General features: G+C 50.5%; 47 protein-coding genes (2 of these 47 cut by a window edge). 22 read left to right on the top strand and 25 right to left on the bottom strand.

Annotated elements, in window-relative coordinates; all coding sequences use genetic code 11:
- A protein-coding gene (locus NGM62_RS04965) for a hybrid sensor histidine kinase/response regulator (protein WP_262246283.1) crosses the window boundary here: on the top strand, positions 1-701 show its 3' end. 1,822 nt of this gene lie to the left of the window's left edge; 701 of the gene's 2,523 nt are visible here — the last part of the coding sequence; its start codon lies beyond the left edge, outside the window; the stop codon is at positions 699-701.
- 53 nt (positions 702-754) lie between these two features.
- A complete protein-coding gene (mazG, locus tag NGM62_RS04970) occupies positions 755-1,558 on the top strand; it encodes a nucleoside triphosphate pyrophosphohydrolase (protein WP_262246285.1) in 804 nt (267 codons plus the stop codon).
- Position 1,559: 1 nt separating this feature from the next.
- On the opposite strand, the gene NGM62_RS04975 is transcribed toward mazG, so the two are convergent.
- The gene (locus tag NGM62_RS04975; RefSeq protein WP_262246287.1) at positions 1,560-2,660 is read right to left on the bottom strand and encodes a fatty acid desaturase family protein; all 1,101 of its coding nucleotides are present in this window, start codon (positions 2,658-2,660) and stop codon (positions 1,560-1,562) included.
- 162 nt (positions 2,661-2,822) lie between these two features.
- Between NGM62_RS04975 and trpS the strand changes: the two genes are divergently transcribed.
- Both trpS and NGM62_RS04985 read left to right on the top strand, forming a co-directional pair.
- Positions 2,823-3,818: a tryptophan--tRNA ligase gene (trpS, locus tag NGM62_RS04980; RefSeq protein ID WP_262246289.1), complete on the top strand. Its 996-nt coding sequence runs from the start codon at positions 2,823-2,825 to the stop codon at positions 3,816-3,818.
- 50 nt (positions 3,819-3,868) lie between these two features.
- Positions 3,869-4,483, top strand: coding sequence for a deoxynucleoside kinase (locus NGM62_RS04985; RefSeq protein WP_262246291.1), 615 nt, complete (start codon positions 3,869-3,871; stop codon positions 4,481-4,483).
- 18 nt (positions 4,484-4,501) lie between these two features.
- On the opposite strand, the gene NGM62_RS04990 is transcribed toward NGM62_RS04985, so the two are convergent.
- From NGM62_RS04990 to NGM62_RS05010, 5 genes are all read right to left on the bottom strand, one after another.
- Positions 4,502-5,350 carry a sugar phosphate isomerase/epimerase family protein gene (locus tag NGM62_RS04990; protein WP_262246293.1) on the bottom strand — a complete coding sequence of 283 codons (849 nt, stop codon included), beginning with the start codon at positions 5,348-5,350 and terminating at the stop codon, positions 4,502-4,504.
- Positions 5,351-5,375: 25 nt separating this feature from the next.
- Positions 5,376-6,272: an aldo/keto reductase gene (locus tag NGM62_RS04995; RefSeq protein ID WP_262246295.1), complete on the bottom strand. Its 897-nt coding sequence runs from the start codon at positions 6,270-6,272 to the stop codon at positions 5,376-5,378.
- Positions 6,269-7,003, bottom strand: a complete 735-nt coding sequence (locus NGM62_RS05000; RefSeq protein ID WP_262246297.1) for an FKBP-type peptidyl-prolyl cis-trans isomerase — start codon at positions 7,001-7,003, stop codon at positions 6,269-6,271. Before NGM62_RS05000 ends, NGM62_RS04995 begins: the two co-directional genes overlap by 4 nt.
- A 176-nt stretch (positions 7,004-7,179) precedes the next feature.
- Positions 7,180-8,394, bottom strand: coding sequence for an MFS transporter (locus NGM62_RS05005; RefSeq protein ID WP_262246299.1), 1,215 nt, complete (start codon positions 8,392-8,394; stop codon positions 7,180-7,182).
- Positions 8,395-8,515: 121 nt separating this feature from the next.
- The gene (locus NGM62_RS05010; protein WP_262246301.1) at positions 8,516-9,334 is read right to left on the bottom strand and encodes a hypothetical protein; all 819 of its coding nucleotides are present in this window, start codon (positions 9,332-9,334) and stop codon (positions 8,516-8,518) included.
- Positions 9,335-9,564: 230 nt separating this feature from the next.
- On the opposite strand from NGM62_RS05010, the gene NGM62_RS05015 reads away from it, so the two are divergent.
- Positions 9,565-9,984, top strand: a complete 420-nt coding sequence (locus NGM62_RS05015) for a hypothetical protein (RefSeq protein WP_262246303.1) — start codon at positions 9,565-9,567, stop codon at positions 9,982-9,984.
- A 68-nt stretch (positions 9,985-10,052) separates the two neighbouring features.
- Here the strand turns inward: NGM62_RS05015 and NGM62_RS05020 are convergent, their stop codons facing one another.
- The 3 genes from NGM62_RS05020 to porD all read right to left on the bottom strand — a co-directional run bounded on the left by NGM62_RS05020 (position 10,053) and on the right by porD (position 13,558).
- Positions 10,053-10,871: an enoyl-ACP reductase FabI gene (locus NGM62_RS05020; protein ID WP_262246305.1), complete on the bottom strand. Its 819-nt coding sequence runs from the start codon at positions 10,869-10,871 to the stop codon at positions 10,053-10,055.
- 92 nt (positions 10,872-10,963) lie between these two features.
- Positions 10,964-12,631 carry a DNA repair protein RecN gene (gene recN, locus NGM62_RS05025; RefSeq protein ID WP_262246307.1) on the bottom strand — a complete coding sequence of 556 codons (1,668 nt, stop codon included), beginning with the start codon at positions 12,629-12,631 and terminating at the stop codon, positions 10,964-10,966.
- Between the two features lie 6 nt (positions 12,632-12,637).
- The gene (gene porD / locus NGM62_RS05030) at positions 12,638-13,558 is read right to left on the bottom strand and encodes a type IX secretion system protein PorD (RefSeq protein ID WP_262246308.1); all 921 of its coding nucleotides are present in this window, start codon (positions 13,556-13,558) and stop codon (positions 12,638-12,640) included.
- A 150-nt stretch (positions 13,559-13,708) separates the two neighbouring features.
- Here porD and NGM62_RS05035 point away from each other — a divergent pair, with 150 nt between their 5' ends.
- The 3 genes from NGM62_RS05035 to NGM62_RS05045 are packed head-to-tail and all read left to right on the top strand — an operon-like array spanning position 13,709 to position 22,040.
- The gene (locus NGM62_RS05035; protein WP_262246310.1) at positions 13,709-18,994 is read left to right on the top strand and encodes a translocation/assembly module TamB domain-containing protein; all 5,286 of its coding nucleotides are present in this window, start codon (positions 13,709-13,711) and stop codon (positions 18,992-18,994) included.
- Positions 18,942-21,290, top strand: a complete 2,349-nt coding sequence (gene tamL, locus NGM62_RS05040) for a translocation and assembly module lipoprotein TamL (protein WP_262246313.1) — start codon at positions 18,942-18,944, stop codon at positions 21,288-21,290. The genes NGM62_RS05035 and tamL overlap by 53 nt, the downstream gene beginning before the upstream one ends.
- Positions 21,291-21,341: 51 nt before the next feature.
- Complete coding sequence (locus tag NGM62_RS05045; protein ID WP_262246315.1) at positions 21,342-22,040, top strand: SMUG2 DNA glycosylase family protein; 699 nt, start codon at positions 21,342-21,344, stop codon at positions 22,038-22,040.
- A gap of 3 nt (positions 22,041-22,043) precedes the next feature.
- Here NGM62_RS05045 and NGM62_RS05050 read toward each other — a convergent pair whose 3' ends face one another.
- Positions 22,044-23,882, bottom strand: coding sequence for a cytochrome c oxidase subunit I (locus NGM62_RS05050; RefSeq protein ID WP_262246317.1), 1,839 nt, complete (start codon positions 23,880-23,882; stop codon positions 22,044-22,046).
- 269 nt (positions 23,883-24,151) lie between these two features.
- Here NGM62_RS05050 and NGM62_RS05055 point away from each other — a divergent pair, with 269 nt between their 5' ends.
- The 3 genes from NGM62_RS05055 to NGM62_RS05065 all read left to right on the top strand — a co-directional run bounded on the left by NGM62_RS05055 (position 24,152) and on the right by NGM62_RS05065 (position 26,061).
- Positions 24,152-24,592: a hypothetical protein gene (locus NGM62_RS05055; RefSeq protein WP_262246319.1), complete on the top strand. Its 441-nt coding sequence runs from the start codon at positions 24,152-24,154 to the stop codon at positions 24,590-24,592.
- 65 nt (positions 24,593-24,657) lie between these two features.
- On the top strand, positions 24,658-25,596 hold the full coding sequence (locus tag NGM62_RS05060) for a malate dehydrogenase (RefSeq protein WP_262246320.1): 939 nt from the start codon (positions 24,658-24,660) through the stop codon (positions 25,594-25,596).
- Between the two features lie 60 nt (positions 25,597-25,656).
- Positions 25,657-26,061: an aspartyl protease family protein gene (locus tag NGM62_RS05065; RefSeq protein WP_262246322.1), complete on the top strand. Its 405-nt coding sequence runs from the start codon at positions 25,657-25,659 to the stop codon at positions 26,059-26,061.
- 13 nt (positions 26,062-26,074) lie between these two features.
- Here the strand turns inward: NGM62_RS05065 and NGM62_RS05070 are convergent, their stop codons facing one another.
- The 8 genes from NGM62_RS05070 to NGM62_RS05105 all read right to left on the bottom strand — a co-directional run bounded on the left by NGM62_RS05070 (position 26,075) and on the right by NGM62_RS05105 (position 36,373).
- Positions 26,075-28,375: a PVC-type heme-binding CxxCH protein gene (locus NGM62_RS05070; RefSeq protein ID WP_262246323.1), complete on the bottom strand. Its 2,301-nt coding sequence runs from the start codon at positions 28,373-28,375 to the stop codon at positions 26,075-26,077.
- A complete protein-coding gene (locus NGM62_RS05075) occupies positions 28,344-29,552 on the bottom strand; it encodes an FG-GAP repeat domain-containing protein (protein WP_262246325.1) in 1,209 nt (402 codons plus the stop codon). The genes NGM62_RS05070 and NGM62_RS05075 overlap by 32 nt, the downstream gene beginning before the upstream one ends.
- A gap of 13 nt (positions 29,553-29,565) precedes the next feature.
- The gene (locus tag NGM62_RS05080) at positions 29,566-32,376 is read right to left on the bottom strand and encodes a PVC-type heme-binding CxxCH protein (protein WP_262246327.1); all 2,811 of its coding nucleotides are present in this window, start codon (positions 32,374-32,376) and stop codon (positions 29,566-29,568) included.
- Between the two features lie 58 nt (positions 32,377-32,434).
- A complete protein-coding gene (locus tag NGM62_RS05085; protein ID WP_262246329.1) occupies positions 32,435-33,097 on the bottom strand; it encodes a 3-keto-disaccharide hydrolase in 663 nt (220 codons plus the stop codon).
- Between the two features lie 283 nt (positions 33,098-33,380).
- Positions 33,381-33,707, bottom strand: coding sequence for a preprotein translocase subunit YajC (gene yajC, locus NGM62_RS05090; RefSeq protein ID WP_262246381.1), 327 nt, complete (start codon positions 33,705-33,707; stop codon positions 33,381-33,383).
- Positions 33,708-33,795: 88 nt separating this feature from the next.
- Entirely contained in the window at positions 33,796-34,281 is a 486-nt protein-coding gene (locus NGM62_RS05095) for a DUF1573 domain-containing protein (RefSeq protein WP_262246330.1), read from the bottom strand.
- Positions 34,282-34,336: 55 nt separating this feature from the next.
- On the bottom strand, positions 34,337-35,284 hold the full coding sequence (nusB, locus tag NGM62_RS05100) for a transcription antitermination factor NusB (RefSeq protein WP_262246331.1): 948 nt from the start codon (positions 35,282-35,284) through the stop codon (positions 34,337-34,339).
- Between the two features lie 48 nt (positions 35,285-35,332).
- Positions 35,333-36,373: a Glu/Leu/Phe/Val family dehydrogenase gene (locus NGM62_RS05105; protein WP_262246332.1), complete on the bottom strand. Its 1,041-nt coding sequence runs from the start codon at positions 36,371-36,373 to the stop codon at positions 35,333-35,335.
- A 149-nt stretch (positions 36,374-36,522) separates the two neighbouring features.
- Between NGM62_RS05105 and NGM62_RS05110 the strand changes: the two genes are divergently transcribed.
- Entirely contained in the window at positions 36,523-38,304 is a 1,782-nt protein-coding gene (locus tag NGM62_RS05110; RefSeq protein WP_262246333.1) for an ABC transporter ATP-binding protein, read from the top strand.
- On the opposite strand, the gene NGM62_RS05115 is transcribed toward NGM62_RS05110, so the two are convergent.
- The 4 genes from NGM62_RS05115 to rplU form a co-directional block, all read right to left on the bottom strand.
- Positions 38,287-39,777 carry a gluconokinase gene (locus NGM62_RS05115; RefSeq protein ID WP_262246334.1) on the bottom strand — a complete coding sequence of 497 codons (1,491 nt, stop codon included), beginning with the start codon at positions 39,775-39,777 and terminating at the stop codon, positions 38,287-38,289. The genes NGM62_RS05110 and NGM62_RS05115 overlap by 18 nt on opposite strands.
- The gene (locus NGM62_RS05120) at positions 39,762-40,784 is read right to left on the bottom strand and encodes an NAD(P)-dependent oxidoreductase (RefSeq protein ID WP_262246335.1); all 1,023 of its coding nucleotides are present in this window, start codon (positions 40,782-40,784) and stop codon (positions 39,762-39,764) included. Before NGM62_RS05120 ends, NGM62_RS05115 begins: the two co-directional genes overlap by 16 nt.
- A gap of 142 nt (positions 40,785-40,926) precedes the next feature.
- A complete protein-coding gene (rpmA, locus tag NGM62_RS05125) occupies positions 40,927-41,616 on the bottom strand; it encodes a 50S ribosomal protein L27 (RefSeq protein ID WP_262246336.1) in 690 nt (229 codons plus the stop codon).
- A gap of 49 nt (positions 41,617-41,665) precedes the next feature.
- Positions 41,666-41,977 (bottom strand): 50S ribosomal protein L21, encoded by a 312-nt coding sequence (rplU, locus tag NGM62_RS05130; RefSeq protein WP_262246337.1) that lies wholly within the window; start codon positions 41,975-41,977, stop codon positions 41,666-41,668.
- 152 nt (positions 41,978-42,129) lie between these two features.
- Between rplU and rpsF the strand changes: the two genes are divergently transcribed.
- The 10 genes from rpsF to NGM62_RS05180 all read left to right on the top strand — a co-directional run bounded on the left by rpsF (position 42,130) and on the right by NGM62_RS05180 (position 53,262).
- Positions 42,130-42,501 (top strand): 30S ribosomal protein S6, encoded by a 372-nt coding sequence (gene rpsF, locus NGM62_RS05135; RefSeq protein WP_262246338.1) that lies wholly within the window; start codon positions 42,130-42,132, stop codon positions 42,499-42,501.
- Positions 42,501-42,764 carry a 30S ribosomal protein S18 gene (gene rpsR, locus NGM62_RS05140; protein WP_262246340.1) on the top strand — a complete coding sequence of 88 codons (264 nt, stop codon included), beginning with the start codon at positions 42,501-42,503 and terminating at the stop codon, positions 42,762-42,764. The genes rpsF and rpsR overlap by 1 nt, the downstream gene beginning before the upstream one ends.
- 13 nt (positions 42,765-42,777) lie before the next feature.
- Positions 42,778-43,221: a 50S ribosomal protein L9 gene (gene rplI, locus NGM62_RS05145; protein WP_262246342.1), complete on the top strand. Its 444-nt coding sequence runs from the start codon at positions 42,778-42,780 to the stop codon at positions 43,219-43,221.
- Positions 43,222-43,484: 263 nt separating this feature from the next.
- A complete protein-coding gene (locus tag NGM62_RS05150; protein ID WP_262246344.1) occupies positions 43,485-46,067 on the top strand; it encodes a S8 family serine peptidase in 2,583 nt (860 codons plus the stop codon).
- A gap of 13 nt (positions 46,068-46,080) precedes the next feature.
- Positions 46,081-47,583, top strand: a complete 1,503-nt coding sequence (locus NGM62_RS05155; protein WP_262246345.1) for a hypothetical protein — start codon at positions 46,081-46,083, stop codon at positions 47,581-47,583.
- Positions 47,584-47,587: 4 nt separating this feature from the next.
- Entirely contained in the window at positions 47,588-48,601 is a 1,014-nt protein-coding gene (locus tag NGM62_RS05160) for a caspase family protein (RefSeq protein WP_262246346.1), read from the top strand.
- Positions 48,602-48,620: 19 nt separating this feature from the next.
- Positions 48,621-50,144: a hypothetical protein gene (locus tag NGM62_RS05165; protein WP_262246347.1), complete on the top strand. Its 1,524-nt coding sequence runs from the start codon at positions 48,621-48,623 to the stop codon at positions 50,142-50,144.
- A 295-nt stretch (positions 50,145-50,439) separates the two neighbouring features.
- Positions 50,440-51,573, top strand: a complete 1,134-nt coding sequence (locus NGM62_RS05170; RefSeq protein ID WP_262246349.1) for a Re/Si-specific NAD(P)(+) transhydrogenase subunit alpha — start codon at positions 50,440-50,442, stop codon at positions 51,571-51,573.
- Complete coding sequence (locus tag NGM62_RS05175) at positions 51,570-51,857, top strand: NAD(P) transhydrogenase subunit alpha (RefSeq protein WP_262246350.1); 288 nt, start codon at positions 51,570-51,572, stop codon at positions 51,855-51,857. Before NGM62_RS05170 ends, NGM62_RS05175 begins: the two co-directional genes overlap by 4 nt.
- Before the next feature lies 1 nt (position 51,858).
- Positions 51,859-53,262 carry an NAD(P)(+) transhydrogenase (Re/Si-specific) subunit beta gene (locus NGM62_RS05180; protein ID WP_262246351.1) on the top strand — a complete coding sequence of 468 codons (1,404 nt, stop codon included), beginning with the start codon at positions 51,859-51,861 and terminating at the stop codon, positions 53,260-53,262.
- 552 nt (positions 53,263-53,814) lie between these two features.
- Here the strand turns inward: NGM62_RS05180 and NGM62_RS05185 are convergent.
- The 3 genes in view from NGM62_RS05185 to NGM62_RS05195 are tightly spaced (at most 42 nt apart) and all read right to left on the bottom strand, a layout consistent with a single transcriptional unit that may run on beyond the window.
- Positions 53,815-54,813 carry a sugar phosphate isomerase/epimerase family protein gene (locus tag NGM62_RS05185; RefSeq protein WP_262246352.1) on the bottom strand — a complete coding sequence of 333 codons (999 nt, stop codon included), beginning with the start codon at positions 54,811-54,813 and terminating at the stop codon, positions 53,815-53,817.
- Between the two features lie 19 nt (positions 54,814-54,832).
- Positions 54,833-56,548, bottom strand: coding sequence for a RagB/SusD family nutrient uptake outer membrane protein (locus NGM62_RS05190; RefSeq protein ID WP_262246353.1), 1,716 nt, complete (start codon positions 56,546-56,548; stop codon positions 54,833-54,835).
- Positions 56,549-56,590: 42 nt separating this feature from the next.
- Positions 56,591-57,671: the end of a SusC/RagA family TonB-linked outer membrane protein gene (locus tag NGM62_RS05195; protein WP_262246354.1), read on the bottom strand. Its footprint extends 2,423 nt past the window's final position; the window shows 1,081 of its 3,504 coding nt (coding positions 2,424-3,504); its start codon lies off the right edge, out of view; its stop codon occupies positions 56,591-56,593.

Here is a 57,671-nt window from a genome sequence, read left to right on the forward strand (position 1 = left end):
ACGACCGTCTTATCCTGGCATTGTACCAAAGTATACTCGATAGATATGCCGTATCCTACCGGTGCTTCCACTCGCCAACAGCGGTACTGGATGCACCGTGGGACCCCGCGGTGAAGGCCATACTGATGGACATCCGGATGCCGGAGATGGACGGCACACAGCTGAGCCGTGCGCTGCGCCAGAAAATCGATTCGACGGAAGTGAATATTTACGCCTGTACCGCACAGGTGCTCCCCGAAGAGCAGGAGCATATCCTTGCCCAAGGGTTTGACGGGTTACTGCTCAAACCTTTCAAAGAGGCCGATTTGCTTCGGCTACTGGGCATTTCAGTGCCCGCCCGCGTGACGGCCAACAACCAGACAGAATTATCGGCAATCCGACACATGGCGCTGGATGACGAAGAACAGATACGCAATATCATAGACCATTACCTCAGGGATACAGCGTCAGACATAAAGGCATTGAAAAAACACTACAATAAGGCCGACTTAGCCGATGTGGAGCTGCTGCTGCATCGCCTCGCCGGCCGCACGGCCCAAGTGGGGGGCGAAAAAATCGCTTTCCACCTGCGGAAAATGGAAATCGACGTACGGAGTGGAGAGCTGCCGGAGAGGGCAGAATTGGAAAAAGGTATCAACATGCTGGAGAACTTCTCTCAGCAATTGCAGATACATACCCCTACGGCCGCAACTGCCACATAAACCCGATTGGCATTGCACAGCAGCCTTTTTTTATCTATTTTTACCGAAAAACTATGCCCCATACCCCACCCCCGCCCCAAGACACCCCTCCAAAAGCGTTCGATAGATTACTGACTGTGCTGCATACACTGCGTTCCGAATGCCCATGGGACAAGAAGCAAACCATGGAAACACTCCGCCACCTGAGCATCGAAGAAATGTATGAGCTTGGCGATGCCATATTGGACAACGACCTCGGAGAAGTAAAGAAAGAACTTGGCGACCTGATGATGCACTTGGTGTTCTACGCGCGGATCGCCGAAGAACAAGGTGCGTTTGACGTGGTAGACGTACTCAACGGTGTATGCGAAAAGCTGATTTCGCGCCATCCGCATATCTATGGCGATGTAGCCGTGGATAATGAAGATGACGTGAAGCGGAATTGGGAGCAGCTCAAGCTCAAAGAAGGCAACAAATCGGTACTGGCAGGTGTGCCCCGGTCGCTACCTGCGCTGGTAAAAGCCTACCGGATACAGGATAAGGTGCGCGGCGTTGGGTTTGACTGGGAGGAAAAACAACAGGTATGGCAGAAAGTAGAGGAAGAGCTGGAGGAGTTCAAACAAGAGTTTGATGTAACGTCCAATAAGACCCTCGATACGGAAAAAGCGGAAGCTGAATTCGGCGACCTACTGTTCTCCCTGGTCAACTATGCCCGCTTTGTAGGCATCAACCCCGAGAATGCGCTCGAACGGACCAACAAGAAGTTTATCAAGCGGTTCAACTACCTGGAGGCGCGCGCAAAGGAAACCGGCAAGAGCCTGAAAGAAATGACCCTCGCCGAGATGGACGTCTTTTGGGAAGAAGCCAAAGGCCTGTAGGCTACAACTCGCCGTGCTGGAATATGTTCTCGCCGGCACCCTGTTTTTTCAGCAACACAAAATGTGACCGAACTGCCTTGATTGCTGGGTAGCAGGTATAAGGTAAATTATACTCTTGGGCATACCGCCTTATGATGGGCGTAATATAAGGGTAATAGGTATGGGCCACATGGGGAAACAGGTGATGCGCCACATGGTGGGTAAATCCGCCGAAGAGGAAATTGGCAATCGCGCTGTCTGCACTGAAATCCTTGGTAACCATCATTTGGTGCTCCGCCCACGTGACATCCATCTTGCCATCAGGGGGTGGCAGTGGAAAAACAGCAGTTTCATCCACATGGGTGGATATCAACGCAATGACACCCAGCAAGCTCCCGAAGATGTGCATGCACAACCACCCCAAAACTACGATATACCACGGTTGATTGAGCACCATGATCGGAACAGCTATCAGGTAAAATAGATTGAATAGCTTAGCTGCGAACAACTTGTAATATTCCCGCTTGGGAATCTTCATGATACGCTTTATATAGTTATCCTTGGTACCGAAGAAATCCTTAAAATCACGTATAAACAGCCAGTTGAGTGTATACAGCGGATACAACATAAACATATAAATATGTTGGTAACGGTGCTGGTTCAGGTATTCGCTATCAGGGAATATGCGCACCAGGTCACTCTGCTTGATATCCGTATCCCAATGCTGGATATTCGGGTAAGGGTGGTGCAACGCATTGTGGCGCTTGGCCCACAACCAGCTGTTGCTTCCAAAAAGCTCCAATACATACATAAACCGCTGGTTGTGCTTGCGCTTTTTGAATACCGACCCGTGCGCTGCATCGTGGAACGCATTGATGAACAGCATGATCATCGAAAACCCCAACAAAATATAACATAGGAACAGTAAAGGGGTCGAGTTGCCGAACACTAAAATACTGGCATACAGTCCAAGATATAGAAAAAGCAAGAAGTACGTTTTCACCACGTTCCGGCGCTGTATGCGTTTATCGCCAAGTACTTTTTCCTGTACCTCTTTTTGCAGTTTCTTGAAGAAATCATCGGGCCCGGGTTTTTTATATGTTGGTTTCACCAATGTCTCCATACTTCACTTATAATTAAGATTCTGACACCCCAAAGGTAGTAATATTCGCCTAAAACCGCCACCATGAACGTCGGAATGATTTCCCACATTGACAAAACGATGACCGACCGGCGAAGTCCACGCATCTGATTTCACCAATAAATCCGTATTTTCGCACGCAATATGGAAACAGTAGTGAGCGGCATCCGCAGTACCGGGAAATTACATCTGGGAAATTATTATGGGGCAGTTACCAACTTCGTGCAGATGCAGCACGAACACAACTGCTATTTTTTTATTGCAGACCTGCACTCATTGACTACCCATCCCACACCGGCCGACCTCCATACCAACGTGCGGCAGGTAGCCGTGGAATACCTCGCGGCAGGTATTGACCCCGATGTCGCCACCATCTACGTCCAATCGGACGTACCGGAAGTAACGGAGCTGTACCTTTACCTCAACATGAACAGTTACCTGGGCGAGCTTGAGCGGGCCACCTCATTCAAGGACAAGGTACGGGCCAATCCCGACAACGTGAATGCGGGCCTCCTCACCTATCCCGTGCTGATGGCTGCCGATATCCTGCTGCACCACGCCACGAAAGTACCGGTAGGGAAAGACCAAGAGCAACACCTCGAAATGACGCGCACCTTTGCCAACCGTTTTAACCGGATGTATGAAACCGAATATTTCACCGAGCCTCATGCGTTTTCGTTCAATAAGCAACTCGTCAAGATACCGGGATTAGACGGCAAGGGCAAAATGGGCAAATCTGAAGGGGAAGCGAATGCCATTTTCCTGTCGGACACACCGGAAGCCATCCGTAAAAAGGTAATGCGGGCGGTAACCGATAGCGGGCCCACCGAACCCAACCAGCAGAAGCCTGAGGTAATCCAGAACCTGTTTACCCTGCTCGAAGCAGTCTCCACACCCGATACAGTAAAGCATTTCGATGATCTGTACAATTCTTGTCAGATCCGCTACGGCGACCTTAAAAAGCAACTGGCAGAAGATATGATTGCCGCCACGGCATCCGTCCGCACACGTATTGCTGAAATTTCAAATGATAACGACTATATTAGCAAAACAATTCGCCAAGGGAACGAAAAGGCCCGCGAAAGCGCACGGAAAACCTTGGCGGAAGTACGCGAAATTATCGGTTTCAAGAAATTCTAGTATTAGACAGTAGACAACAGACATTAGACTATTGACTTACGACTGAAAGCATGCACATAGCCATCGTAGGAAATATCGGCGCGGGCAAGACCACGCTCACCCAATTACTCGCCGCCCACCTCAACTGGACACCCCAGTTCGAGGCGGTAGATGACAATCCATACCTGGAGGATTTTTATAGCGACATGAAACGCTGGGCGTTTAACTTACAGATTTTTTTCCTCAACAGCCGCTTCCGGCACATCGTAAAGCTACAGCAGCAAGAAACGAACATTATCCAGGATCGCACCATTTACGAAGACGCTTATATCTTTGCCGAAAACCTGTACGACATGGGATTGATGAGTGCCCGTGATTTCGAAAACTATAGTAATATTTTCGAAAGTATCGTATCATACATCAAACCACCCGACCTATTGATTTACCTCAGGGCGTCCGTATCCACATTGGTAGAAAACATCCAGACCAGAGGCCGGGAGTATGAAGCCAACATCCGCCTGGATTACCTGTCTAAACTCAATGCGAAATACGAAAAGTGGATCAAGAATTATAAGGAAGGAAAGCTGCTTATCCTCGACAAGGATAAGCTAGACTTTGCCAATAATCCCGAAGACCTGGGCTTCGTAGTTCAAAAAATCGAGGCGGAGTTGTTCGGGCTATTCTAGCGCCCGGTCACTGCCCGATTATTGCCCGCTCAAAATATTCCGGAAATTGATGACGCTTTGCTTCACATCTCCGGCATTGTCATCCCAATTATGTTCATATTCGGCGGAGATATTACCTTTGAATCCCTGCCGTTTCAGCTCTGCAATGAGGCCCTCCACATTGCACACGCCGGTACCCCAGTGCACATCGTGTGTTTTCGGCGATTCGGCCTCCAGATCTTTGAAATGCAAACTCACCAAGTGTCCGTCGTATTGCTTCAGGCTTTCCACCGGGTCTAACCCCGAACGCACCCAATGGCCAACGTCAGCACAGGCTCCCACGTATTTGCTGTTGGCCGTGGCAATCGCATCCAGTACCACCTGGGGGCTCCAATAATGCGACGGCTGCGGGTGGTTGTGGATGCCCACCTTGATTTTATATTTGTTGGCCAGCTGGCCGATCAACGGCAAGAATTCCTCCTTGGGCTCAGAATTGATTACTTTAATACCCATCGCCTTCGCAAAATCAAACAGTTGCCGCCATTCCTCTTCATTGTTTCCGTTCACCACACCAAATGCGCAGAGTTTCACGCCCTTCTTTTTCAACGCCTTTAAAATAGCTTTACGCTTTGCAGGTTCCATCTTGTAGTCCATCACCCCCTCGAAGCCGCCGCCTAGCGTCTGGCCATTGTAGGCCTCTACAGAATTAAGCCCAGCACTGAGTGTTTTATCTACTGCCTCAAAAAAAGTGAACCGGTTGAACGTATATGTCTGTGCGGACAGATACCAGCCCAATTTCCGCTCCGGCTGTTGGGCATTAGCCAGCGTCGGGTACAAGCCCAGAGTTACCAAAGCCAGGAGAACGAGTTGTTTTAATTGCTTTCTCATATTGTTTAAATTTTTCTAAAAAATGCTACCGATGGGCCTCATAGTGGAAGGTACGGACAGATTGGCGAAGCTGATGGCGTACGCCATCAGGTAGCGGCTCTGCACGCTGCAATACGTCAATCGCTTCATCCAATTGAGCCGTTGTACGTATCCCCAGCGCAACGGTTGCCACTGCGGGGTGCCCCAATACATAGGCCAATGCCACATCAAGCGGTGTTAACCCCAATCTCTCGGCCACCTTAGCTACGGTTTTTGCAGCCCGTGCTACCTCCCCGTCGGTATACTGGAGATAGTTGGTTGCGGGTTTACCGATCAGCATTCCCTGGGCTACGGTACCCCGGCATATCACGCTGACGCCGTTTTCATGAAGCAGGTCCAGCGTTGCTTCTTCCGGCCGGTGGTCGAGCAAACTGTATTGCGTCATCACGCTGACAATATGGGCGCGTTTGATATATTCGCGGATTACGTTCGGCCGGATGGACGAAATCCCGTACCATCGGATTTTCCCCTGTTCTTTGATCCGCTCAAATGCTTCGATGATTTCATCGATCGGATCGTCTATCGTTCCGCCATGCAGTTGGTACAAGTCGATATAATCGGTTTTCAGCCGTTTAAGACTTTGGTCGATGTGCTTTAAAATATAAGCCTTGCTCGGATTCCAATCCCATCCACTCCCATCGGGACGCCACTGGTTACCCACTTTCGTGGCAATGATGACGTCTTTCCTCACAGGCTTGAGGGCTTCGCCTACATATAGCTCATTGAGCCCCTTATTATAAAGGTCTGCCGTATCAAAAAAATTGATGCCGGCATCAACTGCCCGGCGTAGCAAATCCGTATAAACGGCTGCGTTCTCCCCTAGCGACATGCAGCCGACGCTCACAGGAGTCACCCACAGATCCGATTTACCGAGCTGTTTCATTTGGCTTGGTCTGCCTCCAATACTGCAGGTGCATCGACGGCATGCTGCACCGACACCAGTTCCACATCAAAAATCAGGGGGCTATAGGGAGGGATATCTTGGCCGGCACCGCGCTCACCATACCCCAATTCGTACGGCACATAGATTCGGTAGTGCGACCCTTCCGGCATGAGCTGCAAACCTTCCTGCCAACCGGCTATCACCCTTCCTAAGGGAAATGTGGCCGGCTCACCCCGGTCATACGAACTATCAAAAACATGGCCACTGGCCAGTTGTCCTTTATAATGCACGGTTACTGTGTCCGCAAGCGTTGGTTTGCCACCGCTCCCATCTTTGATTACCTCGTACTGAAGGCCCGAAGCGGTGGTCGTGATTCCCGCCCGGGTTTTGTTATGCTCCATAAACGCATGGGCCTCATCGCGTAGGCGGCCATCCATCTTATCCCTCGCCGCTGTGATGGTCTGCATAATCAGCTCACGCTCTTGCGCTTCTGCCAATGGGCTCGCCTTACCCGCGAATATGTCGGCGATGGCTTGGGCAAGTATCTCGGCGTTGATGGTTTCCAGACCGGTACGTTTCAGATCGCGCGCCACCGATGCCCCAAAGGCATACGCCACCGAATCAGCATGGTTTGTTAGCATCGGCTTTCCGTCGTTACCCGCCTGCTGCGCGTTTACAGACCCGGTCGCCATCAACAGTCCACACAAGACAATTACACTCGAAAACTTCATATTGGAAATCGCTAATTAACAGCTACCAAACTTAGATAAACTCACACATATATGCAAGAAGCGTATTTATTAATTGAATTTATGGCACTACACCTTGCCGAATTTATTTTCAGTGAAATCCAATTCGGAAAAGCCACAGCCCGATTACCAAATTAACAGTGCTTCGATATCTCAACTTACCTACCCTGCTCTTTTAAGTTTGGCAAAAAGGCCGCTACGATGCCGATCAGCGGCAAAAAGGAACAGAGGTGATATACGTATTCGATGCCACTACGGTCTGCCAACTTACCGAGCACTGCCGAACCAATGCCGCCCATCCCAAATGCAAACCCGAAAAACAAACCCGATACCAGCCCTACATTCCCCGGTAATAATTCCTGGGCATAAACCAATATGGCGGCAAATGCCGAGGCAATGATCACCCCGATGATAAAAGCGAGGATGATGGTCCAAAATAAATTGGCATACGGCAGCATCAATGTAAAAGGCGAGGCGCCTAAGATGGACAGCCAGATGACATATTTTCGCCCGATTCGGTCGCCAACCGGCCCCCCGATCATGGTACCTGCAGCCACAGCAAAAAGGAAGATGAACAGGTAAATCTGCGATTGCTGTACAGACACGTCAAACTTGTGTATCAGATAAAACGTGTAATAGCTGGTGAGGCTCGCAAAATAAAAATATTTCGAAAAAATCAGTACCAGCAATACCACGATAGACGTCACCACGGTGCTGCGGGGCAGTACACGATGAACGGCTACCTTAACCTTATTCTTACGGAGGATGTAATTGCGGATGGATTTCGGCTTGTACCACTTACCGATACGATAAAGGATGATGATCGCCGTCAGTGCCGCTATGGAAAACCAGATGACGTGAAACTGCCCAAACGGCGCAATGAGCATGGCTGCCAGCAACGGGCCGATGGCGCTGCCCGCATTGCCCCCAACCTGGAAAAGCGACTGCGCAAAACCGCGCCGCCCGCCCGATGCGGCGTATGCCATGCGGGAGGCCTCGGGGTGAAACACGGATGACCCCGTCCCCACGAAAGCGACCGCCACCAGCATCCACTGGTAGCTAGGCGCCAGCGCCAGCATCACCAACCCCGTTAGGCTAAATCCCATGCCTACAGGCAACGCATAGGGATAGGGTTTCGTGTCCGTAATAATACCCACCAATGGCTGCAATAGCGAAGACGATAACTGGAACACCAGCGTGATCACACCGATCTGCGAAAAACTCAGCTGGAAAGAATCTTTTACAATCGGGTAAATGGCCGGTATAAGCGACTGGATGGTATCATTGAGCAGGTGTGAAAAACTCAATGCAAATAATACGGGATAAATGGTAGCGGATACGTGCTTACTGACGTTGGATTGCTCGTTGCCCATGTCACAGAATGAATTTCGTGCAAAGCTAAACATATTATCGATGCACCGAATCATCGCTTTGCAACAAAAAAGCCGGGAGGATTACAATCCCTCCCGGCCGCAATCGTTGTAAAGGTTGAAGCTATAAAGTCAAGCTCAATTTGATCTGAAACATATTATTTTTAAATTTTTCTTCTCCCGATCGAATCTCTCCGTCACCCTCGCTTGTTTCATATTCGAACTTGAATGATCCCGGGAAATAATCCAAGGACAAACCGATAGCACCGTACCGCACCGTGGCACCATAGTTTTGTTTAAATCCGAATTTACCCAGTTTGCCGAATGCAGCGATACCACTGATTTCGTCGGCATCTTCTTCTTCGGGCATGAACGTGAAGTAGCGTTCGTCATCATCGTTGTACGCATAATAATCCAGACCATTCACGAAATAGGTGGCGGCAAGTTGCGCACGTACGTCGAGCACCAGTTTATCGATGAAATTGATTGAAATCACGGGCCCCAGCTTAGACGATGCCGATGCAGCAAAAAAACCTGCTTCGTCCACTTCGTACCCGTCGGCCCTATCCCTTTCTATAAAACCGGTCCAATCCAGCTCATTGTAGGTAAGCGACAGCTGGGTCCAGTCAAGTCCTATTTTAGTATCGAATATTGGCAACAGGCTGGTTTTATTAAAATAATAATTTCGTCCAAATTCCAGCACATAACCGCGTTTTGCACCATAGCGGCCATCCTGTAGGTTAGCCAGCATAGACGCTTCGCCATCTAACCCGCCTCCATTAACGGAGAAATTTGATAGGTCGTTCTCGAGCTCCTGCCCGAAATTACTGAATCCGAGTCTCAAATAGCCACGGCTATTCCTGGATTCACTGCCCGTAATCTGGCCAAACGACCAACTTACTGCACACAATAACACGGTTAATACTAGTAGTTGCTTTTTCATGATTAATTGAAATGGTTTAAACGTTATTTGTTTCAGCATCTGGTTTATAAACGTCGCAAACATAAGCAAAGCTGATTCTCGAAAAAATACCCACAAGTGGGTATTTTTACCTGGTTTACCGCTATTTTTTTTTGGAGCAATTATTGCATTAAACTTTCAGACGCCGGTTAGTGTCATACCATAAATAATAAGGAGCAGTAAACAAGATTATTTTACCATAACAGCCCCGTATGAAAACGTATCTTACCATTGCCGTTGGTCTTGTCGGAATAGCAGGACTTACTTCATGTACAAAAGAATATTATAGTCCGCCTCCAAATAAGACGTTCATCTATACCGTCTCCACCAACGATTGGGCGTGGGACGAGGGCGTGATCAATCAGATCTACCACGACATCGATTTGCCTGAGCTAACCGATTACTATGTGGATCAGGGGGTGGTAAGCGTATCGATAAGTGTGGACAGTGAAGTATCTTACAATATTTTGCCGGCCACTATCATGGGTACTTCTTACTCCGTCAATTATACCACGGGTTTTGTAACCATTTATGCCGAAGACCCGATATTCGATCCCGACTACGAAGTGCCCATCCCGGATAGAACGATTAAAGTTAAAATCACGCTTTCCGAGGCGGACTACATTCCATAGGAAACCGCATCCCATAAAAAAAGCGGCTTTAGGCCGCTTTTTTTATGTTGAAAACAATTTCTTCCAACCTACTTCGTTCCCATCTCCTCAACCACGGCCTGGCTCACCCCGGTGAACGAGAACCCACCGTCGTGGAACAGGTTCTGCATGGTAACCATTTTAGTCAAATCAGAAAACAAGGTCACCGTATAGTCCGCACACTGGTCGGCCGTAGCATTTCCCAAGGGCGACATCTTATCGGCATAAGATATGAAATCACCGAAACCTTTCACGCCTGAGCCTGCGGTGGTCTGTGTAGGGGACTGGCTGATTGTATTTACGCGCACACGCTTCTTCACACCATATTGGTAGCCGAAGTTGCGGGTGATGCTTTCCAGCAATGCCTTTGCATCGGCCATGTCATTATAGTCCGGGAAGACACGTTGCGCGGCAATATAGGTAAGTGCTACCACCGAGCCCCAGTCGTTGATGGCATCCTTCTTCATGGCCGTGGCCAATACGCGGTGGAGACTGATTGCCGAAATATCGAATGCCTTATGCATAAACTCGTAGTTGTTTTCCGTGTACGGAATCCCCTTACGTACATTGATGCTCATGCCTACCGAATGCAGGATAAAATCAACCCCCCCGCCGAAATGGGCCAATGCCTGGTCGAATAGGTTTTCGATATCCTCACTGCTGGTCACGTCGGCCGGAATCACGGGCGCATCATTGCACGATGCCGCCAATTGCTTGATGGTACCCATACGTAAGGCCACGGGTGCATTGGTCAGTAAAATATCGGCACCTTCCTGCACACACCGTTCTGCCGTTTTCCAAGCGATGGACTTATCATCCAACGCTCCGAAAATAATTCCTTTCTTACCTTTCAATAGGTTATGAGACATAGTTCGTTGTTTTTAGTCAATAAATATACAGCGGGTAAAAGTAACGCTTTTTTTTGTTTTTTTGATTTATACGGTAAGCGTGCATCGACGACTTACGACTGCACCCCTAACAACTCGGCAGCATGTTGCATGGCCGCTTCGCCGGGATTAGCGCCGCTCAGCATTTGCGCCAACTCCAATACGCGCTCCTGCGGTTGCAATTGCACCATATGGGTCGCTGTCTTGTCGGCTGACTCCGCCTTGTACACTTTGAAGTGGGCGTTCCCTTTGGCCGCAATCTGCGGCAGATGCGTAATGGCGATTACCTGCATCCGCGCGGCCAAACGCTCCATGATGTCGGCTACCTTTAACGCCACCTCTCCCGATATACCCGTATCGATTTCATCAAAGATGATGGTAGGCAACGACGACGTTTTGGCAATCAGTGATTTGATCGCTAACATCAATCGGGACAATTCGCCGCCGGATGCAACCTTGCTGATGGGCTGTGGCTCCTGGCCTCGGTTCGCCGTAAACCGAAAGTCCACCCGGTCTTGTCCCGACTCCCTGACTTCTGCGTCGCCCACTTGGAATATACTGACCTGCAACCGGCTATGGGGCATACCCATCTCACCCAATACGTGGCTTATCTCCTTTTCCACCATCGGAACGACCGACTGGCGGCTCTCACTCAATGCCTTTGCCAGTTCCAGTAATTCGCTCTGCAGACGCGCCACCTCGGCTTCCAACTGGTCAATAGCTGCTTCATCGGCCGACAGGTTCTCCAGTTTCGCCCCCAGCTCCCGATGCAAAGCAATCAGCGCATCCACATCATCTGCACGGTGTTTCTGTTGCAGTGCATAAAGCTGGCTAAGCCGCTCGTTGACCTCCATCAGCCGCTCTTCGTCCAACGAGATATCCTGTTCGATACGGCCCACCTCCTCGGCTAGGTCTTTCAGCTCAATGAAAGTACTTTGAAGCCGCTCGACCTGTGGCGAAAGCGCAGGCATGTGACGCTCAGCCTGCTGCAACTGCTGGAGGGCGGCTTTAAGGAGTGTTACAGCATTGATTTCGTCTTCTTGCAATATGGCTACAGCACCTAGCAAGCTCCGCTTAATTTCTTCCGCGTGCTCCAACTGCTGTTGTTCTGCCTCCAACCGGGTTGCCTCCCCAGCCTGCAATTTGGCGGTATCCAACTCGTCGAATAGAAATTGATGATAATCAGCCTCCGCATTGGCACGGGCAGCCTCATTTTTCAGGTTCTCAAGTCTGGCAGCGGCCGCCCGATGGGCACGGTATACCGACGTATACTGCTCGCGCAGTGGTTGATTCTGAGCCACACTATCGAGGATCAGCAATTGAAATGACTCAGCGTTGAGCTGTAACGTAGCATGCTGGGAGTGCACGTCGATCAGCCTTTCGGTCAGCGCCCTAAGTACCTGTAGTGTCACAGGGGTATCGTTTACGAATGCGCGCGATTTGCCCTCTACACTGACCTCCCGCCTTACAATGGTTTCCTGCTCATAATCCAGATCGTACTCAGCAAAAAAATCGCCCAGCCCGTAATCCGAGATATCAAAATATCCCTCAATGATGCATTTTTTCTGTTGGTTAAAGAAGTAACGGCTTTCCACACGCTGCCCCAAAATCAGTGACAGGCCACCCATGATGATAGACTTACCGGCGCCGGTTTCACCGGTCAGGATATTTAAGCCCCTATCGAAATGGATATCGAGCGAATCAATCAGTGCATAATTCCGGATAGATAGTCGACTCAGCATTCGTATTTAACGGCTATTGCGTAACGTTTCATATTTATTGATATTCGCAGGGTCTACCTCGGCAAGGATATTATACGCCTGCACCCTCTCCTGCTGTCCCATGCCACTGAATATCCCCACAAGCTCGTCAGACTTTGCCGTAAAAAACACCTGGTTGAACACCGCACCTTGGGCCATCCGGTCCACCTGTTTCAATATTGGCAACAAGTCTATCATGGTTTTTCGGGCATGTTGTACATTTTCTGACATCGTATCCAAACCGCCTATATGGAAACGGTAGATGAAATCGCGCAGGGGTTGATACCTACGGTCCAGCAAATTATTGACCAGCCAAAAGCGATTATTCCCCTCCATGGAGCGCCATCCGGTGAAGCCCGTGTTCTGGGCATTATTTACAATATTCTGGGCAGCGGTATAAAAGGGTGTGCCTCCGTTTTGTTCAAACGTATCGGCATCCAGCCCCACGATAATGTATGCGTAATACGCGAGCAGCGACGTCAAGTTATTCATATATTGCTGGTCAGAATAATCCATCAATTGCCCCTCGGTATAGCTGAAATCAAAATTGTTGTCTGAAATACTAAGCACCGGGCTGTTATACGACGTATTGAAAACCGGGCGGGTAGAGATAATCTGTGCCTGTGCCGTGAAATTTGAAGATCCATCCCACGAGTTGATCGTGATTACAAAGCTACAATCGATACGTTCTTGCGGCTGCACCTGGTTTGCACTCCAGGTCCGGTTATTGAGGAAATCGGAAACGGCTTTTTCCAATACTTCCAACGCCCGTTTATTGGTGTTCTGTACTTGCGGCGATAAGATTTGTACACGTGCATTCAGGTCTTGCGCTACCCCCAACCGGGCAGATAGCAGAAAAAAAAGAACGAAGGCCGATGGCCACACCAAAATGCGTACCGCTGTAATCATGCCCAAACTTAGATAAAGTTGTTTTGATATGCAAAAGATAATCTAGCCGGTGATTTTTCCAATTTGAAAAGTTTTAAGCATCTTCGCTAAACCTTTGTGGTGCGTGTATGTTTAAGGTACAAAGGACAGCTGAAAATTACATATTAGACTTTGAATCGATTTGGCAGAATAGCAATTAAGATACTCTTTTGGATTGTCGGTGGCATTATCGGATTGGTTTTACTTGTATTCGTGCTGATACGCATTCCAGCCATCCAGAATTATGTGGTCGGTAAAGTCACTGCCTATATCGAGAACAAAATCAGTACCCCGGTACGGATTGCCCGTGTAAGCCTCGACTTACCAAAAATGCTGGTACTCGAAGGGGTGTATTTTGAGGACCAATCGCAAGACACCCTCATTGCGGGCGACCGATTGCGGGTAGATATCAGTATGCTGAAATTATTGCGGAACACCGTCGAGATAAGCCAGATCGACCTACAAGGTATTACAGCAAAAATAAACCGCACATTGCCCGACAGTACCTTTAATTTCGATTACATCATTACGGCATTTGTAGGTGAGCAGGACGAAACCACCCCACCGGACAGCAGTGCGCCGATGAAGTTCGACATCGATAAGGTAAACCTCGAACGTATCCGGTTTCTGTACCGCGACGATGTAATCGGGATGGCGGCAGAAATCAATTTAGGGAAGCTGTCTACGCGCATCGGCGTTTTTGACCTAGAAGGCAATATGCGCTTCGGGCTCCCCGAAATCACCATCAATGGCCTGCAGGGGTCGGTGCGTCAATGGGCGGTGGCTGAAGGAGGTGAAATTCCGGATGCAAGCGATTTCGGGGTAGTCGATGCAGCCGAAACATCACTATTGCCCGACTTGGAATTCGGAACAATCAATCTCAGTGCGATAGATTTCGCCTATACCGATGAGGCAGGAGCGATGGACACGCGATTCAAGATAGACAAGCTGCTCGCTCGGCTGAACGAACTTGATCTCAACAATGAGTTTGTCGATATCCGGGAAATCGATCTCGACGGGTCGGCGTCACACATCTTTTTCGGGCAAACGGAAGCACCGGATAACAGTGAGGCAGACACCACCGCTGGTGAGCCGGTCAACTGGCGGGTTCGGGCTGCAGCGATCCATATTGCCAATACGGACTTCACATTCCGAGATGCCAATCAGCCCCGTATCGACAAAGGATTCGATTACGGCAACATCGGAATTACCGGGTTAGCCGGCAATCTGACGGATCTCTACTATTCGGCCGATACGATAAGGGGCCGGTTGGCAGACCTGAAAGCCAGCGACCGCAGTGGATTCCAGCTGAATCGGCTGCAGGCCGAGTTCAGTTACACAAACCAAGGGGCAGAGCTGAGCAACCTTTATGCAGAGACACCCCATACGCTTATCCGCGACTACATCAGCGTGTCTTATCCCTCTCTGGAGACAGCAATGGAGGAACTTGGCACCATCCAGTTGGTGGCCGATATCAAGGAAAGCCATTTAGGCATGGAAGATGTGCTATACTTCGTACCCGATATGGACACGATGGAGGTGATGCAACCACTTTGGGCTCATACGTTCTTCATCAATACAGAAATCAATGGCCGGCTAAACGACCTACAGATTCCGAGCTTGGAGCTACAAGCACTCGACAAGACCCGGTTAGTGGCCCATGCACACATCCGTGGGCTGCCAGACATAGACCAGCTGGATGTCGACCTTGATCTGGAAGAATTCGTTACGGGGAAAGCCGACCTCGACCGGCTGATTGCCAACAGCCTACTGCCCGACAGCATCAATTTCCCAGCAGACATTATGCTTGCGGGTACATTCAACGGAGGGATGAATGGCTTTCTCACCGATATGCAACTGCAAACCAGTATGGGAAATGCTACGCTGGCTGCTGACTACCGAGTACAAAATCGCGACACCGTGTATGATGCCCAGTTGAGTATCAGCGAGATCGACATCGGCCAGCTGCTTAAGATGGATTCGGTACTGGGCAAGATATCTTTTGCAGCACATGCCAAGGGTAGCGGACTGGACCCTGCTACCGCCGTAGCTGATATCCAAGCCGAGTTGATCAGCCTCGAAGCGATGGGCTACGAATATACCGCTATCGGTGTCGATGCCGCAGCGAAGGGTGGTGACATCACCCTCTCGGCAGCCAGCGGCGACCCCAATATCGATTTCGACCTTAATGCGCATGCCGACATGCGGGGGCAATACCCTAAGGTAAACCTGAACCTGATGGTGGACAGCGTAAACATGAAAAACCTAGGCCTAATGGCAGACGAATTCCGTTACCATGGCCGGTTGGTGGCCGATCTGGAAACTGCCGACATCGATCACCTGAACGGCACCGTGGATATTGTAAGCTCTTCTATTGCCTATAACGATGAACGGTATATGTTGGATACGGTTAGGTTGCGCGCCGTGGCACGAGACAGCTCCACCATGATGCAACTGCAATCGGAGTTCCTCAATGCACACATGGTGGGTAATTATAAACTTAGCGAGCTTAGCGCCTCCGTGCAAGACATCATGGCTATGTACTACCAGCCCGACTCCATTGCCCCGGTATTCGAGTACTCACCGCAGCGGTTCGATTTCAGTGCGCAGTTCACTAGGTCGCGCTTCATCCGGGGCCTTGTCCCCGACCTTACCGAAATGGAAGATATCACGCTCGATGGCTCGTTCAACAGCGAAGACAAGATGTTACTTGCCAAAGCTGTTGCGCCCCACGTAACCTATGCGGGCACGACTATAAACAACGTCGGGTTTGACCTCAACACCTTCGATAGTACCATGTACTATTCCGTGCTCATCAACCGCATTGGGCTGGGTAATATCGAATTGGTCAACACACTTCTCAGTGGTACGGTACAACAAAACAAATTGGATTTCGGTCTATGGATCAAAGACCAAGCCGACAAAGAGCGATACCACCTCGGCATGGGCTTGCAGGTGGATGCCGGCAACTTTCTGTTCAGCTTGCTGGATGATGGATTGATGCTCAATTACGACCAGTGGGAAGTTCACCCCGAAAACGCTATCTCCTTTGGCAAAGATGGCCTCCGTACACACCAATTTATACTCAGCAATGACGGGCAGGAGATGGCTATTACTTCGCAAGACTCCACCCTGAATGCACCTATCGATTTGGTCTTCACGAATTTCAGGATAGAAACATTCAGCCAGATACTGGAAAGCGACCTGCTCAACATGGGCGGTGGCATCAACGGCACCGCTACCGTTTCGCGGCTCGAATCGTCACCCGTGTTTGTTTCCGATATAACTGTCGATCGGTTTTACTTTGGCAACGATACGGTAGGCAACATAAATATCAAGGTCAACAATGAGCGTGAAAACATCTTCGCCGCCGATGTGGCAATCAGCGGCAATGGCAACGATGTGAAGCTTACCGGCGATTACATCAGTTCACCCGGCCAAACCGCCCAGCTGGATTTCAAACTGAACATCCAACCGCTCACTATGCATACGCTCGAAGCATTCAGCCTTGGATACCTCCGGAATACTGCGGGCGATATCAATGGCAACCTCCGTATCACCGGCACAACGGAGCAACCCCGTATCAATGGTGAACTCGTCTTTAACCAAGCGACCCTCAACGTAGCCATGCTCAACGCTACCTTTAATATCGATGAACAGCGAATCAATTTCAATGATAATGGTCTACGCTTCAATCGATTCCAACTGAAAGACGCCAAAGGAAACACCGCTATGCTAAATGGCTCTGTGAATACCAAGACATATACAGACTATGCATTTGCACTTACGCTTACGGCCGACGACTTCCAAGTGCTGAATTCGAGCCAGCAAGACAACGACATGTATTACGGACAGCTTTATGTATCCAGCAATCTCCGTATTCAGGGTGATATAAACAATCCCAACGTCAACGGCACGCTACAAGTAAATGACGATACGGATGTCACCTTCGTGATGCCGAACGATGACCCGGGTATGGTCGACCGCCAGGGAATTGTCCGGTTCGTAGACCGGAGTGACACTTCCAGCGTCAATGTATTTGCTAAGGTAGATTCCCTTACGCAAACAGAGTTGAGCGGGTTGAACTTATCCGTCAATATCGTCACCGACAAAGACGCCAAATTCACCATCGTTATCGACCCCGGGAGTCAGGATGCGCTGGCGATACAAGGCGAGGCCGAGCTGAATGCAGGCATCGATCCCAGCGGCGAGATTACATTGAACGGCAACTATACGGTCGAGACGGGTAATTATTCGTTCTCATTCGGCCCCGTCAAGCGGTTATTTCAATTCAAACAGGGCAGTATAATCACGTGGGCGGGTGACCCCCTGGATGCCCGTATGAACATCACGGCGGTATACAACGTCAAAGCGCCTACATTGGAGCTGGTACAAGCCCAGATTGGCTCCTCCGAGCAATCAAGCCTCTATAAACAACGGGTACCTTTCAACGTAAACCTGCACATTACCGAACAGCTGTTCCAACCCAGGTTGAGCTTCGACATTGATCTCGACGAAGACAATGCCATGGTTTCACAGGATGTTACCAGTAAAGTGAATACCGGACTCACACAATTGCGGGAAAACGAGTCAGAAATGAATAAGCAAGTCTTTTCATTGATTGTGCTGGGCCGCTTCATGGCCGCCAATCCGTTTGAAAGCCTTTCCGGGGGCGGCGGAGCCGAAGCCATTGCCCGTAATACCGTAAGCTCATTCCTGAGCGGCCAGCTAAACCGGCTGGCTGGCAACCTCATCCAAGGACTTGAGTTTGATTTCGACCTGCAATCCGAACAGGATTATAGCATGGGTACCGGGGAAAACCGCACCGACTTAAACGTGGGCGTCTCCAAGATGCTCTTCGACGACCGCATGAAAGTGACAGTGGGATCAAACTTTGAGCTAGAGGGCAACGCCCGGCCGGGCGAACAAACCACCAATATTGCAGGCGATATCGCCATAGATTACCAGCTCACCGAAGATGGCCGCTACGTGGTGCGGGTTTACCGTAAAAACCAGTACCAGATAACCCTTCAGGGGCAGTTCGTAGAAACCGGCGTTGGTTTTATCGTTAATCTCGACTACAACGAGTTCAAGGAAATCTTCAACCGCCAGAACCAGCAGGCCAATGAGTTCAATACGGACACCCGGCAGTTCCGTAGGCGGTGGGACGTAAACCGGATGGAAACAGACACGGCATATCGCGACAGCGTGCGCAGAGCGATCATTGACAGTCTGCAACGCAACGACCCCGAGTTTTTGGAACGGATGCGACAGCGGCGGCAGGAACGGCAGCAGCAAGAGCAAGAAGGGGGGAACACCCCCGCGACGCCCGATGCTACACCCAAACGTACCGCAATACGGATAAATGAACAAGAGGAAAACGTTACAACAGATGAAAGGGCGATGGATGGACAATAAGTTCGGATGGTGGGTATACGCCATTTCCGTGGTAGCATGCCTGGTAAGCTGCAGTAATCTCAAGTACCTCCCCGAAGGCGAGCAGCTTTATGTAAAGGGCGAGGTGGAAATCGAGACCGACACCATCCCTAAGCGGTACATCGAACCATTGAGCAATAACCTTGAGGAGTTACTGCGGCCGGAGCCTAACACAACAATATTGGGCATGCGCCCACAACTATATTTATATAACATCGCCGGCGAGCCGAAGAGCAACCAAGGATTCCGCAACTGGCTGAAAAACAAAGCCGGGCAACCCCCAGTGCTACTGAGTGATGTCAATCGCGAATACAACGAAAACCTACTGCGCAACCGACTGGAAAATCTTGGGTTTTTCCAAGCCCAAGTGACTTCAGACACCACAATAAAAAATCGGAAAGCCACTGTTACCTATACCGCAAGCCCATATATCATTTATCGGATCGATTCGGTAACGTTCGAAGTAGATAGCAGCGAATTGGGCAAAGCCATCAAAGCCACTGAACCGGGTTCACTGCTACTCGCGGGCAGGCCCTATAACCTCGACAACATCATCGCCGAGCGGGAGCGGATCGATAACGAATTGAAAAACCGGGGGTATTACTACTTCAACCCGGATTACCTGATTATTGAGGTGGATAGCACAGGGCACGACCACCACGTCAACTTGTATGTAAAGCTCAAGGAAGAAACACCCGACAAAGCAAAACGCGCTTATTATATCAACGACATCTATATCTATCCAAACTATACCCTCACCGAACGAGGATACAGGCGGGCAGACCGCCGCAATGCGTCGCTATACAGAGACAGTTACTATTTCATAGATCCGGAAGAAACGTTCCGGAAGTTTTCGATAGCCCAGGCGATGTTTTTCAAACCGGGCGACAGATATACCCGCCGGGACCACAACAGCACCATCAGCCAGCTGGTAGGCATGGGGGCTTTCCGCTTTGTGCGCAACGAGTTTGCCGATGTTGAAGGCAAACCGAATCAATTAGACGTCTATTACTACCTCACGCCAATGCCCAAGAGGGGCTTACGACTAGAGCTACTTGGCAAAACTGCCTCCGTGTATAACGGTTCTGAAATTAATGTCAACTGGCAGCACCGCAACGCATTCAGAAGCGCCGAACTGCTCACATTCACCGTATATGGGGGATTCGAAACCCAAACAGGCGGCAATGTCAACCTCAATTCGAGTTTTTACCGATACGGTATCGAGGCCAGCTTATCGTTTCCGCGTATGATCGCGCCTTTCAACTGGCAGCCTACACGGCGGTTTGTACCGCACACGGTTTTCCGTACTGGCTACGAATTCCTCAACCGGCGCACGGCCTACAGCCTAAACTCGATGCGTTTTTCTTTCGGTTACCTATGGAAGGAAAACATCGAGAAGGAACACGATTTGAAAGTACTAGAGGTAGGTTATGTGCAACCGCGCAATATCACCGAGTCTTACCAGGCCATGCTGGATACCATCCCTCCCCTCAGGCATGCCATCGAGCCGCAATTTACGTTCGGTCCTATCTATTATTTCACGTACACCAACTCGATGAAAGCCGACCCGAAACATGGTGTATACTTCCGCGGTGGGTTAGACCTTTCGGCCAACCTCTATGGCATCATCAGGGGTGCCAATGTGGACGAGGGCCGGCAATACCAGATCTTCAATGCCAATTTCTCGCAATACATCAAAATAGAAGCCGATGTAAGGCATTACTTACGTTTAGGACCCAATGCCAAACTGGCATCTCGTGCGATGGCAGGCTTTGGGTACTCATACGGGAACTCCCGCATGCTCCCCTATTCGAAGCAATTCTTTTCGGGTGGCCCTAATGGCCTGCGTGCCTTCCGGGCACGGACAGTAGGCCCAGGGTCTTTTACCCCGGAGTTTTATGGTGAAGACAACTTTTATGCGGACCAGACAGGCGACATCAAGATAGAACTCAACACCGAGTATCGCGCAAAACTGGCGAGCATCGTACATTGGGCAGCTTTTATCGATGCGGGGAATATCTGGCTCCAGCACACAGATGACGAGAAGCCAGGCGCAGCCTTCGGCAAGAACTTCATCAATGAAATGGCGGTAGGTGCTGGGCTAGGGCTACGCTTCGATTTCACGTTCCTAATCCTCCGCACAGACCTCGCCATGCCCCTGCGTATCCCCTACCGACCTGCAGGCGAACGGTGGGTGATGGATGAAATTAATTTCAGGAGTCCCGACTGGCGGCGTCGCAACCTCGTGTTCAATCTCGCCATCGGGTATCCGTTCTAATTCAATTAATCACGTCTTTCCAAATCCGGGAGATATTTGCTATATTGTTCCATGCCTACCAATAATCCATCATTCGGCGATCAGGTGATCGCATTCAACAAGCAGCTCGAATACACGGGCAACCTACCCGAGGGTTTTGCGGTTATAAATCCCTTTATCGAAAACCCCGAGACGATTCCCACGATGGAACGTTTTTACGGTAAATTCTACAAGGACAATAAAAAGCGGAAATTCATCATCGGTATCAATCCGAGCCGCCATGGTGCCGGCATCACCGGTGTACCGTTTACTGACACCAAACGGCTGAAAAACGTATGCGGTATAGAAATGAAAACCGCCTATTCCCACGAACCGTCCTCAGTGTACCTGTATGACGTTATTGAGCAATATGGTGGGGCACACGCGTTTTACCGTGATTTTTACATCAATTCACCATTCCCGCTGGCCATTACCCGCCACAACGAGCGCAACCGGTGGATCAATGCTAACTATTACGACGATAAATCGCTATTTGAAGCGGTTAAGCCCTTCATGGTGGCTACATTGAAAAACCACCTGCAACTACCTGTAGATACATCGAAGGTGTACGTACTCGGGAAAAAGAATGCTGCCTATCTTGAAAAAATCAATATGGAGGAGCAACTCTTCGGCGAATTGGTGGTTTTGGAGCACCCCCGTTTCATCCAGCAATACAAATCGCGCGAAAAATCCGATTACGTACTCAAATACCTCAAGCTATTATCCATATAGCAGCTATTTCAACGGCGCTTCCTGTTTACGTTCCCACTCTTCCTGCATACGGGCCCCTTGGGGATTCCCTTCGAAATCGCGTGCTATATTGGAGGTCATCGTCACCGAGAATGGCGTAGTCTGTGGAATGAAGTCCTCCTCGTGCCCCGGCTTGCTGTAATCGTATGGCCACCGATGTACCGTGGGAAGCTCACCCGGCCAATTGCCATGGAGGTGTTCCACCGGCGTAGTCCATTCCAATGAGTTGGCACGCCACGGGTTCTGTACCGTCTTTTTACCATAAAACATCGAGTGGATGAAATTCCACAAGAATGCCAGTTGTGCTATACCGGCTATGATGGCCGACCACGATATAAAGATATTCACCGGCAGCCAATGGTCCATGAACCGGAATTCGGTAAAGGCGTAATACCTTCTAGGCACACCGTCTATACCCATGAAGTGCATCGGGAAGAACACAAAATAGGCACACACAAAGGTAATCCAGAAATGTAAATACCCCAGTTTCTCATCCATCATACGTCCGAAGAGCTTGGGAAACCAATGGTAAGTACCCGCCAGCATACCGAAAATAGCCGCACACCCCATTACCAGGTGAAAGTGGGCCACTACGAAATAGGTATCGTGCAGGTGGATATCGATGGGAGCATTCCCTACATAGAGTCCGGTCAGCCCGCCTGAGATCAAAAACGACACGAAGCCAATTGCAAACAGCATGGCCGGCGTAAACCGCAGGTTGCCCCGCCAAAGCGTCGCGAGGTAATTAAATACCTTGATAGCGGAGGGTACGGCAATGATCAAGGTGGTCATCATGAAAACACTGCCTAAGAAAGGATTCATACCCGACACGAACATGTGGTGCCCCCAAACCAAGAAAGAGAGCGTCAGTATCGCTATCAGCGAATACACCATTGCATGGTATCCGAAAATAGGTTTCCTTGCATTGGTGGATATCACCTCTGACACGATGCCGAATGCCGGCAAGATAGCTATATATACTTCAGGGTGCCCCAAAAACCAGAATAGATGCTCCCATAAAATCACGCTCCCCCCCTCATTGGGCAGAATCTGGCCCTGTATTACGAGATCGGCCAAGTAAAAGCTCGTACCGAAGCTCCTGTCGAAAATCAGTAGTACCAAACCGGCTACAAGTACGGGAAATGAAAGCAACCCCACCACGGCTGTCAGGAACAGCCCCCATACGGTAAGCGGCATCCGCCAGAGGTCCATCCCTTTTGTCCGCAGATTAAGTACGGTGCTGATGTAATTGAGCGATCCCATGAGTGAAGAGATGACGAAAAGGATGACGCTGATCAACCAGATTGTCATCCCGGCACCTGAACCGGGGATTGCTTTCGGTATAGCCGATAACGGCGGGTAAACCGTCCAGCCAGCACTTGCCGGTCCACTTTCAACAAAAAATGAAATCATCAATACCACGCACGAACTGAAAAAGAACCAATAAGACAACATATTCAGAAAGGGCGAAGCCATATCCCGCGCACCGATCTGCAGGGGTATCAACAGGTTGCTGAATGTGCCGCTGAGCCCCGCCGTAAGCACGAAAAACACCATAATCGTACCGTGAATGGTAACCAGTGCCAGGTAAAATTCCGGGCGTATCCGCCCACCCTCGGCCCACTTACCCAGAAAAACTTCCAATATTGGGAAAGATTTGTCGGGCCAGCCCAGTTGCAGGCGGAATAAAATAGATAACAGCAGCGCGAAGAAAGCCATGATGATCGCAGTAATGAGGAATTGCTTTGCAATCATCTTGTGGTCCTGGCTGAAAACATACTTTGTGATAAAACTTTGTGGTTCGGAATGAGCGTGTGCTTCCATGTTAAATACATTATTTAATACTATCGTTACCGCCCGGATGCCAAAAACGGGAGAACATCACAGCCGATTGGCAAATTGGACGACTCAAAATAGGGAGCCCCAAAACATGCAACAGGTATCATTTACCTTTGAGCAGATTCACTGATTTACATCAAACACCAAGATAACTGGCAAAGCAAGCGATTGGGAGTCACCTAATGGTGAGTCAAAGTTAATAAAAGAGTTTTATATCTTTTATTAAAAAAGATATATTTGTCAAAAACATTTTCATGGAAGTCTTGACGGCACAATCTGTGGCAATTGCAGCCACGTTTATTTGGATAGGTCTTATCCTCGGGATCAGTTTTCTCGAAGCATGGTTGAAATTCAGGGCGCCCGGCGTAACCACGGCCATCGGTCTGGGCATCGGCCGCCTCGTATTCGGTGCATTGAATAAATTAGAATGGGTATTGGCCATCATCGTGGCTATCGGTAGCTTTATCGGAAAAGGATTGGCGGGCGTTACCGGCAATGTAGTATTGCTAATCATTGTTGCCATATTAATCCTACAAACGGTATGGATGCTTCCGGTCCTCGACAAGCGTGCCCGGCGTGTAATCAACAACGAGCCCGTCCGGCCTTCAAGCCTACATATTTTTTTCATCACTGCCGAACTGGTAAAAGTTGGGTTATTATTTACCATAGGGAAATCCTTATTAAGCGGTTTGTAAAATATTCCCTATATTCGCTACGGTCGATAAAACGAGTAGGAACCAAGTAAATAATACATAATCTTATGAAGATAACCGTTGTAGGCGCCGGAGCAGTAGGCGCTACCACCACAGACAATATTGTCCGCCGTGAACTCGCTGAAGAAGTGGTATTGTTAGATATCAAAGAGGGGCTGGCTGAAGGGAAAACTCAGGATATGTCGCAGACCGCTGCATTGCTGGGTTTTGACACCAAGGTTACCGGTGTAACCAATGATTACAGTAAAACCGCAGGCTCTGCCGTGGCTGTCATTACTTCGGGTATTCCCCGCAAACCGGGAATGACACGCGAAGAGCTCATTGGCACCAACGCCAGCATCGTGCGAGAGGTGGCGGAAAACCTGCTGAAATATTCGCCTGATGTCATCTTGGTGGTGGTTTCCAACCCTATGGATACGATGACTTACCTGGCGCTCAAGGCCACAGGACTTCCCAAAAACCGTATCATCGGTATGGGCGGCACGCTTGATTCTTCACGGTTCCGCTACCAGTTGAGCCTACGCTTAGGTGCCTCGCCGGCTGACCTCAACGCCATTGTTATCGGTGGCCACGGTGATACCACTATGATTCCACTCATCAACCACGCTACCTGGAATAGCTTGCCGGTAACACAGTTCTTATCAAAAGAAGAACAAGAACAGATTGTAGCCGACACCATGGTCGGTGGTGCCACCTTGACCAAGCTTATCGGTACCTCGGCATGGTATGCACCGGGTGCATCTACCGCCGCAGTGGTAGAGAGTATCGTGCGCGACCAAAAAAAGCTCTTCACCGCATCAGTTTACCTTGAAGGCGAATACGGTCAAAGCGACATCAACCTCGGCGTACCGGTAGTATTGGGAAAAGGCGGCTGGGAACGTATCCTCGACCTCCCGTTGGACGACACAGAAAAAGCTGCCTTCGCGAAAAGTGCCGAAGCAGTCCGTACCATGAATAATGTATTGAAAGAAATCGGGGCGCTTTAGTCCATGGTCACTGTCCCGTTAACCTTACTGAATCTTCAAGACAATGGCTTCCACCTTTTGATGGAAGTCATTGTTTTTGGGCATTCTTTCCAAGCGGTCCTAGACACCGGCGCATCCAAAACGGTATTTGATAAAACCACGGTCGAGACCCATCTTCACGAAGACATGGTATTGAAGCATACCGATATGGTATCTACCGGGTTGGGCACCACCTCGATGCAGAGCTTTACGCTCAATGTACCCGATCTACAGATTGGCGGCCTCCACCTGAAGAACTATGAAGTTGCCGTATTGGATTTATCCACTATCAATTACGCCTACCAGCAGCTTGATATCGACCCGGTTATCGGTGTAGTGGGCGGTGACATCCTCACACGGTATGGCGGGGTGATCAATTACCGGAAATCTACATTAACCTTACGCACACGGAAACTCCCCGTAAAAGCGCCGATTATCCACCGATAAACGTGTTTTATCTTTACTTAACCACCTCCATGGTACCGTGCATCGTTTCGCTGTGCCCCGGGAAGGTACACAAAAAAGGATAGCTGCCCGGTTCGGTGGGCGCGGTGAATAGCAATTCGCAGCTATCATCGGGGTTTACCAATGGCGTAGCGAATAACACGTCATCGGTAGCCGGTATATACTGCTGTTCGGCACCTTCCCGCCCGCGCGCGAGCTCCTCGGCCGCATCGCGGACCCTATCCAATGCGCCCGGCCTCACGATAACCACGTTATGCTGCGTATAATTCGGATTGCTGAATTCGATTCGTATGGTCGATCCCGCCTTCACTTCGAAAAATTGTTTGTCGTATCGCAATTGGCCCAACCGGGGACGGAGCGCAACAACCTGGTCTACCTCACGCGTCAGCAGTTTTTCACGGAGCGCATCTTCACCCACCGCGGCAAGTCGGCTGGCCCCCAAAGGCGGTTGGTTATGTACCGCCTCCAAAAGCTTCAATGCTTGGGCAATCCACCTGTCGTCGGTATTCCGGCTTTCTCTTGTTGCTGCAGAAATAGCTTCATTGATTTCCGGGTTAGTTTCCGCATCCATTAGGGCCAGATAAGCCGCCAATCTCACCCGGCCGTCCGGGTCATCCAGTACTCCCGAAGTCAATAGTGCATGGGCAACATCGGGGATGTGCACCGGCAATGCTTGGATAGCTGCTTTCCGTACTCCGGGGGCCGCGTGCTTCAACGCGCCCAACACTGTCGCTAAGGTCTTCGGATGGCTGCCGTCCAGTAATCCCAAGCCAGACAGGGTCCAAACGGCATGCAATGCTGGACCATTCATTTGGATCGCATCTACCGTGTTTGTCTGTACCAGTGCACACAGCGCATCCGCAAGGTCAACCATACGGCGTTGTACGATAAGCCGCTGGGCCGTGGTACGCCAAAATAGGTTATCACTTTGCAGCGCTGCAATCATAGACATTGCATCATCTATGTCAAGCTTAGGCTTTGCGGTAGCCTGACCCTTCTTATAAACTAGCCGGTAAACCCGGCCTCGGAACAGGTCACGGCCAGGATTTTGAGCAGCATCTTGCCCTTCGGGTGTGTGTTGAACCATCAGATTATACCAATCCAGCAGCCAGAGTGCACCATCCGGGCCTACCTTTGCCGCTACCGGACTGAACCAGCTGTCGCTACTCGCCAGCATATTCCCGCCGTCCCCCAATTCCCTGAATCCCGAGCCATGCGGTACAATGACATGCTTATGGATCAGCCGTCCGGTAGGTTCGCAGATAAACGCCGTGTTGCCCCAATAATCTTCTGGGAATGAGCGTGCCGTATACAGGTTATGGCCGGTCGCCGCGGTAAAGCCGCCCTTTACATCCAGTTGGTGCAGTTGGTCTACTACTGGGTGGATTTCATAGTGCGAATCGATAGGCCCAGTACCCCTACCCGCCACACCTACCCTTTCAAAATAGCGGTTGGGGATCCCCAAAAATACGCTATGTTCATTGTTTGTACAGGAAACGAATACGTCAAAATCTTCGGAGAAACCCAATCCCCACGTATTGTTTGACATCCCGGCTAGGTATTCAAAGCCATCCACGCCCCCGTCCACATCGGCATCAAAACGGAAGACACCCTGTTTTAATACAGTCCGGTCACCCGCGATATAGCCGTCAAACCCAGCATACCCGACGGTCCCCCACAGCTTGTTATCTAACCCATACTGTAGGTTAGAAGGCCCGGCGTGGGTATCAAACACCCCCCAACCTGTCATGACAACCTCTTTGGTATCGGCCACATCATCGCCATCCAAATCCTTCAGAAACAAAAAATAAGGGGCCTGGGCTACCAACACACCGCCATGGGTAAACACAAAGGAAGTAGGGATTTTCAGTCCATCGGCAAACACAGTGAAATTATCGGCCTTCCCATCGCCGTCGGTATCTTCACAGATCAGGATGCGGTCATCCCCATCACCTGGCTGGTTTTTTATCGAGTTGGGGTAGGCCACGGTTTCGATAATCCAAAGCCGGCCACGCTCATCCCAGTCCATCGCAATGGGCTTGCCGATCTCCGGTTCGCTCGCAAACAGCTCCAGCACGAACCCATCGGGCACCTGAACGAGCTCCATTGAAGCCATAGGTGGCTTGGGCAATGGCAAATCCACCAGTGTATCCACCGCTGTAGTACCGGCTAAGCGACCTGTGCCGAACACATTGCTGCACCACAGCAGCCAGATAAAGCAAAGCAGGCCTGCCTTTACAGGCATACAGGCAATGGAAGGGGCGCTATTCGTGGTCTCCCGCAGATATCCGTTCAAAATAGAACACCCCTTTTTTATTGGCCACCACAATATCCAGTAGACCGTCACCGTTCACGTCTTCCACCACATTGTTTAAGCCCACCCCCGAATCCTCATCAATGATATGCATAACCCAAGCCGGCCTATCTCCCGGTATAAACTCCAGCCAGAAAATCGTGGGAGGGAAAGACTCGCCGGGGTCATGGCCTTGATGTGCGAAATAACGCATACCGCTTACCAAGTCCATATCGCCATCGTTGTCGAGGTCCACAAGCGATAACGCGTGGGTCTGTGAATAGTCACTATTGATCTCGCGGAGTTTCCAGGTGGTCCGGCCGGCCGGATCGCGCCCCTGCTCATACCACCACATGCCATACCGATGGGCCGATGAACTGATTACATCGGCATAACCGTCGCCATTCACATCCATCACGTACATCTGTGCACAGTCCAAACCGAGTTCTGCGGGATGGAATACCCAATCGGGCTGTGTCGGGTCTGCCGGAGCCTCCCACCAGCCCTGCTTGATAACTACATCCCCGCGCCCGTCGCCATTGATATCGCCGAAACCGAGTCCGTGCGAAAAGATTGCTGTACCGGGCATATCCTTACGGCTGATCGCGTAGCGATTCCACGTGGTATCGCCTTTTTCCGACGGACAGCGGAACCACACCATTTCTCCCGTGTTCGGATCGCCACACAAGATGTCATTGCGGCCGTCGCCATCGATATCAACGAAGGCAGGCGATTCGTTACTCGCCGCTTGTGCAATCACATGCTGCTCCCAATAGCCTCCGTCTGTGCCGGGATTCCGGTACCACCATACCTGCTGGCCGGGGAAATCCACGCGGATGTAATCAATCCAGCCGTCCTGGTCGACATCGATGGTAAAATTCAGCATCGAGTTACTATAGCCGGTCGTGCCGTCAAAAACCTGCTCTTCGTGGTAAATATCGTGTACGTTCTGCCAATCGGGACCCTCAAACCAACGTGCTCCGGCAATGATATCGGTATGGCCATCGTTGTTCACATCGGCCACAGCGACCCCCTCCGATATAAACTCCGTTGTCAGCGTATGCTTCTTAAAATCGAGCGGCCCGCTATGCCTCTGCTGCTGCGCCTGTTGCGTACAGGCAGCCGTAGCCACCGCCGATAGGCCGACGGTCAGCAAGAAAGATCCAATACTGTTCACCATAGTCATTGTGCTGTTATTTTTTGCTATCGGCGATGCGCCGGGCAACAAAATCTGTCAACCCCGGCAATTTAGCGCTCTTCGCCAATTCTGTCGCGCGGTTCTCATCTATACCTACCAGCGGTTCCAAGGCATACCATACCATGAGTGGAATATTCTGGTCTGTAGCGTCTTCCTCGTGCATACTCAGGTTTTTCACGACCTCCCACCGTTGCTCCAGCTCCATCCGTTGCAATGCCGATGCCAGGTACAGGCGTACCAAAGCCGATGTATCGCGTTTGGCAAGTGTTTCGAAACGGCGCTGGGCATCATCGGATACGTCGCTGTCTTCCGCGATGAATTGGATGGCCCAACCGCGCACGTACTCATCGTCGTGGTCTAGCAAATCTAACACCTGCTGATCGCTGATTCCGTTGGTCACGTGCAGTGCCCAAAGGGCTCGTAGCTTACGCGTCACGTCGGGGTTTTCATTGAATATCTTCCACAGGGCATCATACACTTGACTATTGCCACCCCTTTCCTGGAGCAACCGCCGGCTATGCACCACATAAAACTCGTTTTCGTTGAGTTGGTTCTCTACCAGCTGCAAGTCCGTCTGTTTAGACAGATCTACCGTTACCCACTGGTCCTGTTGGTGGGTTATCTTGAATATCCGACCCAATGTTTTGTCGTGCACATCGGAATTCGGGCTATGGCACTGGTTTTTATCGTACCAATCGATCACAAAGAGCGAGCCGCTGGGTGTAATCCTGAAGCTCAGCCATTGCGACCAGAAGTCGTTGGTGTTGATGAAATCTTTGCCGTGGCTTGCGGTGTAGCCCGATCCCGTGCGTTTGGTAATATCCATGTTTACACGGAAGCCGTTTATGTTGTTCATGAAGATGGCATTCCTGTCCATCCCCCAGTGTTTGTTGCCTAGGTAGAACATTGCTCCGGCATGGGCATGTCCCCCACCGGCTGCTGCCGATCGGAAGTTGCCCGCATGTGGTCCCTGGTCACCCAGCCAGTGCACGTGATCGGCAATGGTCTTGATATCGTCATAGGTATACGGGTTGAAATGCTCACCTCCTTGGCGGTGGTAGCGCCCCCCTTGACTGATATGGAACAAGTGGGGAATCACGCAAACCGTCAAGAACGGCTGTCCATAGTCATTGAAATCCACCCCCCACGGGTTGCTGGTGCCATGGGCAAACACTTCAAACTCGTGGCGTGTGGGGTGGTAGCGCCACAACCCAGCATTAATGGGAATCCGTTTGTTGTCGGGCGTACCCGGCTTACCTACGTTTGAGTGGGTAAATACACCATGCGTACCATACAGCCATCCATCTGGCCCCCACTTGAAGGAATTGAGCGTTTCGTGGGTATCTTGATAGCCGAAGCCGTCGAGTAATATCTGTGGTTCCCCGGCCGGTTTATCCGTTGACGCGTCTATGGGGATAAACAGCATATATGGTGCCGCTCCAACCCATACGCCACCGAAGCCTATTTCGATGCCACTCACCATGTTAAGCCCTTCAATAAACACCTTCCGGCTATCGAGAGTTCCGTCGCCATCCGTATCTTCAAAGATCAAGATGCGGTCTTTACCTTCTCCTTCGGGAGCGCGCACCGGATAGGTGTGTGCCTCTACCACCCAGAGGCGGCCGCGGTCATCCTGGGTGAAAGCGATCGGACGGACAATCTGGGGCTCGGCGGCTGCCAATGTCACCGTGAAACCATCGGGCGCCTCCATCACCTTAGCCGCGTCTTCGCCCGACAATCCAGCATTTGGAACGATGTCGCGCGGCGGGAGGATGATGACATCATTCGGCCGCAGTTCATTTGTATAGCTTGGCCGCTCATTGTGGAAACGGAAATCATCAAATGAAATATGTGCCCAATGGTTGTCGCCGATATATGCGATTTCCGGTACCGTTCCGGTTTCCTCATCAACCAGCCGGATATAGATTTCCTTTCCCCGCTGGGCGCCCAGGTCTACCACTACCGGCCGGAACGCCACATGTGCCGGGTCGCTGGCTTTATCTTCATTGATGTGGCCCGATATATTGAAAAAGACTGAGTCGGTGGCCGCATCCACGAGTTCTACACGGAGGCCGGCCAACGCGCCGCCGGTCACTTTGAAAGAAGCCCACGGATGGGTCACTTCAAAGGCGGTGGACGTAAGTGTACCCGTGGCTTGGTAGTTCAGGGTGCCGCCACTGCTTACGTAATAGTCGCCCGATTGTTTCAGTACCACGCTATCGGGGTACCACGGCGCCGGGTCGAACGTGACCGACCGTGGGCCAAACGCATTGCCCGTAGCCTTCCAGTCTTCCAAATTACCGCGCTCGAAACCGAAGTTGAGCGGGCGTCCGCTTTTGCGCGGCGATACCCCCCAATTGTCGCTAACGGGAGCTTCGAAATTTTCGACTATCCTGAAGTGCCCGCGCATCACCTGCTCGTGCCCAGGCAAGGTGCAGTAATATTCGTCGTCAAATTCAGCAATGAACACCACGCTTGTCGTGTCGCCCTCTTCCAGCATCGTTTCACTTTGTACACCATACTTCTCCAATAAGACATCGTGTGCCATCAGCTCGCCGTTGACAAGCGAAATCTTCACCCGCTCCCCTTTTTTTGCCCGTAGTACCGGGTTGCGTCTTCCATCGATATCGCCGCCTACGCCAGTGTAGCCAATCATCTTGGCATCCAGCACATATTCGCGGTCAATTTGGGTCGAATCGGAATCGCCGCCCGCGCATGAGACGGCTATAGCCCCCACCGTCATGCAACAAAAAAACATAAGCGGAGAGCGGATGCTTGTGGTAAAATCAGTTATTATCTGTTTCATTTATATAATAAAGTAAGGTTTCACTTGGTATACGGTACGTCCAGCTGTCTTACCGTTATCAAAATTCGGTAATCGTTATGTCTCGGAATTGGACCTTTGCCGCACCGCCCCCATGAAGCTGTATGGCAATTATTCCATTCGTAGGAATATTAGGGTCCGTTTCGATGTAGTCGCACGTCTTTACGCCATTGATATACAGTTCGTGGTGATTGCCACGCACGCGAACGATATAACTATTCCAACCGTCCCTGTTCAGGATACGGTTCAACGAACGTAAATCGCCGGGCACAAGCAGTTCTCTGCGATGTTCGTCGTACAGGTCGCCCCAATGGCCGTCGCCGATATCTGCCTGGTATCCTACGATATCATCGTTCACCACCGCCGATCGGTATTGGATACCACTGTTTATAAACCCTGTGGCATGGTCGCCCGAGAGACGGAACAAACACCTGAGCTCAAAATCACCGTACTCGCGTGTGGTACGCAAATAAGTATTTTTTGGCACATCGGTGTGGCCATCGCCGCCAATTATACAGCTATCGGCAACCGTCCAGAAATGGGCATCTGCAGGATCTACGGGTTGCCACCCATCCAGTGTAACGCCGTCAAACAACTCCACGGGCTGCCGGTAGGCCCTGTTGTTCCCATTGGGTTGCGCGCATGCCATTGAAAAGCCGAGCGATGCAACAATGGGCGCGATGCAAGCATATACATATCTCATCTTTGGTATGCTTTAGGATATAAAAAAACCAACAATAGCAAATATAGCCCCTTAAAGCAGGGCGAACTACGCATCTACTATCTTATCCTAACTGTTTTTTATCCTTTAATAGCTGTCTATAAGACACTAGAAAACAGTAGGTCTGCGTCTACTTTGCTTATGTAAAGTTATATAGATTTTCCAGAATGGAGGTAGGTTGTGGTCGAGATTGATCTAAAAAGAATCACAGCGTTTGCACGTTTCCGTGCAAACGCTGTGACGGATATATTATTTAACTTTAGTCTTACGCCTTAGCCGACGTATTCTGCGCTTTGGAGGCATCAAGTGCGATAGCAGACTTATCAAAACGTATCTTCACACCGCCTCCCACGTCCAACAAAAAAGTCGTTTCAGACACCTCTACAATACGTCCGTGTATTCCGGCAGATGTCACTACTCGGTCGTTTTCCTTGAGTGCCTCGATATATTTCTTATGGTCTTTGGCTTTTTTCATCTGTGGCCTGATCATGAAAAAATAAAAAACCACGATAATTAAAATCATAGGCAGGAACCCCATGATACCGCCAGCTCCGCCGGCACCACCGGCTTGCAATAAAATTGTCGATGTAATCATTTGTCTATTGTTTGCTTTTTGTTATTCTGTTTTTTCGCATTTTCGCACCATCATCCCCAACCATCAATTATCCACTACCCTCTCCTCATTTTTTCACCTCACCGCGCAGGTGCAGCAGTGTATTCGGACTAACCGCATTTGACGTAACGGTAATCACTTTATGCTGTTTACCTACCTGCCCAGCGCTGTTAAATACCACTTTCACCAATCCTTCGTCACCTGGTGCGATCGGATTTTTCGAATATTCGGGGGTGGTACAACCGCAAGACGCCTGGACATTAGATATGATGAGGGGCGAGCTACCAGTATTGGTAAATCTAAATTCGTGTTCTACTTTTTTGCCCTCAGTAATCACGCCGAAGTCAAAACTGTCTTCGGTTACTTCCAATATAGCACCGGCTGAATCGGGTTCGGGAATAACGGTTTGGCCAACGGGTTGTTCACCTTGCTGTTCCAGGGATATATCAGCGGCTTCAGCCCCCTGCTCTTGGTTTTTACCCATATTGCACGACACGACAAGCAGGGTGCCCGCGAAAAATAAAGGTGTCCATTTCATGATGCTCAATTTCATATCGTCTTGATTATATACTTTATTAACATTAACAGTGAACGTTCTTCCTTGTTTCCTACTGCATAAGCCCTCTTCCGGTTTTCCTTATGCGTCCTGCTGCCTGCAGGTCATTCAGTATCTTATCCAGTACCCCATTGATGAATGTGTTGCTCCGTGCCGTACTGAACACTTTCGATATCTCGATGTATTCATTGATGGTCACCTTCACCGGGATTGTCGGAAAATTGAGCAATTCACAAATAGCCATCCGCATCAGCAGGTTGTCCAGCAACGCAATCCTATCAGCTTCCCAATTTTTCGTTTTTGCCGCGATCAGTTGTTGGTACTCCTCGGCGTACCGGATGGTGTGGGTGAGCAGATCAAGGATGAATGGCCGGTCTTCCTCCCAATTTGGTGTCAGATCTGCCAATTTGTTTTGCCCAGGCACTTCACTCGCGAAGTTCTTCAATGTTTTTGCAACCATCGCCTGCAGCACCTCCTTATCCACTTGCCAATTGATGAACTTCTCCTCGAAAGCCTGTTCGATAGACGGCGCCTTAAGGATGATTTTCCGAAAAATGTATTTGACGATTTCCTTTTCGCTTGTAAGGGACCGGTCTTCCTGGTTCAGATAGGTGGTATATGCCTCCGTATCTTTCAGTTGCAGAAATACTGAACGGACGATCTCGGGATCGAAGTTCCAAGACACCTTATAACGTTTTACCGCATCCTTATACTGCTCGTTGTGCCGCAGCAGCTCAACAAATGTATTGGTGTACAACCTGGTATTGGGCGATAGGTCTTCTGCCGAGGGGAGGAATTTATTGGCCCTTTCGTCGGCGTCGATACGCACATAATCAGACACCTCATCCAATAGGTTCAATGCCCAGATGTACATTTCATAAACCTGATCGACGCTTTTGAGCAGCGCTTTCTCAAAGGTGGTGACCCGCCTATCTTCCGATAGTTGGTACGCATACAGCGTTTGTAGTACTTTAACCCGCAGGTGCCTTCTATTTAACATATTGATGTAAAGAACGAATCGATAAAAATCTCGATATCTTATATTGTTTTATCGCTTAATCTTCCGCATATCAGCTATCCGTGATTCGGCTATCTGATTTGCGGCTTGGTGCGGCGCTACGTTTTCGTTTATCGATTTGCGCAGCACCGAGCGGGTGATTTCGTAGATATTCTCGGTAAGTGTGGCCGTACGCGACACGCCATAACCCGCAATCTCGGAATAACAGCTGATCAACCCACCGGCATTGATCAGGTAATCAGGCGCATAGAGGATATCCTTATCCTTCAACCGCTTGGCATCTTCCGCTTCATCCCGCAATTGGTTGTTTGCAGAACCTGCAATGATCCGGCACCTCATTTTGGCGATGGTTTCTTTGTTGACCGTCCCGCCCAGCGCACACGGTGCATACACATCTACATCCAAGTCGTAGATGCTGTTATTTGCCACAGGTACCGCCTTATATTTATTAGCCACCTCTACCATCCTGTCCTCCACGATATCGCTCACATACACTTTGGCATTCTCTTCACGCAGCAACGCGATCAATTGCTCACCCACATTCCCCGCACCCTGTACAGCTACCGTGCGGCCTGCTAGGCTATCGTTGCCATAGCGCTCTTTCAATGCGGCTTTTATTCCATAATACACCCCTTTTGCAGTAAACGGCGCTGAATCGCCACTACCGCCGAGCGATTTGGGTAGTCCTGCCACGTGTTCTGTTTCCATCCGCAGAAACTCCATATCCCTGGGCGTGGTACCGATATCGAGCGATGCAATGAATGTACCGGCCAGCTCTTCTACAAACTGCCCGAACCGGCGCAGGAGTGCTTCGCTTTTCTGCGTACGGTGATCACCGATTATCGCAGCGTTGCCGCCCCCCAGGTTCACCCCCGCAACAGCCGCCTTGTATGTCATGCCCCGCGACAGCCGAAGCACGTCGTCTATCGCTTCATCGGTGTTTTGGTAGGGCAGCATCCTTACTCCGCCTATCGCCGGCCCCAAAGTTGTATCATGGATAGCAATAATCGCTTGCAGCCCGACAGCCTCGTCATTACAAAAAACAAGCTTCTGGTGGCCAAACTGTGCCATCAATTTAAAGGATGAATTGCTTTTGGTAGGTACGGACATAAAAAACGACAACTCGTTGTATAATCTGCAATATCGGGGCAAACTTAGCAAAAAAATTATGCATATAATCAACCCCGCGAAACATTTCGTATTTTTGTCGCCTATTCGACATGAAAGATCTCGCACACCTCAATAAGTACTTTTACAAATACCGATGGCGGATGATCCCCGGCGTGATTTTCGTGGTCTTATCCAACTATTTCGGCGTACTGCCCGCCCAGGTTATCCGGATAGCCTTCGATCTCGTTAAGGAGAATATCAGCATGTACCGGCTTTTCGACGGGTTCGACCGGCAGCAGCTAGTCTATGAAGTCTTCGGGTATTGCCTGCTGCTGTTCGGCGCATTGGTGCTGTTGCTCGCGCTTATCCGCGGCATTTTCCTGTTTTTGATGCGCCAAACCATCATCCTCACCTCCCGGCATATCGAGTACGACCTTAAGAATGAAATCTACGACCATTACCAGCAGCTGGATATGGCGTTCTACCACCGCAACAACACGGGTGATCTGATGAACCGGGTAACGGAAGACGTAAACCGGGTGCGTTCCTACCTAGGGCCTGCCGTGATGTATTCCATTAATACCGTCGTGCTCTCCGTAATGGTGATTGCCGCCATGATCAGTGTAAACCGCACACTGGCCCTGTATGCGCTTATGCCCATCCCCATTCTTTCGGCCATCCTGCTTGTGGTCAACAAAATCATCAACCGCCGCAGTGAGCGCATCCAACGGCAGCTCTCCACCCTTTCATCGTTTGTACAGGAAACGTTCTCCGGCATCCGGGTAATAAAAACGTATAACCGTGAGGCAGATAAAATGGAGCGCTTTGCGGATGAGAGCAACACTTACCGGGATACTGCCTTGGCATTGGTGAAAACCGAAGCCGTGTTTTTCCCACTCATCCTATTGTTAGTTGGCTTGAGCACCGTTATTACGGTATATGTGGGTGGGCTTGAAGTGGCTAAGGGTACCATTACCTCCGGCAATATTGCCGAGTTTATCATTTATGTAAACCAGCTGACATTCCCCGCCATGGCACTGGCTTGGGTTACTTCGCTTATCCAGCGGGCGGCAGCGTCGCAAAAACGCATCAACGAGTTCCTCCGCACACAGCCCGAAATCCGGTCGACGGCTACGGGAGAATTCCAAACCAATGGCCACATCCGGTTTGAGCATGTCAGCTTCACGTACCCCGATACCGGTATCCAGGCCCTCAACGATGTATCATTCGAAGTGAAACCAGGTGAGGTACTCGCCATTGTCGGCCGCACGGGCTCCGGCAAATCCACGTTGGCCAACCTCCTCATGCGGATGTACGACGTACAGGATGGGGCCATCCTTGTAGATGGTCACGATATCCGGCAGCTGCCGTTGCAAACCTACCGCAGCCAGATCGGCTTCGTGCCACAGGACGTATTCCTGTTTTCCGACACCATTGCCAACAACATCGTTTTTGGCCTCGATACTTCCGATAGTGGTGAAATAGAGAATGCTGCGAAGCAGGCAGCCGTGTACCATAATATCATAGCATTCGACCAAGGCTTTGAAACCAACATCGGCGAGCGCGGCATCACCCTGTCGGGCGGCCAGAAGCAGCGCGTTTCCATTGCGCGAGCACTCATCAAGAAGCCGCAGATACTTATTTTCGACGATTGTTTATCGGCCGTGGATACCAAGACTGAAGAAGAAATCCTACGCAACCTCAGTGTGGCGATGGCCGGTAAAAGCACCATATTCATCGCCCACCGGGTTTCCACCATCAAAAATGCCGATCACATCCTAGTGCTCGACCACGGTCGCGTGATCGAACAGGGCAGCCATGAAGAACTACTGGCGATGGAAGGCAGCTACCACGAACTGTATGAAAAGCAACTGCTAGAGGAGGCGAGCTAATTCAGCATGCTCCCGGTAGAGGGGCGCCATAGTCTCGCGAACCTGCTTAAAGAATTCGTAACGCTGGTCGTGGATGGGTACCACTTTGCTGTCGGGATCCACCCGTATACCCATTTTGATAATCCGTTCGCCCATCTCGGTAATATCCCGGTAATGCCCGTCTGCCAGGAAGGCGAGCATAGCGCTGCCCACCAGCCCCATCTGCTCCCCTGGTGGAATATGTATGGTCAGCCCCAGGACGTTAGCGAAGATCTGTGGCCACGTTTTTATCTTGGCGCCACCTCCTCCCATACGTATTTCAGTGACCTCCAATTGGTTCTCCTTCAGCGCTTCATATAGGTAACGCATCGAATAGCCTACACCTTCGAGCATAGCACGTGCCATATCGACCTTGCCGTGGTATTGGCGCATACCGAAAAATACACCAGAGGCGTACGGCCCCGTTTTTGAATCCCGTTCACTGGTTAGATAAGGGAGGCAAAGCAACGGTGGTTCCGCACCCACGTGCAGCATAACCTGGTCCTGCAAGTCCACATCAAACAAACTGTTACGCAGCCAATTCAGCGGCAGGGCGGCATTATTGAGCGCACCGCCGTTGAGGAAAACCCCTTTCTTCAGTGCATAGGGCTGGATACGTTTGTTGTCGTCCTTGTCAAACGCCGGCGAGTGGCCCGGCACCCGCAACATGGCCGATGTACCGACATTCATTATACCGATACCGGGTTGCATGGCTCCCAGACCCACCGCCAATGCTGCCCCATCGTACACGCCTAGCAGGACCTTCACCTGCTGTTTCAGTCCCAGCTCACTACGCACCTCGTCGGTCAACGATCCCACGTACGTAGTACCGTCTTCAATGGTGGGGAACTGCGCTGCGGAAAGCCCCAGGCGTGATAGGAGTGCCTCATCCCATCTGTCATCATTCAGGTTGTAATACTGGCTTGCCGCGGCGGTGCTCACATCCGTCACAAACTCGCCGGTCAGCCATTCAAATAGAAAAGCCTTGCTGTCGGTAAAATATGCAGCTTTATCGAAAACCTCTCGCTCCTTTCTTGAGAAATAGAATAACCGCGGCAGTACGTATGGTGTCATCAATGGGCATCCCGTCTGCGCGTAGATATCCACATCGGCATAGGCATCCAAGAAAGCATCGAACGTCTGCTGCGAGCGGATGTCTGCAAGCAAGGTAATACCGGTCAGCGGCTTTTTCTGTGCATCGAGCAGCATCAAGCCGAACTGGTACGTAGAACCCACAACGTAGGCCACGTCATCGGCGGCACCTTCAGAAAGCACTTGGCGGGCAAGGGTGACAATAAGTTCCTTCAGTACCCGTGGGTCGTGCTCGGCACCCCCTGCCACCTTGTTTATAACCGGTACTGCCACCGAGCGCAGGCCGAGTATCTCGCCGCTTTCATTTACTAGCCCGACTTTAAGATTTGTAGTACCCAGGTCAATGGCTAACGCGGTTGCCATGTACGGTGTTCTTTTTGTAAAACTTCGGGGTTTGCAATTTCCCCTGGCAGGCCATTTTGCTGGAATACTGCAACCGAATCATCCACACATGTTTGTCCCATGCCATGGAGCGACTCCCAGCTATAGCCGCCCAGGTGCGGCGTAATCACGGCATTTTCCAATTTTGCCAAGCGGTGGTTGCCATCGATCGGTTCCCCCTCCACCACATCGGTAGCGTAAGCACCGAGTGGCCCCTCTTGCAAAGCGGCATACAGTGCATCTTCGTCTACCAGTTCACCGCGGCAGGTATTCACCAATACGGCGCCTTTCTGCATGCTCGCAAACTGCGCTTGTCCAAGCATCCGCTTGGTTTCGTCGGTAAGCGGGCAATGGAACAGGATGGCTTGCGACGTGCTGATCAGTTCATCCAAAGGCACTTCACGTGCGCCGAAGGCGGCGAACCGCTCTTTGGAGATATAAGGGTCTGACGCTACCACGTCGGCACCGAATCCCTTAGACAAAATCTCTGCACTACGCGACCCGATGTTGCCAAGTCCGATGATGCCGATTGTCTTCCCTTTCAGCTCCATACCTATCATACCGGCACGAGCACTCCAATTACTGCTCCTCACGGCCTGCGATCCCACCACTACTTTCCGTGCCCCCGCTAAGAGCAAGGATACGGCGTATTCGGCCACTGCCTCTTTTTCTACGATACCTTTCACCCGCGACACCATGATCCCCAGCTCCGTTGCCGCTTCCAAGTCTACATTGTCGCAACCGATACCATGACGCACCAACAGTACCAACTTATCACATTGCTCAAGTGTCCGCCGTGGGATCTTGGGCGTGACGCTTGCAATGATACCATCGGAATTTTTTAAATGGACAGCAAGGCTGTCTCCATCGATATCTGCAGGAACGGTAACATGCTGGATGTCCGCAAAGCGTTCCAGGGTATCGATATGTTCCGCGAAATGTTTACCAAACGTGCTGGAATTGAGGATGGAAATGACTGGTCTACTCATTTATATACTGATTAATGATTTTGATGGTTTTTATAGCGCTAAAAATAGTGATTAATAGCCATATCTGAAAGAAAAAAACCGCCAACCGGAATTTCCGCTGGCGGTTTTTCAATATCGAGTACTATCGTGCTGACAGGGAGGGTTACGCTTCCTTACCCCCGTCGAGCTCGTCTTGCCATTTTTTCAGCTCGTCAAACTTACCGTCGGCGGCAAGTTTAGCCTGCTCGGGCCATGTGTCGGTTACAGCCGTATTGAATTGGTCGCCGGCCTCAGCCAATATTGCTTTCAATTCTTCGGCCGTCTTGGCTGCGATGCCCGCAAAATCAGCAACACCTGCAGCGGTGAAAACCTCAGCAATCTTAGGGCCGATACCTTCAATCACGGTCAGGTCGTCTGCTTTGGCTTTAGCCGCCTTTTTAGGAGCTGCCTTTTCCTTCTTCTCGGCTTCCTTGGCTTCGGTCTTCGGTGCAGCTTCTTTGGATTCTGCTTTTACTGCCTTTTTAGCTGCCGGCTTTTCCTCTTTTGCAGTTGCTTCGGCCTTTTTAGCTTTCGGCGCGGTAACCGCTACGGTTTCTTCTTCAAACGGTACTACCGAAACGAACGACTTATTGTTGGCTTTCTTACGGAATACCACTTTGCCATCGATCAGCGCAAACAGTGTATGGTCTTTGCCCATACCCACATTCACGTCGGGATGGTGCTGTGTACCGCGCTGGCGGACGATGATGTTTCCGGCAATGGCGCGCTGGCCCCCGAAGATTTTCACCCCTAAACGTTTGCTATGTGACTCACGGCCGTTCTTCGAACTACCTGCACCTTTTTTATGTGCCATGTCTTATTTCCTTATTTATGATGGGTCTTGCCCAGTTAAACAATCCGGTTTATAACGCTATGCCAGTGATTTCAATCTTGGTGAATTGCTGGCGATGCCCGTTTTTCTTCTTATACCCCTTACGGCGTTTCTTCTTGAAAACGATTACCTTATCACCTTTTAAATGTGACAAAATCTTAGCCGAAACCTTGGCTCCTTTCACCGTAGGCGTACCTACGGTAAATTTACCGCCATCTTCTGCTAACAACACATTGTCAAATTCAATACTAGCGCCTTCATCTCCTTGCAGACGATGCACAAAGAGCTGCTGGTCTTTTGCAACCTTGAATTGCTGTCCGGCTATATTTACTATTGCGTACATTGTTAATGAATTAAATAAAATAAATTATCTCTTAAAATTCGAAGCGCAAAGATAGGAGTTTTGTTTTGATATCAAAAACTTTATACATAAATTTGCATCCCGTTTTAAAACGGACTAGTGTTATTAAATTATTAGATTTTTTAAAGGAAAGTATGCAACAGTACGAAACCGTTATCATTCTTACCCCGTTGCTTTCTGAGGAAGTATCGAAGGAGGCCATTGCCAAATTCCGTACCATCCTCACCGAAGGCGGAGCCGAAATTGTCCATGAAGACAATTGGGGTTTGAAAAAATTAGCGTATCCGATTGAGAAAAAAACAACCGGATTCTATCACCTCATCGAATTCAAGGCTCCCGGTGAACTGATCAGCAAACTGGAAATTGAATACAAGCGCGATGAGCGGGTAATGCGTTTCCTGACAATAAAGCTGGACAAGCACGCCATTGCTTACAACGAGAAGAAGCGCAGTGGTGCTTTCAACAAAAAGGCCGAAGCGCCCAAAACTGAGGAGGTAGCAAACTAATGGCAAAAGAACAGATCCAATACGTGACCGCTCCCAAGGTGGAGGACACACGCAAGAAATATTGCCGCTTCAAGAAGAACGGCATCAAATACATCGATTATAAAGATGCGAACTTCCTATTGAAGTTTGTGAATGACCAAGGCAAGGTATTACCCCGGCGGCTTACCGGCACTTCGTTGAAGTTCCAGCGTAAGGTAGCCCAAGCGGTAAAGCGTGCGCGCCACATCGGCCTACTGCCTTATGTTGCTGATTCATTAAAATAGGGAGGTAAACGTTATGGAAGTAATTTTAAAGCAAGATATCAAGAAACTGGGTGAGAAAGACGACATCGTAACGGTAAAACCCGGTTATGGGCGCAATTACCTCATCCCACAAGGATATGCTGAGTTGGCCACCCCATCGGCAAAAAAGGTGTTGGCAGAAAACATCCGCCAAGCCCAGTTCAAGCAAGAAAAGATCAAGAATGATGCCGTTGAGTTGGCAAGTAAACTTGAAGGCTTGAAGCTGACCATCGGTGCCAAAGCCGGTGAGAGCGGCAAGATTTTCGGGTCGGTGAACAGCATCCAGATAGCCGACGCCCTCAAAAAACAAGGCTTTGAGGTAGACCGCCGCCGTATTACCTTCGAAGAAGACCCCAAATTATTGGGCGAATACGTAGCTAACCTTAACCTGCACAAGGAAGTGAAAGTGCAAGTACCATTTGAGGTGGTAGCGGAATAAACCCTGGCACGATTCTACGATAAACAGAGGATGTCTAAGCAGGCATCCTCTTTTTTTGTATAATCCTCCGGCCGTGCGGCCAAACCCCCGGATCCAATTGTGCCAACACGGTCAGCCCCAAAAGCAAGAACTTAAACAATTATTGTTAACATAAAAAAAGTTAACCAAAACCTTGTTTTTGTAACTACTTTTTATTTACCTTTAATCGAGTTTTCAGTTCTTCAGGACCTAAATGATTGCTAATTCAATTAAAACACCATATTATGAGTACTGCAAAAGGACATGCCGTCCATATCGGGGTAAACACCGTCGACAGCAACCATTACCAAGGGCTCCCTTCATTATCGGGGTGCGTAAATGACGCCAAAAGTTTGGAAAACATCTCGCGTAGACTGGCATTCAATTCAGTCGTATCACTCACAGACCAAACGGCCACCTCAAAAAACCTCATAGCAACGCTTTCCAAATCGGCTGGTGAACTGGAAGCTGGAGACACCCTATGGATTACCTATTCGGGGCATGGGGGTAAAAAACCCGATTTGAATGGCGACGAAAGTGACAACTGGGATGAAACATGGTGCCTATACGACAGGGAAATGATCGATGATGAATTATTCGGGCTGTACGCCAAATTCAAGGCCGGTGTCAAGATATTCATCATATCCGACAGCTGCCATTCAGGCACGGTGGCCAGGGCCGTGATGGATGACGGGGAAGAGAAAGCTTCATCCCCTTCCTCCGACCAGTTCGATTGGGAAGCATTCAAAGCAAAGCACCGAGCAAAAAGCCGAATGGCACCCTGGAAGGTCTGCGTCGATACCTATATAAAAAACAAGGCCCTGTATGATCCGCTATTAAAAACACCGTCTATACACAGCGGAGATATACGCGCACACGTCATCCTTTTTGCCTCCTGCCAAGATAACCAAGAAAGCATCGAATTTGGTGACAACGGCTATTTCACAACCATGGTATTGAATACATTTGCCTCCCTGCATCAGTCGGCCACATACAAAGATGCTTATGACGCCATCAAACTCACAGATCTGGGGAATTCCCAAAATGCCAACCTCTACCAATATGGTAATGCCGCTTATAACTTTTTAGGCGACCTCGTGTTGTCCATCAATGGACAGCCGGCGGACTTCAACATCGGGAAGAGCGGAAAAGAAGATGACCGGCAGATCGAGGCGTCGGAATTGATCATCCACGACGACGATCCATCCAACGGAAAGCCTACAGCTGTGCCCAAGCGGAAAGGCACAGGTGGCACCATCTGGGATCAGGCTTACAGTAAGCACCTGGGACTAAAGCAGCAAGGAAAAGATGTCTTTGTAGAGCCCAATATCAAAAGCAACTACCTTTTCAAGAACGGAGCCAAATCTGCAGATACCAACGAATACCTGCGGAGCTGGCCCAAACCCAATATCGGGAGCCCCACGGAATTTCTGTGGCACCTGGACGACGAACACAGCGAACTGTCAAAAGCGGCGGATGCGGTGCATAAAAAACTTAACGGCCAAACCGACAAAGTCATCCGGATAGGCCACATCGACACCGGCTATCGAAACCATGTGAGTAAACCGAAGTTCCTTGCCGTTGAGCTGGGCCGTAACTTCATCAAAGGGCAGCCCACCGACGATACCGAAGACAAATTCGATACCGGGTTCCCCGCTGAGCAAGACGGGCACGGGTGCGGTACACTGGCTATCCTTGCGGGTAACAGCATCAACACCGGCGATGCATACACGCCATATCGGGGCTATGTGGGTGCCATTCCTTTCGCAGAAGTTGTACCTCTACGGATCTGCGAAACGGTATACAACCTGTTTAATGCCAATGATGTAGCCGATGCCATCAGGTATGCTGTCGACTGCGGGTGCGAGGTTATTACCATGTCTATGGCCGGATATCCGACAAAAAAGGTAGCAGATGCCGTCAACTACGCCTATGACAGAGGGGTTGTACTGGTCACCGCAGCCGGCAACAATTGGTACAAGGGAATCCAGAGAGCTTCTCCCAAGTCGGTTTTATACCCCGCCCGATTTGCCCGGGTAATTGCCGCCACGGGGGCATGCCATGATCATTTCCCTTATGATAATGAGGCACCGCGGTCCAACCAGGCGAAGCTCAGGTCTCCCGGCGGCGAAGTTATGCAGGGCAATTGGGGCCCTGAAAAGGTAATGGGAACCGCACTGGCAAGCTACACACCCAATTTACCGTGGGCCACCACGGATACCCAATACCGGTTTCTCAAAAATGGAGGTGGCACTTCCTCGTCTACGCCGCAAATCGCCGCCGCCGCGGCATTATGGATTGTTTATCACCGAGAATCTCTAACCGAACATGGGTTAGAGGGCAACTACAAGAAGGTGGAAGCCGTTCGTAAGGCATTATTCAGCACCGCCTCGAAAACCTACCCGTTTTATAAGAAGTATTACGGCAATGGCATACTCCGGGCCCATCGGGCACTGGAAGCCTTCAAATTCACACCCGAGGAAATCGGCAATCTCCAGGAAACCAAAAAGGCACGGGTGTCATTTACGGGCATCCTTCCCTTCATTGGTCAGTGGTTCAGGAGCAAAAGCAATGGGGAGCCGGATGATGCCAAGGGGTTTGAAGATACCATCCTTTTCGAGATGCTTGGCACCGAATTGATCCAGCTCATCCATACCGACCCGTCCTTGATTGATTATGCTGCGCAGATCGATTTTGAAAACGGAGACGACCTGGAGTTTTTGGAAGAGCCGGAAGGCAGGCATGCATTTTTAACAAAAATTTACCAGTCACCATACGCCTCCAACTACCTCAAGCAGTTGGTTGGAGCTGAACTGAACCGGGCCTAAAAAGACGCTGATCATGGAACTTGACAAACGATATTACATCAACGTGGGCCCGGGCGGCACCTTCAAGCCCTCTGGTGATGCCCAATATGACACCACTGCAAAACATGTAGATGCCTTGATCGATAAATTGAGGGCAGACCAACAGCAACGCGTGCTGCTATATTTCCACGGTGGGCTCGTCGGGTTGAAATCGGGCATGGAGGTGGCAGAGCGTATCCATCGCTACACGGCGGGCGCCAATGTCCATCCCGTTACCTTCGTCTGGGAAACCGGTTTGTTCAACGCTATCGGCGAAAACCTGTCGGTTATCCACAAATCGAAGTTCTTCAAGAAACTGCTTATCAAAATCATCAAAATCGCTGGTAAGGAGCTTGGGGTCGACATTGATAATCTACTGGCGGGGAGCAAGGGAATCGGGCAAATGTCCGATGAAGAAATCGCCCGCGAATTGCAAAAAGATGCTCCTTTTGAAGTGACTTCCGTCGATCCGACGAAAAAATCGGCTTCGTTACGCCTGGACGACGAGACGCAGATCAGCGATGCGTATATCGACACCGTCGTCAAAAATGAGGTGGAGGCCGGTTTGAGCGAAGAGATAGCCGATGACCTGGAACTCATCCACCTTGCTGAAACAGAAAAGCCCTCCGAAGAGGCACTACTCATGAACCCCGCATATAGCGGCGGCTTGGCAACGGAAGGTGAAAAAGGAATTATCTCTCTTGCACTACTGATCAAGAGCGCCGTGCGCATTACGCTTCGCGTCATCAAACGCCACATCCGGAAACGCGACCATGGCTTCTACCCCACTGTCATCGAAGAAACACTCAGGGAAATCTACATCAACGACCTCGGTGCATGGGTATGGGGAGCCATGAAAGATAAAGCCAAACGGATGTGGGCCAACGACGACTTCAGTGGCGAGCCAGAGAAATGGCATGCGGGAAGCTATCTCCTGGACCGGCTCAACGCCTATCAAGACGAGATCGGGTCACCGCTGACAATTGATTTAATTGGGCATTCGGCCGGTTCTATCGCTATCTGCCATTTGTTCGACGCCGTCAAAGAACGCTATAGCGGGCTCCGTTTCCGAAACCTCGTATTCATGGCCCCAGCCTGCCGGTGCGAATTGTTTAACCAATCAATTCTGCAAAACCAAGAGCTTTACGACCATATCCGGGTATTCACCATGCTGGATGATTACGAGCGCAAAGATCAACTAGCTTCCAAGCTCTACCCACGGTCGCTATTGTATTTTATTTCGGGCGTATTGGAAGATGGCGAATACGATGCGCCGATATTAGGGCTTCAACGGCATATTACGGATAACGCGCCATACGATAAAATACCGCTTTTACAGTCTATAAGCCACTATTTAGAACAAGAGCGCAGAATGGTGTATGCCGTTACGGATGCGACCGCGGCCGAGGGCTTTCGCTCTGGTTCCATCAGGCATGGCGATTTTGACAACGACAAGGAAGCCACGTTGGACAGCATCATCGCCATCATCAAAAACTAACGCTATGGCAAACGATCTTGACTATGCCATTATCATCGGCATTGAACACTATCGCGGAAGCTTAAACCAATTAAGCGGCCCCCACCAAGATTCCCAACAATTCAGGGATTGGGCATTGAGCGAACGCGGTGGGGATATTCCGAAAGACAACATCAAAGAGCTTTATTCAACCGCGGATTACACCCCGATAAAAGACGACATTGATGATTGGCTGGGCAGCACATTGGAACAGCTGACGCTGGAAAACAAGCGGGGGCGCCGGCTGTACCTTTATTTTTCCGGCCATGGTATCGGCTCCTCGCAGCGCAACTCGGCACTTTTACTACCCAAATGGTCGCATTCCAACAGGCAATATGGACTTGCATCTGAAAAATACCTGGACGAGCTCGCAGCCAACGGATCATTCCGGGAGATTTATATCTTCTTAGATTGCTGCCGAAACCGCATTACCAACGTTTCGGGTTCGCCCCCTTTCTTTTCAAGCGCCAAACCGTCGTCAAATCCATGCGAATACCTGGTCTTTTACGCTACCGAATTTGACAATTTTGCATACGAGGGCGCCACTACCACCACGCTGGACAACCTATTGCCGAGAGGACTGTTTACCGAGGTGTTGCTGACCGGTTTAAATGGTGCCGCCGCCGATAAAGACGGCAGGCTACTATTGGGTAATCTGATCAACTACGTAAAACGGGTATTGCCCCAGCTGGCCCAAGCCAGAAAAAAAGCGCAGGTACCCCGAACCGAAACATCCATAGACGACCACAATAAATTACTAGCGCCGCCATTTGAGAAAAAAGTACAGATGAAGATACGGTTCAGCACTGCCGATGGAGCAGCCGCGGTACTGGAAGATACCGATTTAGAAGTTGTGCATACCGGCTTCACAGACGATGGGGAGTGGGATGTAATGCTTACGCGAGGTTTCCACGTTGTCCGGAGAGCCGATAAAGATACCGGTGTGTTCTTTTATGTAGACGGCATCAATAAAGAACTGATCATTAACGAGCTTAGTTAAGCCTTAGAAAAGCGAAGTCATGCAGAAGTACAAGTTTAATTTCTCCATCAATATTCCCAGTGATCTCGGGAAACTAACCCACCTCAAACTCTTCAACGGTTACAACAAATTGATCTGCGATCAGTATGACAATATTGATACCGAAGTAGATAAAGGCATTTACCAGCTGCGGATTGAAATCAATGAACATGTAGAAGACCGCATGTATCGCATAGCCGGAGATACCTACGACCAGATCGACACCATCGACTCCTCCTCTTCCGTCCCTATCCCCGGACTAAGCTCCACCCACGAATATTTCTCCTACCCTTCGCAAGACTGGAGCGTCAAATCAACAATTGATAGCGACAAAAACATTAAAGGAAGCTCCATCTTCTTGTTTATCCGGTACGAGGACGATTCGGTCCCCTTTGAGGAAGTGCACGGATTTGAAAAGAATTTTACAATCCTAAATTCCAAGCGCAAGCCCATATATCAGTTATCAGACACAAACACACACATAGATGCCGGGGAGGGTAGCAGTTATTTCGGGTCGGTATCTTTCAACGTGGCGGCAGAGCCCGGACAATATTACCTACTTTACCAAAGTGACCTCTTCAGCCGTGAACTACCGATTTACGTATTTGAAAATTACCAGACGCAACTCTTCATGAACTTCAATCAGGCACCCATTTTCGGAAGCGTGAAGATCATGTTGGGGCAATCAGGGTTCGATGCATTCAATTTTGAGACCATGCAATTGGACGGCCTAACCCTGAAGATGTTCAATGGCATTATGGTATTCCCTGAAGATTTAAGGTCATACGCCCTCAGTGGCCAGTGGGCAAACCCCATGCTGGGCATTATCGGCTTATATTTATACCTCCTTTCAAAAGGTGAGAAAGACGAGCTGTTTTTCGATCTGTACCTGTCTAATTTGGCACTCAAACTGGACAACGACTACAGCTCGCCCGATTTGAGGGCCCTCCGGCTGATGGGAGCAGTGTTGTTCAAAAGTCCGATTCCGGAGGAGCCGCTTCTGTACCCTACCATGGTTGCCAGGGGTATGCAGGCCTATTTGACCCAATCAATAGCGCACGAGTCTCTCATTAAGAAAGACAGTATCATTGAATCCATCCTCACCAACATGAAGGCCGATTCGATCTGGACATCATATACGCCGCTACCCATCAAAGAAACAGTGAAACGGAGAAGAAAATCGAGGGCTGCAAAGCCCAAAGGCTATACCACCAGCGGTGCCGATTTCGATATCTCTGATTTTGTCATAGAAGCTGCCCTGCCACAGGCCACCGTCGTTGACGACAACAAATGGATAACCGACAGCATATTTAACCAGCTGGCCGAAAATCCCAAACGCCGCTACAGCATTGCAGAGCTAGCCCGGCAAATGCAGGTGACTCCCCATACCATCCGGAAATCCCTCAAAATCTTAAAAAATCAGAACGTTTTGGAACGGATGGCTACCTCGCTCGATGACTCAGGCATAGACCTGACCACACCTAAGCTGGGTGAAATCCGCGGCAGACTCGATAGCATCAGGTAATCACTAGCTGCTGACCACATCCGTTTCTGCTTTCTATCTATCCAATCGTCCGGACCCCGACCCGTACAGAATACAGCATGTACTACAACCCCATGCGTTATTTCGTCGGTCTCAAAATGTATCACAAGCCGCCGTATCACTCTCGAAGAAGACCCCAAAGTACAGGTACCGTTCGAGGTGGTAGCGGAATAAACCCCGGTACGATCTACGATAAACTATTTGTACATTATCTTGGATGTTACTGAAAAAAACAGCATATTGAGGTCGCCTAGTACATATTAAAAAGGGGGTTATTTTGGTTATAGCTGTTGTCAAAGAAAGCAAGATACTCGAGCGCCGGGTGGCCCTCACCCCCGATGCGGCCAAAGTATTGGTAAAGGCCGGTTTCACCTGCCTCTTGGAGGCGGGTGCCGGGGTGGCTTCGGGATTCGATGATAGTAATTACGAAGCCGTTGGCGTGACGGTTTCACCTGACAAGGATGAGCTCTTGCATCGGGCCGATGCGCTGCTCAAGGTGAACGCACCCACGGATACGGAATTGGAAATGCTCCAAGATGGCGCCGTAACACTCTCTTTCCTCTATGCACATACCGTACCCGAGTTGCTACGTACTTATGCCAAAAAGCGGGTTTCGGCTTTCGCCATGGATGCTATCCCCCGGATATCGCACGCCCAAAAAATGGACGCCCTGAGTTCGCAGACCAACCTGGCGGGTTATAAGGCCGTGCTCTTGGGCGCCAACTCACTCGGAAAAATATTTCCATTGCTGATGACGGCCGCAGGGACCATCCGGCCGGCCAGGGTACTGGTATTCGGTGCCGGCGTGGCGGGGTTGCAGGCCGTTGCCACCGCCAGGCGGCTGGGAGCGGTGGTGGAAGTCACAGACGTACGGCCGGAGACCAAAGAGCAGGTGGAGTCGCTGGGCGGGAGGTTCCTGCAGGTAGCCGGCGGCGGCGTGGAGACCACCGGCGGCTATGCCAGCGAGGTGTCTGCCGAGTACCTTCAAAAGCAGAAAGACCTAGTAGCCAAGCATGTGGCCGAGGCCGACCTGATCATTACCACTGCATTGGTGATCGGCAAAAAGGCACCGTTGCTCATCACACAGGAGATGGTAAAAACGATGAAACGCGGTGCCGTCATCGTTGATATGGCCGTTGAATCGGGCGGCAACTGTGAATTGAGCGAACCCGGCGAGACCGTGGTCAAACACGGCGTAACCATCATCGGCGAGACCAACCTCCCTGCATTGCTGGCTGTCAACGCAAGCGAACTCTATGCCCGCAACATCAGTACGTTACTGCTCCACCTGACCGATAACGGCCATTTTAAGTGGGAGCTGGACGAAGAGATCACCAAAGGTGCACTGATTATGCACAACGGCAAGCTGGTACATGCATTCACCAAAGAATTATTAAATACCGAAATATGACGACGGACACCTTACTTATCTTATTATACATTTTCGTGTTGGCAGGTTTCGTAGGCTTTGAACTTATCTCCAAGGTACCCCCTACCCTGCACACCCCATTGCTTTCGGCTACCAACGCCATCGCGGGCATCACCATTGTGGGTGCCTTGCTGGCCTCGGGCACCCTGGGCTGGTCTATCAGCAAGCTCCTTGGCATTGCCGCCCTGTTCCTCGCCACCCTCAACGTAGTAAGCGGCTATGTAGTTACCGATCGGATGCTTCGGATGTTTAAACGGAAGAAATGATATGGATATCCCTTTGCTTATACATCTAGCCTATCTCATCGCGGCCATCTTGTTCATCGTTGGCATTAAACTGCTGGGCCGGCCCAGCACCGCACGGCGGGGCAACACCCTTTCCGCTGCGGCTATGTTCATCGCCATTGTTGCAACGCTGCTCAACCAGCAGGTGCTGAGCTACACCGAGATTGCCGTCACCGTGCTTGTTGCATCCACCATCGGTATTTACGCTGCACGTAAGGTAGCCATGACGGCCATGCCCGAGATGATCGCTCTGCTCAACGGTTTCGGGGGTCTGGCTTCCGCACTGGTATCCACGTCGGAGTATTGGCGTATGACGCAGGAGGGCGATTTCGAGGCCATCCATTCTGCGGTGGGCATCAGCATGGCACTGAGTATCGTAATCGGGGCTGTTACCTTTTCGGGGTCTATGGTTGCATTCGGCAAACTAAGGGGCCTCGTTAGCGGCAAGTCGGTTACCTTCCGCGGCCAGCAAGTGTTGAATGCCTTGTTATTATGCGTGGCCATCGCTTGCTCTGTGATGCTGGTGGTGCATCCCGAGACCCACACTTGGGTGCTCAGCCTGCTTGGGGTGGCATTGGTATTGGGCATATTGGCTGTAATACCCATCGGCGGGGCTGATATGCCTGTCGTCATCGCTCTGCTCAATTCGTACACCGGCATTGCCGCGGCCGCTACCGGGTTCGTGCTGAACAACCACATGCTCATCATCACGGGTGCGTTGGTGGGTGCAGCGGGGCTCATTCTCACCCAGATTATGTGCAAAGCCATGAACCGGTCGCTTATCAGTGTGGTGTTGGGTGGTTTCGGGCAAACCACCTCGTCGGCCGAAGCCGAGGCCAATGATATCGTGGTGAAGGAAATCGGCACGGAAGAAAGTGCCATGCTGTTCGACTCTGTTTCTTCGGTAATCATCGTACCAGGGTATGGCATGGCGGTTGCCCAGGCACAACATGCGGTGCGCGAACTCGCCGAGCTGCTCGAAGAGCGGGGCGTTTCCGTCAGATTCGCCATCCATCCCGTAGCGGGGCGTATGCCCGGCCACATGAACGTGCTGCTGGCCGAAGCCAACATCCCGTACGATAAACTGGTGGAGATGGAACGAATCAACGACGAGTTTGCCTCCACAGACATTGCCCTGGTCATCGGAGCAAATGATGTGGTAAACCCTGCCGCCAAGACAAACCCCAACAGCCCTATTTTCGGGATGCCCGTGCTCCACGTAGAAAATGCGCAGACGGTCATCGTTTGTAAACGCGGGATGAGTGCCGGTTATGCCGGTATTGAAAACGAGCTATTCGGCTACCCGAACTGCTTGATGCTGTTCGGTGATGCTAAAGCAACTATCACAGAAGTGGTTAACGAGCTCGCCGACCACCACCAAAGGTAGTCCATAATATTTGCAAACACCTGGATATAAATATATTGGATATTAAGTCTATTGTAAATTACATGTAGTTAGCATCGAACTACATGTAGTTAGCATCAAACTACATGTAGTTTACCTCAAACAACATGTAGTTTATCCGAATTTACTTGTTTTCTGTTTTTGGCAACATGTATAATAGATCGGCCTACATGTCATCCGATACAGCATCCTTGTAGTTGTCAGAAAAAGCGATGTCATTTGAGCTGGAATACATGTCATTCAATACTATTTACATCGCTTATTAGAAAAACTACATGTATTGTTACTTCGTCTCCTTGTTGTTCTGTCGATTTTTCATGTTTTCTTCTCCAACTTGTACCGCTTCGGTTTTAGCATACCACACCATCAAGTCCAACGCATGTCCATCTTTGTAGGTATTAAAGTCCCTTTCGGTCAAACGCAGAATTTGAGTACCAACAGAAAAAACTCCAAAAAAGAAATCAAAAAAGGGTACCCAAGGATAAACTCCCTTAGGCACCCTGGCGCCGCACTTACGGCATTGTTCTAATAGGTTTATGTCAACCCGCCTCCGATGCGTTCCAGCATCGCTTTGGTCTTAGCTATTCCGTCATTTGCCGTAAGGCTATGCCCCTCATACTCGATGCCCACATAACCACTAAACCCTGCGTCTTTTACCATACTGAGAATACGACCATAGTCAATGCTCGACTCGTTGCCGTCAGCATCGAAATCATACGTTTTCGCACTTATTCCCTTGGCAAAAGGCAGCAACTCCGCCGTACCTTGGTAGCGGTCATACTCTTCCAAGCACTCCGTTGCCAGGTACGCCTCGATGGTCTGCTCCGCCGGCTCGGTACGCTTGATGCAGAAATTACCGATATCCGGCAGTGTACCGCAATTGGGAAGCGCCACGGCCTCCATCACGCCGCTTAGCCACTTGCCGTTTGACGAGTAGCCACCGTGGTTTTCTACAATAACCGAGATACCGTAGTCACCGGCAAATGTCGCAAGTGCGGTGAGGCTTTCGGCGGCGCACCGCGCCACCTCTTCGGCAGTACCCTCCCCAGCTGCGTTTACCCGGATGGCATGGCAACCCAGGAATTGGGCTGCTTCCACCCATTTGTAATGGTTTTCCACAGCAACCTTTCGCTTGGCTTCGTCGGCATCGCCCAGGTCTCCTTCCAAGTCGCACATGATCAGTACGCTGGTGATGCCATTGTCATCGCACCGGCCTTTCAAGTCGCCTAGATAGGTCCGGTCGGTAGCCTTGTCTTTAAAAAATTGGTTGACATACTCGACGGCGTCTACCCCGAAATTTTCCTTCGCATAAAGCGGGAAGTCCAAATGGTCGAGCTGGCCGCCGAAGAGTGCCCGGTTCAACGACCATTCGGCAAGCGATATCTTAAAGAACAGGTCGCCACCGGTGGTTACTCCCGCCCTTTCCTCCGTTTGCCGGCCATTACATGATAGCATGGGCGACAGGATGGGGTAGGCGGCCGCCGCCGCCATACCCATACCCAACTGCTTTACGAATTTTCTTCTGCTGTTCATTGTTGCAGATTTAATGATCCTAGTTTTGTACCAACGCCCCCCCACTCCGGTCGATCTGCTCTTGCGGGATGGGGAAGTAGTTGTTCTTTTCCGTGAATTGGAGCCCCCGATAGGAGCTGATGAGGCTGCCCTCAAAGTTAGAATAACGTTCCAACACTTCCTTAGCTATACCCCAGCGCACCAGGTCGAAGAACCGGTGACCTTCAAGGGCCAGCTCCAACCGGCGCTCAAAGCGGATGGCATTCAGCGCGTATGCTTTGTCGGGGAACGCTGGGTAGGGCTGCACATTGTAGGCGGCTACGGGGGTACCCCCTACCGATTTAGGCGGCAGCTTAGCTGCCCTGGCACGCACGTTATTCACCCGCGCCAGCGCGTATGCCAGATCGCCCGTTTCCGCTGCACACTCCGCGGCCATCAGGTACACATCGGCCAAACGGATGATATTTACGTTCAACGACGTAACGTAGTTGGTACCGCCCGATTGTGTGTTACCCGGGAAATCCGCTTGGTCAATCATATGTTTATAACCTACAAAGGGCCCTCCAAACGCGGGGTCGCGCAGCCACGGGTCACCCGGCATAATGCCCCAATCGTGGTACGGAACCCCTCTGCGCCCAACGGTGTAGTCGACCCGCGGATCGATAGCCAGCGTATTATCTACCGTATAATCATCCTTGGCATCACCTGTAAGGCCAAAGTCAGACGTATAGGGGTTGGTCTGGAAGGAGCCGTCGAGCATGGGCAGCCCCTGGGCTGTTACCCTGAACGAGTTGACCAGGTCAAAGCTGGGGTTGAAAAACCCGCAGCAGTTTGCCGGGGCCGAACCGTACAATCCGCCGAGCATGTCGCCCACATTCGCATTGTCGCCACCGCCATCGGGGTTGATGGCGTGTTGCGCCGCAAAAATAGACTCCGGTCCGTTCTCCGTATTCACATCAAAGTTATCCAAGAACGGGAGTCCTTCCAAATCCGGCCGCGCAGCGATCACCTCTTTAAAGAGTGTCAGGGCCTCGGCGTACTTCTGTTGGTAAAGGTACACCTTACCGAGGTACGATTTTGCTGCAATCTGGTTTACCCGGCCCGCGTCGCCCAGGGGTGGGTTTCCATCGGACGAGAGGTTTTGTACCGCGAATTGGAAATCGGCTTCTATCATCGGTAACACATCTATATTGTTGGGTACCTGTGCCGCATCGGTGGTAGACACCGTCTCGTCGATGTAGGGAATGTTCTTAAACACCCGCCACAGGAAGAAATAGTAATGCCCCCGGAGCATCTTAGCCTCGGCTTCGATCTCCTTGGCCCGCTGTTCCGAAAATTTATCGTTGGCAGTTTCCTGCACCACCTTGAGCTGCCGGAGCGTGGTATTGCAACGGGTCACACCTTCGTAATAATTGTTCCACATGGTAGACAAATGTTCATTTACGCTGATGGCCGTGTGCATCTCGATATCGAACATTACCGCCTGGTCAGCCAGTTCACTGCCTTTATGTGCGTTATCGGCTGCCACCTCGCCAAAGAGCCACTGGCTGGGAGCTGCGGCATAGTTTCCCCATGTACCATTGCGGTTGCCGTTCATCAAGCCATAGGCCCCGGTAAGCAGCCACTCAACCGCCTTGGTATTCTGCACCTGCTCATCAGCCAATTGACCCTGCGGGCTCCGTTCCAAGAAACTGTCGCTACAGGCTCCCACAGCCAACAGTACAATCAATGCGGATATTTTATAGTATAATTTCATCTCTTTATTATTTAATGGTTTGAAATATGCTAATACCGTTTGCTAAAAAGTAACGCTTAACCCCAACAGGTACTGCCGCGGCACGGGGTAAACCCCCATATCCACGCCCGGTGCTGAGAAATCAGACGAGTATTGGCTCACTTCGGGGTCCATACCGCTGTAACCGGTAATGGTGAAGAGGTTGGTTACACTGCCGTATACACGAAGGTTGGATACTTTACCGGCAAACATCCGTTGCGTGGGCAGCGTGTAGCCTACCTGTAGGTTGCGCATACGGAAAAAGCTGCCATCCTGCACGTAGTAGCTGGACGATTGGTACTCGATGGTCGGCGCATTGGCATTTGCCGACGGCATCATGCTGGTGGGGTTACTTGGGCTCCATGCGTCGAGCACACGCGTACTCACGGCACCGGGGAATGCATAAAAGTCGGTATACTGCCGCGTGAGGTCGAACAGGTCATTGCCCTGCGAACCATTGAAAAACATACTGATATCAAACCGCTTGTAGGCGGCATTCAGGCTCAGCGAATAGATGAAATCGGGATGCGGATTACCGATTACCGTGCGGTCGGCACCATCAATTATGCCGTCTGGCGCGCCATCCGGGCCGGACACATCGGCAAACTTAAAGCCTCCTACCCGGGCACCGTCGTACGACGGGCTATTGGCGATATCGGCTTCATTCTGGTAGATACCGGCTACCTGATAACCATAGAAAGAACCAAAGGGGGCCCCCGCCTTTAAGATGGAAGTGGTTACCCCACGCAGCGTCAGATAGGGCTGCTCCGTAACCGATGGTGCCAGTTGGATGATATCATTGGTATACTTGGAGAAGAAAGCCCCCACATCAAACTGGAATGCGCCTTCTTCAGTGCCGGCCGTATAATGGTAGTTCAACGCCACCTCGAAACCGGTATTCTGCATATCACCGGAATTGATGAACGGCGATGAGCCTGTACCTACGGCTGCGGCAGGCTGCGGGACAGGATACAGCACGCCTTCGGTACGCCGATCGAACCAGTCGATCGCCCCGTCGATGCGATTATTAAACAGCGTGAAGTCGAGGCCTACGTTTACCGATTTGGCTTCCTCCCACTTTACGCCCTGGTTGTCGTAGTTGCTG

The sequence above is a fragment of the Parapedobacter soli genome, from assembly GCF_025460835.1.
GTDB classification, from domain to species: domain Bacteria; phylum Bacteroidota; class Bacteroidia; order Sphingobacteriales; family Sphingobacteriaceae; genus Parapedobacter; species Parapedobacter soli.

Coding starts and splice junctions, on each gene's coding strand:
- mazG (WP_262246285.1), top strand. CDS start 755: ATGCCCCATACCCCACCCCCGCCCCAAGACACCCCTCCAAAAGCGTTC.
- NGM62_RS04975 (WP_262246287.1), bottom strand. CDS start 2,660: ATGGAGACATTGGTGAAACCAACATATAAAAAACCCGGGCCCGATGAT.
- trpS (WP_262246289.1), top strand. CDS start 2,823: ATGGAAACAGTAGTGAGCGGCATCCGCAGTACCGGGAAATTACATCTG.
- NGM62_RS04985 (WP_262246291.1), top strand. CDS start 3,869: ATGCACATAGCCATCGTAGGAAATATCGGCGCGGGCAAGACCACGCTC.
- NGM62_RS04990 (WP_262246293.1), bottom strand. CDS start 5,350: ATGAGAAAGCAATTAAAACAACTCGTTCTCCTGGCTTTGGTAACTCTG.
- NGM62_RS04995 (WP_262246295.1), bottom strand. CDS start 6,272: ATGAAACAGCTCGGTAAATCGGATCTGTGGGTGACTCCTGTGAGCGTC.
- NGM62_RS05000 (WP_262246297.1), bottom strand. CDS start 7,003: ATGAAGTTTTCGAGTGTAATTGTCTTGTGTGGACTGTTGATGGCGACC.
- NGM62_RS05005 (WP_262246299.1), bottom strand. CDS start 8,394: ATGGGCAACGAGCAATCCAACGTCAGTAAGCACGTATCCGCTACCATT.
- NGM62_RS05010 (WP_262246301.1), bottom strand. CDS start 9,334: ATGAAAAAGCAACTACTAGTATTAACCGTGTTATTGTGTGCAGTAAGT.
- NGM62_RS05015 (WP_262246303.1), top strand. CDS start 9,565: ATGAAAACGTATCTTACCATTGCCGTTGGTCTTGTCGGAATAGCAGGA.
- NGM62_RS05020 (WP_262246305.1), bottom strand. CDS start 10,871: ATGTCTCATAACCTATTGAAAGGTAAGAAAGGAATTATTTTCGGAGCG.
- recN (WP_262246307.1), bottom strand. CDS start 12,631: ATGCTGAGTCGACTATCTATCCGGAATTATGCACTGATTGATTCGCTC.
- porD (WP_262246308.1), bottom strand. CDS start 13,558: ATGATTACAGCGGTACGCATTTTGGTGTGGCCATCGGCCTTCGTTCTT.
- tamL (WP_262246313.1), top strand. CDS start 18,942: ATGAACAAGAGGAAAACGTTACAACAGATGAAAGGGCGATGGATGGAC.
- NGM62_RS05045 (WP_262246315.1), top strand. CDS start 21,342: ATGCCTACCAATAATCCATCATTCGGCGATCAGGTGATCGCATTCAAC.
- NGM62_RS05050 (WP_262246317.1), bottom strand. CDS start 23,882: ATGGAAGCACACGCTCATTCCGAACCACAAAGTTTTATCACAAAGTAT.
- NGM62_RS05055 (WP_262246319.1), top strand. CDS start 24,152: ATGGAAGTCTTGACGGCACAATCTGTGGCAATTGCAGCCACGTTTATT.
- NGM62_RS05060 (WP_262246320.1), top strand. CDS start 24,658: ATGAAGATAACCGTTGTAGGCGCCGGAGCAGTAGGCGCTACCACCACA.
- NGM62_RS05065 (WP_262246322.1), top strand. CDS start 25,657: ATGGAAGTCATTGTTTTTGGGCATTCTTTCCAAGCGGTCCTAGACACC.
- NGM62_RS05075 (WP_262246325.1), bottom strand. CDS start 29,552: ATGGTGAACAGTATTGGATCTTTCTTGCTGACCGTCGGCCTATCGGCG.
- NGM62_RS05080 (WP_262246327.1), bottom strand. CDS start 32,376: ATGAAACAGATAATAACTGATTTTACCACAAGCATCCGCTCTCCGCTT.
- NGM62_RS05085 (WP_262246329.1), bottom strand. CDS start 33,097: ATGAGATATGTATATGCTTGCATCGCGCCCATTGTTGCATCGCTCGGC.
- NGM62_RS05095 (WP_262246330.1), bottom strand. CDS start 34,281: ATGAAATTGAGCATCATGAAATGGACACCTTTATTTTTCGCGGGCACC.
- nusB (WP_262246331.1), bottom strand. CDS start 35,284: ATGTTAAATAGAAGGCACCTGCGGGTTAAAGTACTACAAACGCTGTAT.
- NGM62_RS05105 (WP_262246332.1), bottom strand. CDS start 36,373: ATGGCACAGTTTGGCCACCAGAAGCTTGTTTTTTGTAATGACGAGGCT.
- NGM62_RS05110 (WP_262246333.1), top strand. CDS start 36,523: ATGAAAGATCTCGCACACCTCAATAAGTACTTTTACAAATACCGATGG.
- NGM62_RS05115 (WP_262246334.1), bottom strand. CDS start 39,777: ATGGCAACCGCGTTAGCCATTGACCTGGGTACTACAAATCTTAAAGTC.
- NGM62_RS05120 (WP_262246335.1), bottom strand. CDS start 40,784: ATGAGTAGACCAGTCATTTCCATCCTCAATTCCAGCACGTTTGGTAAA.
- rpmA (WP_262246336.1), bottom strand. CDS start 41,616: ATGGCACATAAAAAAGGTGCAGGTAGTTCGAAGAACGGCCGTGAGTCA.
- rplU (WP_262246337.1), bottom strand. CDS start 41,977: ATGTACGCAATAGTAAATATAGCCGGACAGCAATTCAAGGTTGCAAAA.
- rpsF (WP_262246338.1), top strand. CDS start 42,130: ATGCAACAGTACGAAACCGTTATCATTCTTACCCCGTTGCTTTCTGAG.
- rpsR (WP_262246340.1), top strand. CDS start 42,501: ATGGCAAAAGAACAGATCCAATACGTGACCGCTCCCAAGGTGGAGGAC.
- rplI (WP_262246342.1), top strand. CDS start 42,778: ATGGAAGTAATTTTAAAGCAAGATATCAAGAAACTGGGTGAGAAAGAC.
- NGM62_RS05150 (WP_262246344.1), top strand. CDS start 43,485: ATGAGTACTGCAAAAGGACATGCCGTCCATATCGGGGTAAACACCGTC.
- NGM62_RS05155 (WP_262246345.1), top strand. CDS start 46,081: ATGGAACTTGACAAACGATATTACATCAACGTGGGCCCGGGCGGCACC.
- NGM62_RS05160 (WP_262246346.1), top strand. CDS start 47,588: ATGGCAAACGATCTTGACTATGCCATTATCATCGGCATTGAACACTAT.
- NGM62_RS05165 (WP_262246347.1), top strand. CDS start 48,621: ATGCAGAAGTACAAGTTTAATTTCTCCATCAATATTCCCAGTGATCTC.
- NGM62_RS05175 (WP_262246350.1), top strand. CDS start 51,570: ATGACGACGGACACCTTACTTATCTTATTATACATTTTCGTGTTGGCA.
- NGM62_RS05180 (WP_262246351.1), top strand. CDS start 51,859: ATGGATATCCCTTTGCTTATACATCTAGCCTATCTCATCGCGGCCATC.
- NGM62_RS05185 (WP_262246352.1), bottom strand. CDS start 54,813: ATGAACAGCAGAAGAAAATTCGTAAAGCAGTTGGGTATGGGTATGGCG.
- NGM62_RS05190 (WP_262246353.1), bottom strand. CDS start 56,548: ATGAAATTATACTATAAAATATCCGCATTGATTGTACTGTTGGCTGTG.